The sequence below is a fragment of the Polyangium sp. 15x6 genome (genome assembly GCF_029960785.1).
In the GTDB taxonomy this organism is placed as follows: Bacteria; Myxococcota_A; Polyangia; order Polyangiales; family Polyangiaceae; genus Polyangium.
Genome location: NZ_JASBQE010000063.1, coordinates 1 through 55,904, shown reverse-complemented (window position 1 = coordinate 55,904; position 55,904 = coordinate 1). Strand labels below are relative to the sequence as shown.

The 55,904-nt window shown below is 68.3% G+C and carries 52 protein-coding genes and 2 pseudogenes (1 of these 54 running past the window's edge); 29 read left to right on the top strand and 25 right to left on the bottom strand.

What is annotated here, in order from left to right; all coding sequences use genetic code 11:
- Positions 1-719 carry the final stretch of a hypothetical protein gene (locus QHF83_RS34975; RefSeq protein ID WP_282422362.1) on the top strand. The gene continues 721 nt to the left of window position 1, outside the view, so only the last 719 of its 1,440 coding nucleotides appear in the window; the start codon falls outside the window, past its left edge; it ends in the stop codon at positions 717-719.
- A gap of 5 nt (positions 720-724) precedes the next feature.
- A complete protein-coding gene (locus tag QHF83_RS34970) occupies positions 725-1,522 on the top strand; it encodes a hypothetical protein (RefSeq protein WP_282422361.1) in 798 nt (265 codons plus the stop codon).
- A 9-nt stretch (positions 1,523-1,531) separates the two neighbouring features.
- Here QHF83_RS34970 and phaZ read toward each other — a convergent pair whose 3' ends face one another.
- The 3 genes from phaZ to QHF83_RS34955 form a co-directional block, all read right to left on the bottom strand.
- Positions 1,532-2,779 (bottom strand): polyhydroxyalkanoate depolymerase, encoded by a 1,248-nt coding sequence (gene phaZ, locus QHF83_RS34965; RefSeq protein WP_348980500.1) that lies wholly within the window; start codon positions 2,777-2,779, stop codon positions 1,532-1,534.
- A 178-nt stretch (positions 2,780-2,957) separates the two neighbouring features.
- Entirely contained in the window at positions 2,958-3,836 is an 879-nt protein-coding gene (locus QHF83_RS34960; RefSeq protein ID WP_282422359.1) for a hypothetical protein, read from the bottom strand.
- Positions 3,837-3,905: 69 nt separating this feature from the next.
- A complete protein-coding gene (locus tag QHF83_RS34955) occupies positions 3,906-4,838 on the bottom strand; it encodes a LysR family transcriptional regulator (RefSeq protein WP_282422358.1) in 933 nt (310 codons plus the stop codon).
- A 109-nt stretch (positions 4,839-4,947) separates the two neighbouring features.
- On the opposite strand from QHF83_RS34955, the gene QHF83_RS34950 reads away from it, so the two are divergent.
- The 8 genes and pseudogenes from QHF83_RS34950 to QHF83_RS53570 all read left to right on the top strand — a co-directional run bounded on the left by QHF83_RS34950 (position 4,948) and on the right by QHF83_RS53570 (position 13,898).
- Positions 4,948-5,700, top strand: coding sequence for a 3-oxoacyl-ACP reductase family protein (locus tag QHF83_RS34950; RefSeq protein WP_282422357.1), 753 nt, complete (start codon positions 4,948-4,950; stop codon positions 5,698-5,700).
- A gap of 22 nt (positions 5,701-5,722) precedes the next feature.
- Positions 5,723-6,343, top strand: a complete 621-nt coding sequence (locus QHF83_RS34945; protein WP_282422356.1) for an NAD(P)-binding domain-containing protein — start codon at positions 5,723-5,725, stop codon at positions 6,341-6,343.
- Positions 6,344-6,389: 46 nt separating this feature from the next.
- Positions 6,390-6,920: a hypothetical protein gene (locus QHF83_RS34940; RefSeq protein WP_282422355.1), complete on the top strand. Its 531-nt coding sequence runs from the start codon at positions 6,390-6,392 to the stop codon at positions 6,918-6,920.
- 101 nt (positions 6,921-7,021) lie between these two features.
- Positions 7,022-7,405 (top strand): hypothetical protein, encoded by a 384-nt coding sequence (locus QHF83_RS34935; RefSeq protein ID WP_282422354.1) that lies wholly within the window; start codon positions 7,022-7,024, stop codon positions 7,403-7,405.
- A gap of 12 nt (positions 7,406-7,417) precedes the next feature.
- Positions 7,418-8,086: a glutathione S-transferase N-terminal domain-containing protein gene (locus QHF83_RS34930; RefSeq protein ID WP_282422353.1), complete on the top strand. Its 669-nt coding sequence runs from the start codon at positions 7,418-7,420 to the stop codon at positions 8,084-8,086.
- A 216-nt stretch (positions 8,087-8,302) separates the two neighbouring features.
- Positions 8,303-11,119, top strand: a complete 2,817-nt coding sequence (locus QHF83_RS34925) for a beta-propeller fold lactonase family protein (RefSeq protein ID WP_282422352.1) — start codon at positions 8,303-8,305, stop codon at positions 11,117-11,119.
- Between the two features lie 53 nt (positions 11,120-11,172).
- Positions 11,173-12,849 (top strand): amidohydrolase family protein, encoded by a 1,677-nt coding sequence (locus tag QHF83_RS34920; protein ID WP_282422351.1) that lies wholly within the window; start codon positions 11,173-11,175, stop codon positions 12,847-12,849.
- A gap of 38 nt (positions 12,850-12,887) precedes the next feature.
- Positions 12,888-13,898, top strand: a pseudogene (locus QHF83_RS53570) (FAD-dependent monooxygenase).
- A gap of 132 nt (positions 13,899-14,030) precedes the next feature.
- Here the strand turns inward: QHF83_RS53570 and QHF83_RS34900 are convergent.
- Entirely contained in the window at positions 14,031-18,968 is a 4,938-nt protein-coding gene (locus QHF83_RS34900; RefSeq protein WP_282422349.1) for an AAA family ATPase, read from the bottom strand.
- Positions 18,969-19,101: 133 nt separating this feature from the next.
- On the opposite strand from QHF83_RS34900, the gene QHF83_RS34895 reads away from it, so the two are divergent.
- Together QHF83_RS34895 and QHF83_RS34890 are read left to right on the top strand one after the other, a co-directional pair.
- Positions 19,102-19,398, top strand: a complete 297-nt coding sequence (locus tag QHF83_RS34895) for a hypothetical protein (protein ID WP_282422348.1) — start codon at positions 19,102-19,104, stop codon at positions 19,396-19,398.
- A 67-nt stretch (positions 19,399-19,465) separates the two neighbouring features.
- Positions 19,466-19,795: a four helix bundle protein gene (locus QHF83_RS34890; RefSeq protein ID WP_282422347.1), complete on the top strand. Its 330-nt coding sequence runs from the start codon at positions 19,466-19,468 to the stop codon at positions 19,793-19,795.
- Positions 19,796-20,027: 232 nt separating this feature from the next.
- Here the strand turns inward: QHF83_RS34890 and QHF83_RS34885 are convergent, their stop codons facing one another.
- A complete protein-coding gene (locus QHF83_RS34885; protein ID WP_282422346.1) occupies positions 20,028-20,204 on the bottom strand; it encodes a hypothetical protein in 177 nt (58 codons plus the stop codon).
- Here QHF83_RS34885 and QHF83_RS34880 point away from each other — a divergent pair.
- Positions 20,203-20,382, top strand: coding sequence for a sigma factor-like helix-turn-helix DNA-binding protein (locus QHF83_RS34880; RefSeq protein WP_282422345.1), 180 nt, complete (start codon positions 20,203-20,205; stop codon positions 20,380-20,382). The two genes, QHF83_RS34885 and QHF83_RS34880, sit on opposite strands and share 2 nt — an antisense overlap.
- 166 nt (positions 20,383-20,548) lie before the next feature.
- A complete protein-coding gene (locus tag QHF83_RS34875) occupies positions 20,549-20,962 on the top strand; it encodes a hypothetical protein (RefSeq protein WP_282422344.1) in 414 nt (137 codons plus the stop codon).
- Between the two features lie 50 nt (positions 20,963-21,012).
- On the opposite strand, the gene QHF83_RS34870 is transcribed toward QHF83_RS34875, so the two are convergent.
- Together QHF83_RS34870 and QHF83_RS34865 are read right to left on the bottom strand one after the other, a co-directional pair.
- A complete protein-coding gene (locus QHF83_RS34870) occupies positions 21,013-21,153 on the bottom strand; it encodes a hypothetical protein (protein WP_282422343.1) in 141 nt (46 codons plus the stop codon).
- A 149-nt stretch (positions 21,154-21,302) separates the two neighbouring features.
- The gene (locus QHF83_RS34865) at positions 21,303-23,918 is read right to left on the bottom strand and encodes a VCBS repeat-containing protein (protein WP_282422342.1); all 2,616 of its coding nucleotides are present in this window, start codon (positions 23,916-23,918) and stop codon (positions 21,303-21,305) included.
- 672 nt (positions 23,919-24,590) lie between these two features.
- Here QHF83_RS34865 and QHF83_RS34860 point away from each other — a divergent pair.
- Positions 24,591-25,343: a hypothetical protein gene (locus QHF83_RS34860; RefSeq protein WP_282422341.1), complete on the top strand. Its 753-nt coding sequence runs from the start codon at positions 24,591-24,593 to the stop codon at positions 25,341-25,343.
- Here QHF83_RS34860 and QHF83_RS34855 read toward each other — a convergent pair.
- Positions 25,300-25,914 (bottom strand): hypothetical protein, encoded by a 615-nt coding sequence (locus QHF83_RS34855; RefSeq protein ID WP_282422340.1) that lies wholly within the window; start codon positions 25,912-25,914, stop codon positions 25,300-25,302. The genes QHF83_RS34860 and QHF83_RS34855 overlap by 44 nt on opposite strands.
- 154 nt (positions 25,915-26,068) lie before the next feature.
- Here QHF83_RS34855 and QHF83_RS34850 point away from each other — a divergent pair, with 154 nt between their 5' ends.
- Entirely contained in the window at positions 26,069-26,281 is a 213-nt protein-coding gene (locus tag QHF83_RS34850; RefSeq protein WP_282422339.1) for a hypothetical protein, read from the top strand.
- 46 nt (positions 26,282-26,327) lie between these two features.
- Here QHF83_RS34850 and QHF83_RS34845 read toward each other — a convergent pair whose 3' ends face one another.
- Positions 26,328-27,110, bottom strand: a complete 783-nt coding sequence (locus QHF83_RS34845; RefSeq protein ID WP_282422338.1) for a hypothetical protein — start codon at positions 27,108-27,110, stop codon at positions 26,328-26,330.
- Positions 27,111-27,925: 815 nt separating this feature from the next.
- On the opposite strand from QHF83_RS34845, the gene QHF83_RS34840 reads away from it, so the two are divergent.
- The 3 genes from QHF83_RS34840 (at position 27,926) to QHF83_RS34830 (ending at position 31,647) form a co-directional block, all read left to right on the top strand.
- A complete protein-coding gene (locus QHF83_RS34840; RefSeq protein WP_282422337.1) occupies positions 27,926-29,599 on the top strand; it encodes a hypothetical protein in 1,674 nt (557 codons plus the stop codon).
- A gap of 204 nt (positions 29,600-29,803) precedes the next feature.
- A complete protein-coding gene (locus QHF83_RS34835) occupies positions 29,804-30,712 on the top strand; it encodes an SUMF1/EgtB/PvdO family nonheme iron enzyme (RefSeq protein WP_282422336.1) in 909 nt (302 codons plus the stop codon).
- A gap of 32 nt (positions 30,713-30,744) precedes the next feature.
- Positions 30,745-31,647 (top strand): metallophosphoesterase, encoded by a 903-nt coding sequence (locus QHF83_RS34830; RefSeq protein WP_282422335.1) that lies wholly within the window; start codon positions 30,745-30,747, stop codon positions 31,645-31,647.
- A gap of 76 nt (positions 31,648-31,723) precedes the next feature.
- Here QHF83_RS34830 and QHF83_RS34825 read toward each other — a convergent pair whose 3' ends face one another.
- Positions 31,724-31,942 (bottom strand): cold-shock protein, encoded by a 219-nt coding sequence (locus QHF83_RS34825; protein ID WP_272422392.1) that lies wholly within the window; start codon positions 31,940-31,942, stop codon positions 31,724-31,726.
- Between the two features lie 308 nt (positions 31,943-32,250).
- On the opposite strand from QHF83_RS34825, the gene QHF83_RS34820 reads away from it, so the two are divergent.
- The 3 genes from QHF83_RS34820 (at position 32,251) to def (ending at position 35,362) form a co-directional block, all read left to right on the top strand.
- The gene (locus QHF83_RS34820; protein WP_282422334.1) at positions 32,251-32,544 is read left to right on the top strand and encodes a hypothetical protein; all 294 of its coding nucleotides are present in this window, start codon (positions 32,251-32,253) and stop codon (positions 32,542-32,544) included.
- Positions 32,545-32,661: 117 nt separating this feature from the next.
- Positions 32,662-34,719, top strand: a complete 2,058-nt coding sequence (locus tag QHF83_RS34815; protein ID WP_282422333.1) for an ATPase, T2SS/T4P/T4SS family — start codon at positions 32,662-32,664, stop codon at positions 34,717-34,719.
- 133 nt (positions 34,720-34,852) lie between these two features.
- Complete coding sequence (gene def, locus QHF83_RS34810) at positions 34,853-35,362, top strand: peptide deformylase (RefSeq protein WP_282422332.1); 510 nt, start codon at positions 34,853-34,855, stop codon at positions 35,360-35,362.
- Between the two features lie 322 nt (positions 35,363-35,684).
- Here def and ribD read toward each other — a convergent pair whose 3' ends face one another.
- From ribD to QHF83_RS34765, 9 genes are all read right to left on the bottom strand, one after another.
- Positions 35,685-36,815, bottom strand: a complete 1,131-nt coding sequence (ribD, locus tag QHF83_RS34805; protein ID WP_282422331.1) for a bifunctional diaminohydroxyphosphoribosylaminopyrimidine deaminase/5-amino-6-(5-phosphoribosylamino)uracil reductase RibD — start codon at positions 36,813-36,815, stop codon at positions 35,685-35,687.
- Positions 36,816-36,832: 17 nt separating this feature from the next.
- The gene (nrdR, locus tag QHF83_RS34800) at positions 36,833-37,294 is read right to left on the bottom strand and encodes a transcriptional regulator NrdR (protein ID WP_136931831.1); all 462 of its coding nucleotides are present in this window, start codon (positions 37,292-37,294) and stop codon (positions 36,833-36,835) included.
- A 3-nt stretch (positions 37,295-37,297) separates the two neighbouring features.
- Positions 37,298-38,542: a beta-ketoacyl-ACP synthase II gene (gene fabF / locus QHF83_RS34795; RefSeq protein WP_282422330.1), complete on the bottom strand. Its 1,245-nt coding sequence runs from the start codon at positions 38,540-38,542 to the stop codon at positions 37,298-37,300.
- 55 nt (positions 38,543-38,597) lie between these two features.
- Positions 38,598-38,846, bottom strand: coding sequence for an acyl carrier protein (gene acpP / locus QHF83_RS34790; RefSeq protein ID WP_272422398.1), 249 nt, complete (start codon positions 38,844-38,846; stop codon positions 38,598-38,600).
- An 81-nt stretch (positions 38,847-38,927) separates the two neighbouring features.
- Positions 38,928-39,674, bottom strand: coding sequence for a 3-oxoacyl-[acyl-carrier-protein] reductase (fabG, locus tag QHF83_RS34785; RefSeq protein WP_282422329.1), 747 nt, complete (start codon positions 39,672-39,674; stop codon positions 38,928-38,930).
- 3 nt (positions 39,675-39,677) lie between these two features.
- Positions 39,678-40,628, bottom strand: coding sequence for an ACP S-malonyltransferase (fabD, locus tag QHF83_RS34780; RefSeq protein ID WP_282422328.1), 951 nt, complete (start codon positions 40,626-40,628; stop codon positions 39,678-39,680).
- Between the two features lie 78 nt (positions 40,629-40,706).
- Complete coding sequence (locus tag QHF83_RS34775) at positions 40,707-41,705, bottom strand: beta-ketoacyl-ACP synthase III (protein ID WP_282422327.1); 999 nt, start codon at positions 41,703-41,705, stop codon at positions 40,707-40,709.
- A gap of 193 nt (positions 41,706-41,898) precedes the next feature.
- Positions 41,899-42,090: a 50S ribosomal protein L32 gene (gene rpmF, locus QHF83_RS34770; protein WP_136931837.1), complete on the bottom strand. Its 192-nt coding sequence runs from the start codon at positions 42,088-42,090 to the stop codon at positions 41,899-41,901.
- 3 nt (positions 42,091-42,093) lie between these two features.
- The gene (locus tag QHF83_RS34765) at positions 42,094-42,810 is read right to left on the bottom strand and encodes a DUF177 domain-containing protein (protein ID WP_282422326.1); all 717 of its coding nucleotides are present in this window, start codon (positions 42,808-42,810) and stop codon (positions 42,094-42,096) included.
- Between the two features lie 153 nt (positions 42,811-42,963).
- Between QHF83_RS34765 and QHF83_RS34760 the strand changes: the two genes are divergently transcribed.
- The 4 genes and pseudogenes from QHF83_RS34760 to QHF83_RS34745 all read left to right on the top strand — a co-directional run.
- Positions 42,964-44,283, top strand: coding sequence for a hypothetical protein (locus QHF83_RS34760; RefSeq protein ID WP_282422325.1), 1,320 nt, complete (start codon positions 42,964-42,966; stop codon positions 44,281-44,283).
- A gap of 61 nt (positions 44,284-44,344) precedes the next feature.
- Entirely contained in the window at positions 44,345-44,884 is a 540-nt protein-coding gene (pyrR, locus tag QHF83_RS34755; protein WP_282422324.1) for a bifunctional pyr operon transcriptional regulator/uracil phosphoribosyltransferase PyrR, read from the top strand.
- On the top strand, positions 44,881-45,843 hold the full coding sequence (locus QHF83_RS34750) for an aspartate carbamoyltransferase catalytic subunit (protein WP_282422323.1): 963 nt from the start codon (positions 44,881-44,883) through the stop codon (positions 45,841-45,843). Before pyrR ends, QHF83_RS34750 begins: the two co-directional genes overlap by 4 nt.
- 100 nt (positions 45,844-45,943) lie before the next feature.
- A pseudogene (locus QHF83_RS34745) lies at positions 45,944-46,654 on the top strand (sigma-70 family RNA polymerase sigma factor); the annotation flags it as partial.
- A gap of 281 nt (positions 46,655-46,935) precedes the next feature.
- Here the strand turns inward: QHF83_RS34745 and QHF83_RS34740 are convergent.
- The 5 genes from QHF83_RS34740 to QHF83_RS34720 form a co-directional block, all read right to left on the bottom strand.
- Complete coding sequence (locus tag QHF83_RS34740) at positions 46,936-48,216, bottom strand: pitrilysin family protein (RefSeq protein ID WP_282422322.1); 1,281 nt, start codon at positions 48,214-48,216, stop codon at positions 46,936-46,938.
- Positions 48,213-49,658, bottom strand: coding sequence for a pitrilysin family protein (locus tag QHF83_RS34735; RefSeq protein WP_282422321.1), 1,446 nt, complete (start codon positions 49,656-49,658; stop codon positions 48,213-48,215). Before QHF83_RS34735 ends, QHF83_RS34740 begins: the two co-directional genes overlap by 4 nt.
- A 93-nt stretch (positions 49,659-49,751) precedes the next feature.
- A complete protein-coding gene (locus QHF83_RS34730; RefSeq protein WP_282422320.1) occupies positions 49,752-50,363 on the bottom strand; it encodes a hypothetical protein in 612 nt (203 codons plus the stop codon).
- Positions 50,364-50,412: 49 nt separating this feature from the next.
- Entirely contained in the window at positions 50,413-52,215 is a 1,803-nt protein-coding gene (gene lepA / locus QHF83_RS34725; protein ID WP_282422319.1) for a translation elongation factor 4, read from the bottom strand.
- 75 nt (positions 52,216-52,290) lie between these two features.
- Positions 52,291-52,482 carry a ribbon-helix-helix domain-containing protein gene (locus QHF83_RS34720; RefSeq protein ID WP_136918444.1) on the bottom strand — a complete coding sequence of 64 codons (192 nt, stop codon included), beginning with the start codon at positions 52,480-52,482 and terminating at the stop codon, positions 52,291-52,293.
- Between the two features lie 232 nt (positions 52,483-52,714).
- Here QHF83_RS34720 and QHF83_RS34715 point away from each other — a divergent pair, with 232 nt between their 5' ends.
- Entirely contained in the window at positions 52,715-53,503 is a 789-nt protein-coding gene (locus QHF83_RS34715) for a hypothetical protein (protein WP_282422318.1), read from the top strand.
- Positions 53,500-54,381, top strand: a complete 882-nt coding sequence (locus QHF83_RS34710; RefSeq protein ID WP_282422317.1) for a hypothetical protein — start codon at positions 53,500-53,502, stop codon at positions 54,379-54,381. Before QHF83_RS34715 ends, QHF83_RS34710 begins: the two co-directional genes overlap by 4 nt.
- A 15-nt stretch (positions 54,382-54,396) precedes the next feature.
- Here the strand turns inward: QHF83_RS34710 and QHF83_RS34705 are convergent, their stop codons facing one another.
- Positions 54,397-54,750: a cupin domain-containing protein gene (locus QHF83_RS34705; protein ID WP_272422413.1), complete on the bottom strand. Its 354-nt coding sequence runs from the start codon at positions 54,748-54,750 to the stop codon at positions 54,397-54,399.
- 177 nt (positions 54,751-54,927) lie between these two features.
- Here QHF83_RS34705 and QHF83_RS34700 point away from each other — a divergent pair.
- Positions 54,928-55,904 (top strand): pseudouridine synthase (locus QHF83_RS34700; protein WP_282422316.1); only part of this gene is annotated, 977 nt, incomplete at its 3' end.

Genomic DNA, 55,904 nt, shown 5'->3' with positions numbered 1-55,904 from the left:
GCAAGATGTGCCACGAGCGAGGGCCGGCGCTCGAGGTCTGGGACGAGAACGCGACGAAATCGCGGTTCATCGACGTGACGCCCCTCGTGAAGGATGTCGGCTACTGGCCGAAGCTCCTCGGTGGCAAGGACGAGGTCTGGCTCTATTCGGGAAAAACCAATCCGATCCTTCAGCTCGAGGGCGGCGAGCTCACGGCGCTGCCCCGGACCGAGGCGCCGCCGACGCTCGCGTTCGTCTCGACGAGCGGCGTCTTGCACGTGGTCGCGGGGCCCTCGCTCGAGCGATGGGAAGACGGCAAATGGGTGGAGATCGGAAAACTCTCCTGGCCCACGTTGTTCCGCACGATGGTCGTCGACGGCGACGCGATGTGGGCGTCCGCCGAGGGCAAGGTGTACAAGCTCCGCGAGGGGAAAGGCTGGTCGTTCGGGCAAGATTGCAAGACGCCGTTCGTGTACCTCTACGACGTGAGCCCGGGGAACGCGAACAACTTCACGTTTCCCGGCACCCGCAAGGCCCTCGCCACGTTCCCCGGCGTCGCCGACATTCGATTGGTGGAGATCCGCGAGGGCGGGCGGCGGCTCGGCGTCGAGGTAAAGAGCCAGGAGCAAGGTGAGGCCCTCATCACGCACGTGAGGGCCACGATGAAGGACGAGAATCCGATCCTGATCTGCCACGCGCCGAACGAGCCGCGCGTGATCGAGATCAACGACGGAAAATGAGGCCCATGCTTCCGCTCAAGCAACATCCCACCCACTTTCACGCGAGCCCCGGCACGCCCTCCGCGACGGCTCCCAATGTCGTCGCGGGCAAGAGCGCGTATGTCGTCGATGTCGAGGACTACGAGCTCCATCGCACCATGCTTTATGCGCTGGGCGCCAAGAGCGTCGCCAACAAGATGATGGCGACCGCGGACCTCATCATCCATGGCGGGCCCGAGGCCCCACAGAAGGCCCGCGCCAAGTATCCCGCCGCAGAGCGCATCCGAGCGCAGACGATCCTGCCCCTGTTTCACCAGGAGATCCGGTCCTTCGCGGAGCTCGTTCGGGCGCTGGAGCGCCACGGGTTCACCGTGCGCAACCCGAGCGACGAAGGGGATCCGAACTTCGACTTTTTCGAGGTGCCGCTCGTCGACGGGTCGCTGCATGCGACCCTTTTGCACTGGCTCGGGAGCTCGGAGTTCATCCGCGAATTCACGCACAAGCAGCATTTCCCCATCGACGTGCGCGAGGAAGGATACGTCGATTTCCCCCTCCCGGACAGCCGCGGGATCACCTGGTATTACGCCTGGAAGAGCGACGCCTGGGGCCGTGTCCACGCCCAGCGCGGCGAGGGCGATTACCCGCTCGACATCAAGGGCAGCCAGCTCCTGCGCGTCGAGCCCTTGCTCTGGACGCAGAGCACGGGGCTGTACTTCCACGAGTATCCCCGGATCGACAGCGTCGACGGTCTGTTCATCCAGGCAGGCGTCGACGCGCGCACCGGCATGGTGCACGGCGCAGCGATCTCCCGCGTGTGGACGTAGGCGACCGTCTCAACCGCCGTGGGCGCGGATGAAATCGCGTACCTTCGGATAGATGTCCTCGCGCCATTTCCGGCCGGAAAAGATGCCGTAATGGCCAGCGCCCGCGGCCACGTAGTGCTTGTGCTTCTCGGCCGGGACGCCCGTGCAGAGCGCATGCGCCGCCTCCGTCTGTCCGAGGCCGGAGATGTCGTCTTTTTCGCCTTCGATCGTGAAGAGCGCCGTCTTCTCGATCGCCGCCGGATTCACGCGCACGCCGCGCACGTCCCAGGTCCCCCGGGCGAGGGCGAACTCCTGGAACACGGTCCGCACGGTCTCGAGGTAATAGGCGGCGTCCATGTCGAGGACCGCGTTGTACTCGTCGTAGAACTTCTCGTGCATCTCGCGCGCTGCGGCGCCCGACTCGCCCTTGTGCGAGTCGATCCAGTAGCGGAAGCTCGCCTTCCAGTGGTTCTTCGGGTTCATCATCACGAAGGCCGTGAGCTGGAGGAACCCGGGATAGACCCGCCGTCCCTTGCCCGCGTAGGGGCCGGGGACCTCGTGAATCATGTTCTTCTCGAACCACGAATACGGGTGCTGCGTCGCCAGCAAGTTCACCTCGGTCGGGCTCTTGCGCGCGTCGATGGGGCCGCCCATGAGCGTGAGCGAGCGCGGCGTGTCCTCGCCCGCCTGCGCGAGGAGCGATACCGCGCCGAGGACGGGGACCGTCGGCTGACAAACGGACACGACGTGCAAGGAGCCGGCCCCGAGCAAACGCAAAAAGCGCATGACGGTGTGCACGTAATCGTCGAGGTGAAAGATCCCCTTCGAGAGGGGCACGTCGCGCGCGTCGAGCCAGTCGGTGACGTACACGTCGTGGTCCTTGAGCAGCGCGCGGATCGTCTCGCGGAGCAGCGTCGAATGGTGGCCGGAGAGCGGCGCACAGACGAAGACCTTCGGGTCGGCCGCGAGGCGGCGCGCGACCTCGGGCTCCTCGGAGCGGCGCACGAAATGAAGGAGGTTGCAGAAAGGCTCGGCGACGACGACCTCCTCGGCGACGGAGACGGCGGCGCCGTGGCTCTCGACCTCGTCGAGCCCCCACGGTTGCTTGGGATAACGCTTGCCGAGGCGGTGGAAGAGGGCCTGGCTGGCGCTGAGCGTGCGTACGTGGGGCAACTTCGACAGCGGGTTCCTCGGGTGCCGGAGCACCTCGGCCGAGGCGCCGGCCATGTGCGCGAGCGGCTCGAGCAGCACGCGCTGCAGCTCGTAGAGATGGTACATCTTCGGCGGCCTGAGGTACTGGGCGGCGGAGGAGAGGAACGGAGGGCGCACGATTTGTTGCACCGCAACATAACCCGACCGTCGTGAAGATCAAGGACTTTTTGGCGTTCGGGGGCGGTTGTGTCGCGGCGCAGCAGGACATGCTGCCGACGGAGGGCGCGTCCCGGCCGCCGCGCCTTCACTTGCAGATCCGGACCACGCGGGCCTGCATGTCCCAGGTGTGCTGCTGCTGGAAGTTGTCGGTGTGGATCACCTGGGCGGCGATATCGAAATCGACCACGCCGTTCGGCTGGATCTCGAAAGTGTTCACCTGGAGGTTCTGGATCGACACCTCTTTGTTGACCCCGGCGAGCGATTTTACCTCGCCGCTGCCGAGCAAGGCGAAACGAATCACTTCGAACCCCTGCTGCCAGACGACGTCCGCCCACGGCGCGCCATACGTGGCGGTCTCGGCATAACAGCCGTACACCGTCCATCCGCCGCTGCATTTGCAGCCCTTGCAATCCTCGGTGACCTGGCCGTCGACCTCGCGGTGCGCGAACCGTTGGCCCACGGAGCCGCAGGAGACGCACACGGCCTCGGTCCCGCTGTCCGCCTTGCATTCCTCGGAATAATCACACGTCTGCGTCGCGACGAACTCCCACCCGGTGCCTTGATTGAAGCAATTGTAGCCGGCAATCTGGCGAAACGACTGCTTGTCGAGCTCGGTATCCGTCTTGTAGGTGCAAGTCGCCATCTGCTGCGCGCAGCCGCCGCTGCCGCCGCTGCCGCCGGCCCCTCCACCGCCCCCGACACCACCGCCGCTGCCGCCAATCCCACCGCCCCCCTCGCCGCCGCTGCCGCCGGTCCCTGGACCGCTGCCTCCGCCGCCCGTTCCCGGGCCGCTGCTGCTCACACTGCCGCCCATTCCGCCCGCGCCGCCTGCGCCCGCGCCGCCCGATCCCCCGCCGGATCCCGAGCCCGACGGCGTGCCCGACCCGCAGGCCGCCGAAGATGCGGCGAGGAGCGTCGCGAGGAAGAGATGAGGCAATGAAGAATGTTGGAACGTCGTTGTCATGATGCCTTCATTCAGGATGCGAACACAGAGGCCGACCGTAAGCGCGGGGGAGTTGCGACGGAATCTTGCTCAGGTGCCCAGGCTCCCCGCGAACCGCTCCGCCAGACGATCCCGGCGGAACGCCTCGACGACGTGGTCGATGAACACGCGCGTTTTCGAGGGCATGAGCGTCCGGTTCGCGCAATAAAGCGAGATCGGCCCCGCGTCGGCATACCATCGCGGCACGAGCCGCACGAGCGCGCCGCTCTCCAGGTACGGTAGCGCATCGGGGACCGCGATCAGCGTGACGCCGAGCCCCAGCACCGCTGCGCGGCACATCGCCGCGGGGTCGCTCAGCACGATCGTCTCCGCGGGCCGCGCCGGCATTTCCTCCCCGGCGGCGTTCCGCATCACCCACTGCCGTACCCGACCCGTCCGCGCGGAGCGCATCACGATTCCATCGAAATCCGCGAGCCCCTCCGGATCCGCGGGCCGCGTGCGGCCTTTCATGTACGCGGGCGACGCGACCGCGATGATGTGCGCGGGGGCGAGCACGCGCGAGACGACGCCCGGCGAGAGCTCGATCCCACCCCCGATCGCCGCGTCGTAGCCTTCCGTGATGAGATCGACCTGCCGGTTCTCGAAATGCCAATCGGCGCGAATACGCGGATATCGTTCGAGGAAGGCCGGGAGCAGCGGCAGGATGTACTGGATCCCGAAAGTCGGGCTCATGCTGACCTTGAGGACGCCCGCGGGCTCGCCTTCACCCGCGGCGATGTCGGCGATCGCGGCCTGGAGCCCCTCCAGGTTGCCCTTGATTGCATGCAGGAATCGCTCGCCGGCCTCGGTCAACGTCAGCTTTCGTGTGCTCCGCTGAAACAGCCGCACGCCGAGGTGGCCCTCCAGCATGGCCACGTTGCGGCTGACCGCCGCCGGCGTCAGCGAGAGCCGGCGCGCCGCCGCCGAAAAGCTCCCGGCCTCCGCGCTGCGAACGAACGATTCGAGGTTGGCGAGCGTCTCCATGTCCTGACCTTCAACGAACGATTGAAACTGAAACCAGCGACTTCCGCCTAATCATGAATCAATCCGCGTGCGATATCTACCCCATCAACGCTTCACGGAGTGATTCGACATGCCGACCACGACCTTCTCCCTGTCCAACAAAGTTGCCCTCGTCACCGGCGGTTCGCGCTCGATCGGCGCGGCCGTCGCCAGGCGCCTCGCCAGAGAAGGCGCGGCCGTCGCAATCACCTACAGCGCTTCGCCCGAGAAGGCCAGAGAGGTCGTGCAATCGATCGAGGCCGATGGGAGGCGAGCTGTCGCGATCCACGCCGACGCGGGCGATCCGGAAGCGGTGCGCGCCGCCGTGCGGAGGACGGTCGAGGTCTTCGGCGGGATCGACATCCTCGTCAACAACGCCGGCATCAGCATCCTCGGCGCCGTCGACGAGATCACGATCGAGGATTACCAGCGGATGATCGCGGTCAACGTCACCGGCGTGTTCGTCGCGACGCAGGAAGCAGTGCGGCACATGAAGGCCGGCGGCCGGATCATCCACATCGGCAGCTCGATGACGCGTTATGCCGCCTTCCCGTCCGCCTCGGTCTACACGCTCACGAAGGGCGCGGTGGCCGGCTTCAATCGCAGCCTCGTGCGGGATCTCGGGCCCCGGGGCATCACGGTGAACACGGTTCACCCCGGCCCGACCGATACCGACATGAACCCGGCCACGGGCCCGGTCTCCAAGATCGTCGGCCCGGGCCTCGCCGTCGGTCGTTATGGTCGCCCCGAGGAGATCGCCAGCGCCGTCGCTTATCTCGCGAGCCCCGAAGCGGCCTTCATCACGGGCGCCGAGCTCATGGCCGACGGCGGTTTCACGGCCTGATTCATTGGAAAACCCACGGCAAATGCACGAGAGGAGCAACATCATGACCATCGGAATCATCGGTTCGGGCGCCATCGGTTCGGCCTTCGCGCGTGCGCTCGCCCGCGCGGACATCCCCGCCATCCTCAGCAATAGCCGCGGCCCCGCCTCGCTCACGGGCCTCGTCCGCGAGCTCGGCCCATCGATCAAGGCCGGCACGCGGGAAGAAGCGGCGGCGCAGGACATCGTGCTCGTCGCGGTGAACTGGTCGAAATTGCCGGCGGCGCTCGCGGGCTTGCCCTCCTGGAACGGGCGTATCGTGATCGACGCGAACAATCCGATCGAGGCGCCGCGCTTCGAGCCGGTCGATCTGAAGGGTCGCGCTTCGAGCGAGGTGTTCGCCGATCTCGTCCCGGGGGCGCGCGTGGTGAAGGCGTTCAATCACCTGAAGCCGCGCCTCGTCGAGGGGGATCCGAGGGCCGAGGGAGGCCGGCGGGTGCTGTTTTATTCGGGCGACGAGGCCCGCGCGAAGGCGGAGGTCGCCGCCTTGATCGAGCGGCTCGGCTTCTTCGGCCTCGATCTCGGCACGCTCGCGGTCGGCGGCCGGCTGGTCCAGTTCCCCGGCGGGCCCCTGCCGGCCCACAACCTCGTCAAGTTCGATTGACGAAAAGCCCCTTCCCCTCCCCGCTCCGCGGCTTCATGATATCCCCATGGCCCGCGTGACGCCGGTCCTCCTCCTGCTCGCCGTCGCCCTGGGCGCCGCCGGCTGCGCTTATCGTGCCCCTCCCACGCACGTCCCCCCTTCCCTCGCGTTTTCGGCGGCCGATCTCGACGTCGACGAAATCGTGATCGTGGACCACGACCCGACGCGCGAGACCCAATCGCCTGCCGATACCTGGCAAGACACGGTGCAAATCCTCGGCAAGGCCGCCCGATCGGGGCCTGCGACCGCGGGCCGGGCGCGCGTGCGCGTGCGTATCGATCTCGAGCGCAGATCCTCCATCTACGATGCCATGCGAAAGGATGGCATCGCGTTCATGGGGATGCTCGGCGCGCTCTTCGGCCTGGTCATCGACAACGAAAAACTCTCCGTCGACGTGACGGTCGAGCGCGACGGGCGCACGTTCAAGGGCCACGGCTCGGCGGAGAAGCTCGGGAGCATGTATGCCCCCGCGCGACGACGTGCGCTCGCCGTCGCCCTCGATCGCGCCCTCGCGGACGCGTCGACGAAAGGCCCTTGATCCGAGCGTCGACCTGCCCCCCTCACCGCTCTATCCAAACCACGAAGATCCATGTAGAGTCCCCTCACACGGGAGCGAGCTGACCGGCCTGGGGGGAACATATGGGCATTCTCGTCTTTCTGGTCTTCGTGTTTGGCGTGTACACGTTCGTCGCGCGCCTGCGCCGCAAGGAGATCCCCGAGGAGACGCGGCAGCTCGGCGCGAAGCTCGGGCGCACGGCGCACGGGGCGATTCCGCTGCCGGGATTCATGGGCCAGGCGCCCGCCGATTACATGCCCGTCGAGCCCTGGCGCGAGACGATCGGGCCGCCCGACGACCACACGCTCGTGCTCGACGCCGCGGGGCGACCCGTGACGAACGAGCCCCCGGTCGAACCTGGCGATCTGGGCCCGTATCGGGATCCGACGGTAGCGCTGGTTTCGAGCTCCGAACCCCGGCCCAAGCGCCGCAAGAAAAAGCATAAGCGCCCCACGGTGGAGGCGTGATACGGAGAGCCCATGACCATTCTCCTGTACGACCTCGTCGCCGAGGGAGATCGACGCCCGAGCCCCTTCTGCTCACGGACCAAGCTCGCCCTCGCGCACAAGCGCCTCGCATTCGAGACCACGCCCGTGGCGATGACGGACATCAAGGCCCTCGAAGGCGGCGCCTTCAAGACGGTGCCGATCCTGAAGGACGGGGAGCGTGTCGTGGGAGATTCCTGGGCCATCGCCGATTACCTCGACGAGGCCTACCCCGATCGTCCGCGGCTCTTTCATTCGCCGGAGGAGCGTGGCCTCTGCCGTTTCCTCGAGGCCTGGTTGTTCTCGGGCGTGCTCCAGCAGGTCTTGCGATTCTACTTGAAGGACATCCACGACCTCCTCCTCGAAAAGGACCGGGCCTATTTCCGCCAAAGCCGCGAGTCGAGGTTCGGGTGCACGCTGGAGGAGGCGGCGGCCGGCCGCGAGGCGCGGCTCGACGCGATGCGCGCGAGCTTCGATCCGGCGCGGATCACGCTCATCCACCAGGGACAGCCCTTCCTCTCGGGGCAAACTCCGGGTTACGCCGATTGCATCCTCGCCGGCGTCTTTCTGTGGATCGAGACGATCGGCACGGTGCCGCTGCTCATGGAGGGCGATCCGCTGGTCGCGTACCTCGAACGCGTCCGCGCTTCCTTGGCACGCTGAGAACTGCGCATTCGCGTTACCATCAGGAATTTCCTGACACGGGGTAGGTCGCGTCCCGGGCCCGCGTCAGAATTTTGCCTGCAAGCATGACAACGGAGTTCCGGCACATCTGGAGCTTTACAAATCTGGAAAGCCCGGATAAGCTTCGCAAAGTTTCCTTTTTGGCGCTCCTCGCCCCCTGGCGATGAGCAGCTCCTTTTCGTGCACGGAGGTCCCATGACGTTCACGCGCCCCCACGCGGCGAAGCGCCTATTTCGCCGTCCGCTCCTCTCCATTCTCGCCGTCGCTCCGCTCCTCGCAGGTCTCTCGGTGAGCGCGGAGGCGTCCGCCGATAGCTCCTACGCCCTTTTCGAAAGCGGTCAGGTCCGGCCCGTCGCGCTCTCGCCGAACAAGCAATTCCTGTTCGCCGTCAATACGCCCGACAATCGGCTCGAAATCTTCCACGTGGAGCCGAACGGCAGCCTCTCGCACCGCGGCTCGGTGCCGGTGGGGCTCGAGCCGGTCGCGGTCGCCGCGCGCTCGAACGACGAGATCTGGGTTGTCAATCATCTTTCCGACAGCGTCAGCGTCGTGAAGATCGGTCCCTTCGGTTACCAGGGCAACGTGGTGCGCACGCTGCTCGTCGGCGACGAGCCGCGCGACATCGTGTTCGGCGGTCCCGGCAAGAACCGCGCATTCATCACGACGGCCCATCGCGGCCAGAACGTGCCCTACGACCCGCAGCTCACCACGCCCGGCGTGGGCCGCGCCGATGTTTGGGTGTTCGACGCCGGAAACCTCGGCACGACGCTCGGCGGCACGCCCCAGACGATCGTCACGCTCTTCAGCGACTCCCCCCGCGCGCTCGCGGTGTCGCCCGACGGCTCGCGCGTGTATGCCGCGGCCTTCCACTCGGGCAACCGCACGGCGGCCCTGAGCGAGCTGCAAGTCCCCGACGGCGGCGAGGCGGCCGGCGGCGTCCCGGGGCCGAACACGAATGCCGACGGCGTGCCCGCGCCCGAGGTCGGGATCATCGTCAAGCACGACGGCGAGCACTGGAGGGACGTCATCGGCCGCTCCTGGGACAGCGGCGTGCGCTTCTCCCTGCCGGACAAGGACGTGTTCGTGATCGACGCGAACGCGAATCCCCCGGCGCAGCTCTCCGGTTCGTCCGGCTATTACACCGGCGTCGGCACGATCCTCTACAACATGGCCGTGAACCCGGTGAGCGGGAAGGTCTACGTCAGCAACACCGAGGCCCGCAACGACCTGCGCTTCGAGGGCCCGGGCATTTACGCGGGCGAGACGCTCCGCGGCCACCTGCACGAGAGCCGCATCACGGTGCTCGGGACGGGCGCCCCGGCGCCGCGGCACCTCAACAAGCACATCGATTACGACGTGTACCCGGCCCCCGCCGCGGTGAACCAGAAGACCCTCTCGCAGCCGCTCGGGATGGTCGTGTCGAGCGACGGCACGAAGCTCTACGTGGCGGCGTTCGCCTCGTCGAAGATCGGCGTCTACGACACGGCCGCGCTGGAGAACGACACGTTCGTGCCGAGCACCGCGAACCAGATCGAGCTCTCCGGCGGCGGGCCCACGGGCATGGTGCTCGACGAGAGCTGCGGACGCATGTACGTGCTCACCCGCTTCGACAATTCGATCGCGATCGTGGACACCACGACGAAGACGGAGATCGGGCACGTCTCGATGCACAGCCCGGAGCCCGAGAGCGTGATCGAGGGGCGTGCCTTCCTCTACGACGCGCGCCTGTCGTCGAGCAACGGCGAGTCGGCCTGCGGGAGCTGCCACGTGTTCGGCGATCTCGACAGCCTCGCCTGGGATCTCGGCAATCCCGACGGGGTTGTCTTGAACAACCCGGGCCCGTTCGTACCGATCAAGCCCGAGCTCGTCCCCGTGTTCGGCACCGATGATCCGACCTTCGGCCAGAATCCCGACTTCCATCCGATGAAGGGGCCGATGACGACGCAGAGCCTGCGCGGCATGGCGAACCACGGGCCGATGCACTGGCGCGGCGACCGGACGGGCGGCAACGACGAGGCCTCGTCGCAGCCGGACGACGGGAGCTTCGACGAGGAGGCGGCCTTCAAGAAGTTCAACGGGGCCTTCGTGGACCTGCTCGGCCGCGATGCGACGCTCTCCACCGAGCAGATGCAGAAGTTCACGGACTTCGTCCTGCAGGTCATGTATCCGCCGAACCCGGTCCGCAACCTCGACAACTCGCTCACGCCCACGCAGCAAGCCGGCCGCGATTTCTTCTTCACCCAGAACGTCGCGTCCCAGGGCTCCTGCGAGGCGTGCCACCGCGTCGATCCCGAGGCGAACCCGAGCGACGCGTTCCCCGGGTTCTTCGGGACCGCCGGCTTCGGCTCGTTCGACGCGACGACCCAGATCCTCAAGGTCCCGCACCTGCGCAACGCGTATTCGAAGGTCGGCATGTTCGGCGCCGGTTTCACGAGCGGCAATCGGGTGCCGGATCCGTTCCTCGGCGATCAGGTCCGCGGCTTCGGCTTCAATCACGACGGGACCGTGCCCGAGCTCTTCACGTTCGTCAGCGGCTTCGATCTGGTCCCGGCAAACCCGGCCGGCATCCCGAACACGCCGGCGGGCAACCAGGCGAAGCTCGACATGGTCGAATACCAGCTCGCCTTCGAATCGAACCTGGCGCCGATCGTGGGGCAACAGGTGACGCTCACCCAGAGCAACCAGACCGTCACGTCGCCTCGAATCGACCTGCTCGTCGCGCGCACCGACGCCGGCGAGTGTGATCTCGTCGTCAAGGGTCGGCTCGTGAACGAGATCGGCTTGGTCTACATCGGCAGCGGGCAATTCCTCGCCGACCGCGCGTCGGTTGCGCCCGTCACGAGGGCCCAGCTGGAGTCGGTCCTGACGGCGAACGGCAAGGCGCTCACGTATACCTGCGCGCCTCCGGGCTCGGGCGTTCGCATGGGCATCGACCGCGATCTCGACGGCTTCCTCGACGGCGACGAGCAAGTCGCAGGCAGCGATCCGGCCGACCCCACGAGCACGCCTTGAGCGCGTGTTGACAATCCCGCGGGGGCCTTCCAAAAACCATCCCGGCCCCCGCGATGCCGCGCCTGCGAAAGCCTCTCCTCCCCGCTCTCCCGCTGCTCGCGCTGCTCGCGGCCTGTAGCCCCGCGCCGCCGCCTCCCGAGGCGCCGCCTCCCGAGGCGCCGCCGCCCGCGCCTCCGCCGCCGCACACGCTCCCGCTCGCGTCGCCGCCGCCGCAAGCGCTCCCGCCTGCGCCGCCGCCTCCTCCTCCGCCTCCGCCCTTCCGATCCGACGAGGTCTTTCGCCTCGCCGTCCGCGGAGGCCACGTGATCGACGGCTCGGGCGGCGCGCGTCGCCGTGCAGACGTCCTCGTCCGCGGGGATCGCATCGCGTTCGTCGGCGACGTCGACCCTTCCGTGCGCGCCGAGCGCACCCTCGATGCTGCGGGCGCCGTCGTCACGCCCGGCTTCATCGACGCCCATTCCCACGGCGCGGCGCTCGGCGACGTCGAGTACGCGCTCGCCATGGGCGTCACCACGCTCGTCGTCGGCCAGGACGGTCGCAGCCCGGCCACGCGCATCGGCCCGTGGCTCGCGAAGATCGACGCCGGAAGGCCCCGCGTCCACGTCGCCGCCCTCGTCGGACACGGCACTGTGCGCAGCCTCGTCGGCGCCGCCCTCCATACGAAGCCGAGGCCCGCCGAACTCCAGCGAATGCGTGATCTCGTCTCGCAGGCCCTGCACGACGGCGCATTCGGCCTCAGCACCGGCCTCGAGTACGATCCGGGGCGCGGCGCCTCGATGGATGAACTCGTCGCCCTCGCCGAGCCCGTCGGCGCGCGCGGCGGCGTCGTGATGAGCCATCTCCGCAGCGAGGACGACGATCGCGTCGAATCCTCGCTCGACGAGCTCTTCGAGATGTGCAGCAAGGCAAAGGCCCGCGCGCACGTCGCGCACCTCAAGATCGTCCTCGGCCACGGCAAAGCGCGCGCCGAGCGCCTGCTCGCCCGCATCGAAAAAGCCCGCGCCCTGGGCCTCTCCGTCACGGCCGACCTGTATCCGTACACCGCGAGTTACACCTCCACCGCCGTCCTTTTCCCCGATTTCGCGCGCCCGCCGTCCTCGTATGCCGACGCTGTGCGCAGCCGCCGCCCCGAGCTCGCCGCGTTTCTGCGCGCCCGCGTGGAGAAGCGCAACGGGCCGAAGGCGATGCTCTTCGGGACGGGCGCATTCGCCGGAAGGACGCTCGAAGAGGTCGCCGCGGCGCGGCGCGTCCCGTTCGAGGACATCCTCATCGACGTCGGCCCGGACGGCGCCGAGGCGGCTTACTTCGTGATGGACGAGGCCGTCGTGGCGCGCCTCTTCGTCGATCCTTTCGTCATGGTCGGCACCGACGGCGGAGGCGGCGGCCGGCATCCGCGCGGATTTGGCGCGTTTGCGCGGGTGATCGAGGAGCTCGTCGAAAAGCAGCAGCTCGTTTCCCTGGAGGAAGCCGTGCGCAAGATGAGTGATTTGCCCGCCCGCACGCTCGGGCTCGAAGGCGAGCGGGGCTGCGCGCGGGAGGGGTGCGGGGCGGATTTGCTGGTGTTTTCGCCGGGGGAGATCCACGAGCGCGCGACGTTCACGGCGCCGCATCGGCTGGCCGAGGGGATGCGGTTCGTGGTCGTCGGGGGCGTGGTCGAGCGCGAGGGGGGGAAGGCGACGGCGGGGCGCGGGGGGCGGGCGCTCCGGTTTGCGGGGGCGAATCGACGCTGAGGCGGAGCGAGCGTGTCGCGTCCACGCCGCAGATCCGCATGTTATCGTTTCATCAATGGGCGTCCTTCGAGCGGGACGACGAAGGCGTGGTGAGCCGTATTCAAAGCCGCGAGACCGGCGAAGTGTTCACGATTCGCAGCCAGTACGTCATTTGCTCGGACGGAGCGGGCAGCCCGAGCCGCAAGGCCCTCGGCATCCAGGTGATCGGCCCCGAAAAACTGCGCGATTTCGTCAATGCCTCCTTAGAAGATCAAAGCCGCGCTCGGGCGCGAGGACGTGGACATTCGCATCACGTCGATGAGCCACTGGCGCATGACGGCGCAAGTGGCCACGCGCTTCCGGAACGGGCGCGTCTTCCTCGTCGGCGACGCGGCCCATCGATTCCCGCCGACGGGCGGCTTCGGCATGAATTCAGGTGTCGGCGACGCGCATAACCTCGCCTTCAAGCTCGCCCTGGTGATCGAGGGGCGCGCCGGAGAGAGCCTGCTCGACACCTACGAAATCGAGCGCAGGCCGGTCATCCAGACAAACTGCGACGAGAGCCGCTACAATTTCCACAAAATGGACGAGGTCGCCGAGGCCTTCGGCATCAAGGCCGAGGACGCGCTCTGGGCCATGGGAAAGCTCTCGAGCCCCGGGATGCGCGCCTTGCCGAGCGCGATCCGCGCCTTCACCGAGCGACAATCCCAGCGTTATGGCGAGAGCGTGCTCGGCCGCTACCACCGCGATCTCGCGGTGCGCGAGCGTGTCCTTTCGGCCATCGCGCAACAGGAGGGCCATTTCGATCGGATCGGCCTCGATCTCGGGTACACCTACGAAGACGGGCGAGCCTGCGCGACGGCGCCGAGGCAAAGGAGCGCGACGATCACGTCTCCTCCTATCGCCCCTCGACGCGGCCAGGCGCGCGATTTCCGCATTTCTGGCTCGACGGCAACAAGAAGCGGAAGAGCAGCCGCTCGATCCTCGATGACCGCGTTTCAATTCTGCTCGCCGGCGCGGCGGTTGATGTCCCAGATCGAGCGCGACGGCGCGCTCTTGATCCGGCCTGACGGGCATGTCGGCTGGCGGCAAGCCCGTGGGGTCGTCTCATCGGTGGGGTTGATCGAGTCGATCGTCGAGCATCTCCACGGGGCTCGAGCCCGCATCGGCCACGAGGTGGTCGATGCGGAGAAAAGGGGTTTTCACCTCCGCGTCGAAAATCCCCCTGCACCCTCCGACCGCATATACGCGCGCAGCGCGTCCCGCAGCGTCGCCCGCGTCGTCAGCTCCTTCAGGCCCGCGTCGAACGCCACCATCGTCTGCGCAACGGCCGCGCGAATCCCCGTGATCACCACGCTCGCCCCGAGCAGCCGCGTCGCGCCGACAATCCGCATGATGCGCTCGCCCGTCTCGGAATCGACGCTCTCCACACCCGTCAAATCAAGGATCAGCTGGCGACACGAAGCGGAGCCAATCCGATGCAGCACCCGCTCCATGATCTCCTCGCCCCGCCGCGCGTCGAGCACCCCCACCAGCGGGACCGCGATAACCCCGTACCAGACCTCGATGATCGGCGCCGACAGCGCATGGATCACCTCCTCCTGCTGGCTGATGACCGCGCGCTGGTCGAGAGCCTCCTGCTCCCTGCGCTCCTGCTCGGCGCGACTCAAACGAACGAGCGCCTCATTCGCGTGCCGTAGCTCCGCCGTCCGCTCCTCCACCTGCCGCTCCAGCTCCCCATACAACCGCGCATTCTCGATCGCGATCGCAGCCTGCGTGCAGATGAGCCCCACCACCTCGACCCGCGCAGGCGTGAATGCTCCCCGCGCGAGGTCATTCTCCAGATAAATCACGCCCGAAAGCCGACCTTTGCCGATGATGGGCGCAGCCAGCGCCGAGCGCGGAGGCGCGTCCACGAGGTAAGGGTCGAGCCCAAAGGGGCCATCCTGCGCGCGATCCTCCAGGAGCACGCTCTCACGCGTGCGCGCCACGTACGCGAGCACGGTCGCAGGCAGATCCGAGCGTTGCCCGAGATCTCGCTCGATCGCCGTCGATGCAGGCGCGTCTTCCTCGCCAAACGCGCGCTGCTCCGCTTCGACGACGAGGCTACCATCCCGCAAAAGGAGCAAGACCCCTCGCCGCGCGCCGGCGTTCTCCAGCGCCACGCGCAAGAGGGCGTCGATCAGTCGGGGCAGCACGATCTCGCCCGAGATCGCTTGCGCCGCCTTGAGTACCGACCCGATGTCCAGGGCGTCCGCCGAAGGCGCAGGCGTGCTCGGCAAGGGCGCGTCGAACGTCTCGTCGCGCGCGACAAGATCGGGATAGGCGCGGGCGAGGCGGCGCGAGGCAACGGTTGCGCCCCAGCGGGCATAGAGCCGGCGCGCCTCGCTGAGGTGAGCGCGCGCGAGCGTCGTTTTCCCGGCGTCCATCCAGTGCCTCGCGCACAGCTCGTTCGCGAGCGCCTCGTCATGGATGTAGCCGCCGGAATGCGCGAGCGAGATCGCAGTGTCGTAGAGCTCCGCCGTCACGAACCTGTCTTCGCCGCGGGCGCGGGCGAGCTCGGCGCGAACCAAGGCCGCGCGGGGGGCGAAGTTTTCCGGACAGATCTCCGCCCAAGCATCGAGCTTCTCCGCGTAGGCCGCGGCGCGCGAGAGCATGACCGCGCGCTCTTCAGGCGCGGCGCTCGTCGAGGCGCGCGTGAGCGCGAGGGCCGCGTAGGCGCGGAAAACAGGCGTGCCGTGCCAGACCGCGATGCTGACGAGCTCGGGGTTCGACTCGAGCACGACGCGCGCCGCCTCCTCGAAGGCGCCCTGGAAGACGAGCAAAAAGACGATGTAGAGCTGCGCGAAGAAGAACGCGCTTTCGTTCTTGATCCGGCGACACGCGGCGATGACCTCCTCGATGTCCACGAGGGGCCCGACGAGGCGGCAGGGGTCGTCTGTCTCGACCGAGAGGTTGTAGGCGATCTGTCCGGCCGCGCCGGCCATCCAGGTGATCGCGTCGAAGCGGTCGAGCTTGCGGATCGGCTGGTAGCTCTTCGCCTCGGCGATGATGTCCTCGATGGGCAAACCGCGCATGAAGCTGTTCGTGACGGCGTTGACCGTGTTGTAGAACGACCAGATGTACTGGCCTGTCTCCAGGCCCGCGTCCTTGCCCCTGATCAACGTGTCCCAGCAAGCGCTGTAGCCGTCTCCCCAGTACTGGACGAAGCCACCCCACATGTTGCGGATCATCGCTTCGTTCTTCTTGTCGCCGAGCTTCTCGCCGAGCCTGACAGCGATGCGGCCAAGCTCGTAGCCAAGCTTGATATGTCCGCGGACGCACAAGAGCATGCCGAAATTGATACAGCCGTAGGTCGTGCTTCGCGACAAACCATGGCGGTAGGACAGCTCGAGGATCTTGGCGATGCTGATGCTGAAGTTGTTCGTCGCGAGGAAGTACGTCGGCGCGAACAGCTCCTCCAGGACCTCGAGCAGCGCGGCGATCTCGGGGTCCTCGAGCGGCGGCAGGTCGAGGAGCGCTTCGGGCGAGCGCTCGACGACGAGGTCGAGTGTCACGCGCATCTGCTCCTCGAGCGTCGCTTCGTCCGGGAACGCGGGCAGGTCGAGGCCGAAGGAGTGCATCACCTCGAGCCCCTCGGCGAGCGCCGCGGGCAGGTCGTTCTTGAGCACCTGCGCTTTCATCTTGAGCCGCAGGATCTCGGTTCGAGCGAGCCTCGTCGTGGCGCGCTCGAGGGCCTCTCCGAGCGCGGCTAGCGCGTCATCGTGATGGCCGAGCAAGGACAGCGTGACGCCGAGCTTCCTCGCGTAGGCGAGGCGGAGTTGATGCTTCGACGTCCAGGCATCTTCGGGGAGGCATTGCAGGCCGAGTTCGAGGAAGCTGCGCGCGGCGCCAAACGCGGCGGATTCTTCGGCTCGCGTGGCGGCGACGAGGTTCATTCGGGCGAGCGACTCGCGTTCGTGTGGATCGTCAATGAGCTCGAGCGCGCTGTTCAGGTGGCCGACCACGTCGAAGAGGTTGCGGCTCTCGGACAAGGGCGTGCTCTCGGCGAGCAGCCTGCCGATGCGCAGGTGAAACGCGGGCCGGCCTGCGACCGGGATCATCGCGTACGCGCCTTCCTGGACCTTGTCGTGAGCGAAGCGGTAGCCGCTCCTGCCCGGGATGATGAGCCCTTCAGCGGCGGCGGGCTCGAGGCGGCCGTAGGCCTGTTCGGGCGTACATTCGAGCACGGTGGCGAGCACGCCGAGGTCGAACTCGCTCCCGATGGCGGCGGCGAGGCGGAGGGCTTCCTGCGTGGTTTTCGGCAGGCGGGCGATGGTGCGCACCATCAGATCGACGACGTTTTCGCTGTAGGCGAGCTCGTCGAGTCGTTTGAGGTCCCAGTAAAAACCCGTCCCGGGCTTGAAGGTGAGCACGCCGTGGTCGCCGAGCGAGTGCAAGAAGCGGCGGACGAAGAAGGGGTTGCCGGCGGTTTTTTTGAGGATGGCGTCGGCGAGCGGGCCGGTGTCCGAGCGCCGCAGGCTGTCGCTGAGCAAGTCGACGATGTGACGACGCTCGAGCGGGCCGAGGACGATGTCGCAGACGGAGAGGCCTGCGCGTTTGTGCTCTTCGAGCGCCGCGATGAACGGGTGGGCGGGGGAGACTTCGTTGTCGCGGTAGGCGCCGCAGAAGAAGAACGACTCGAGGGAGTCGTCGGCGAGCAGGGCGCGCAGGAGGTCGAGGCTCGCGAGGTCGATCCACTGCAAGTCGTCGAGGAAAAACACGAGCGGGTGGGCCCTGCGCGCGACGACCGAGACGAACTGCACGAAGCATCGGCTCAGGCGGTTTTGCGCCTCGACGGGTCCGAGCGCGGGCACGACTGGCTGCGGGCCGAGCACGTGTGCCATCGAGGGCAGGACGTCGCAGATGACCTGGCCGTTTTGTCCGAGCGCCTCGAGCCATGCGCGCTGCCACGCTTGGATCCGCTCGGTGCTCTCGGTGAGGATCTGCCGCACGAGGCCGTCGAAGGCCTGGATGATGGCGCTGTAGGGGGTGTCGCGGTTGAACTGATCGAATTTGCCGCTCGTGTAGTAGCCCTTCGCGCGGGCGAGTGGCTTGAGGATCTCGTGCACGAGCGCGGATTTGCCGATGCCCGAGTAACCGGAGACGAGGACGATGGAGCGGTTGCCGCCGAGCGAGCGTGTGAAGGTCGAGGTGAGCGCGTCGATGTCGCGCTCGCGACCGTAGAGCTTCTGGTGGATGCGCAGCCCGCCTTCGTGGTCGTGCTCGGCGGGCGTGAAGAGGGAGATCGTGCCGAGGGTCTCGAGTTCGTGGCTGCAGCGGCGCAGGTCGGCGAGCAGGCCTTCGGCGCTTTGGTAGCGGTCTTCGGCGTTTTTCTCGAGCAGCTTGAGGATGAGACGCGAGAGGGTCTCGGGCACCGAGCTGTCGATGTGCGCGGGGGGTTTGGCCTGAAGGGCGAGGTGCGCGTGGATGAGCTCCATGGGCTCGCGGGCCTCGAAGGGGCGACGACCCGTGAGGGCTTCGTAGAGGATGATGCCGAGGGCGTAGAGATCCGCGCGGTGGTCGACGCTGCGGTTCATGCGGCCGGTTTGCTCGGGCGCGGTGTAGGGCAGGACGTCGTGGAGGACCTCGTACGCGTAGAGTCGCTCGTGTGCGCGCGTGACCTCGGCGTCGACGCCGGAGCCGGTGAGCTTGAGCGCGCCTGCATCGCCGACGAGGATGTTCTGGGGGCGGACATCGCGGTGGGTGATGCCGCGTCCGTGCAGGGCGGCGAGGGCTTCGGCGATCGCGGTGGCGATGGCGAGGGCCTCGGAGACGGGGAGCTTGTTGCCTGGGCGCGCGGCGAGGGTGTGGGCGAGGGTTCGGCCTGGGAAGTGTTCGCGTATGACGATGAGGCTGTCTTCACGCGCCTCTACGCCGAGGACGGAAACGAGGCTTTGCAAGCTGAGCTGCGCGAGTTGCGCGTACTCGTGTTTGAATCGCGCGATCTCGGCGCTCCGGGCGCGTCCGATGGACAGGCTTTGGAGCACGACGGGCAGGCCGTCATGCACCCGCCGCGCGCGAAACGTCTTCGCGAACGGCGTTATTTCGACGCGTTCGAAGGCTGTATACCCTGCAATGTCGAGCATCAAGAAGACCACCGAAGAGTGACCGAGGAAACGTCTCGGGCAGGGCGGGGCGATGCCCTCCGCTCGAGCCAAACAACGAGCCTACCAAACTTTGCGGGATGGGGCATTGAAGTAGTTGCGCCATTCAAGGCGTATGCTGGGCTACGTGCCCCGCAGCGTCGGCGCGTGCGGCCGAGGAGCGCTGGTGAAGGAATGGGAGGCGGAGGCGGAGGCGGAAGCGGAGGCGGAGGCGGAGGCGGAGGCGGAGGCGGAGGCGGAGGCGGAGGCGGAGGCGCGTGCGCGTGCGCGTGTGCGTGTGCGTGCGCTTGGGGAACAGTATGCAGGGGCTCCGCTCGGGGACGGCGAGCGTACCGTCGTGCTCGGCCTCTTCAAGGCCAAGCCGTGCTCGCCGTCCTCGCGCTTCGCGCTCCGGGCGGCTCCGCGCGGTGCTGCGCAGCCTTGAAGAGGCCTCCGCGCGACGGTGCGGGACGGGGGTCCCGGCGATTGGGTCGTCGGGCGGAGGAATCATCATGCTGAAGATCTACGAAGTCGTTTTGGCCATGGCGGGAGACGCGGCAAGCATTGCAGAGCAGATTGAGCGAAAGGATTCGGATCTGGCGCGGCAGATGCGCAGGGCCATGCACAGCGTCGCGTTGAACACGGCAGAAGGCATGGGCAACCACGCCGGAAACAAGCGACAGCGCTATTCCTCCGCCCTCGGGTCGGCCAGGGAGGTGCTGGCCTGCGTCCAGGTCGCCCAGGCCATGCGCTATATCGGCAACGTCGACGCAAAGGTCCTCGACCGAATGGACCACGTCATCGCCACCCTCACCCGCCTCGTCTACCGCCGCGCTTCGTAGGAGAAGCCTCCCTCGCCCCTCTCCCGAAACGGGGGGTGAGGCAGGATCACGGCTCCCATTCCAGCGCCCGTCGCACCATTCGCCGTGGATCGTGGGCGTTCCGCCGACGAACCAATCCCATCGTTTGCAATTGCCTTCAACCGCAAATCATGAGACAAAGCAAGCGACGCCAGCCGGCGCTATCACACCGACCGGCGTCTCACCCACGACCCCGCAGAACCGGAGCCATGAGTTAATGGTCACGATAGTCGTCCATCCGCCGCCGGCAAACTTTTCGGCGTCGCACGCCTTGCTCGGCCGCCTCTACCTGGAACACCGCGCTTTCCTGCGCCGCCTTCTTCTCGGCCAGGCCATCCCTCTCAGCGACGTGGACCACGCCGGAGACGCTGCTGCACGCGATGTACGGCATGTTTCGGCTCAAGCGATTCCTGGAGAAGATCGGCCCGCGCTTCCGGGCCGCGGTGATACCGTTCCTGGAGGGGCAATCGATCACGGAGATTGCAGCGTCGCTCGGCATCAAAACGAAGGCCGTCGATGGTCGCCTGCGTCTCGCGCGAAAGCGTTTGGAAATGCTCGCGCACGCGTGACTTCCGTTTGCGCAAGCGCACGCGCAAGCACACGCGCACGCGCACGCGCCTCCGCCTCCGCCTCCGCCTCCGCCTCCGCCTCCGCCTCCGTCACCCCTGACCCGGCGTAACCCGCGGGATCTGCATCGAGCTGGTACTTCAGGATATTCGGATCTAGACCTGACCGATGCCGACGCCCCCACCCGAAGGTACGCCGCCCGCCGTGAAGCCGCTCCCGAAGCCGGTTCAGTACGCGACCCTCGCGGTGATGCTCGCCATCGCGGGGGTCGTGGTATGGCTCATGCGCCCGTCGACGAAGCCGTGCACGGTGAAGGAGACCTTCCACAACGACAACATCTGCATCGTGACCGGAAGCGTGAAGGCGATCGACGAGGTGAACAAGGCCCTCAACGCCAAGCAGCTCGGCTCCGTCGAGCTCGACGAAGTGGAGCTGACGGACCCTTCGGGCTCGCGAGCGGTCTATTTCGATCCCCGGAAGCTCGATCTGGGCGGCCGCACGACCGCGAAGGTGACCGGACGGGAAGTGCAGGAGCGCGGGGCGCCGGGCGTAATGCGGTTCGTGGTGGAGAAGGTCGAATAGTCGTCGCGTGGACCGAGATGCTGACGCTCGCTCGCCGAGCGCCACGCCTCTCAGACTGCGATACGCCTGCGAGCCGCGTCGAGGTCGTCGACGATGTCCGTGCACTCGGCGACATACGCATCCAGCGCGGGCTCCGGAGGGCCTTTCGCGGCGCGCGCGCTCAGCGAGAGCGGCTCGATCGAGCGCGCCAAGGCGCACCTCGAGCACGCTGGCCGGGACATCGCGGCCGCAGAAGTTCGTGAAGGCGGCCTGAAGCGAAGGGACCGACGCGGGGCGCCGCCGTCGGCTCACGTCCAGGCCGGCGGCGTTACCCCGGGTTCGGGGTAGAAAAACCTCGGTTTCAGGGCAAGCAGACGTTCGTGAGGACCACCAGGTTCGTGGCCTCGAACGCGAGGTCGGGCCGGCCGTCGCCAGAGAAGTCCGCCGCGATGACCGCCCTCGGATTCGGGCCCACGGGGTATCTCGCCTGCTCGCCGAACGTACCGTCGCCGTTGCCGAGCAGCGCGCTGACCGTCGCGTTGTCGCTGTTGGCCACCGCGAGGTCGAGCTTGCCATCGACGTTCAGGTCCGCGATCGCGATCGACCACGGGCTCGGGCCCACGAGATAATCCACCGGCGCGGCGAAGGTGCCGTCGCCCTGGTTCAGGAAGACATAGACGCGGATCGCGGAAAACCCCGTCGCCGCGAGGTCCAGCTTGCCGTCGCCGTTGAAGTCCGCCGCCTCGACGGACACGGCGGCCGGGATGCCAGGATAATCGACCTTGGCGGCGAAGGTGCCGTCGCCCTGGTTGAAGAGCACGCTCACGCTGTCGCCATCCCAATTCGCCGTGGCGAGGTCCGGTTTGCCGTCACCATTCAGGTCCGCCGCGATCACCCACCGAGGCGAGCCGCCCGTGGCATACGGGACCGCCGCACCGAAGGTGCCATTGCCCTGGTTGAACAGCACGGCCACCTTGTCGCTACCGGCATCGGCGACGGCGAGGTCGTTTTTCCCGTCCCCATTCAGGTCCGCCACCGCGGGCGCGTAGGCGTCGGCGCCCACCGGGTATTCGACCGGGAGGCCGAACGTACCATTGCCCTGGTTGAGGCGTACGCTCACGCTGCCGACGATGTTCGAGATCACGACATCGGGTTTGCCGTCGCCGTTCAGCTCGCCCGCCGTGACCCCCGTGGAGCCCAGAGAGGCGCTGTAGACATCCGGGCTTCCGAAGGTGCCATCACCCAGGTTGCGGAATACGGCCAATTGCCCGGGGCTGACGTTCTGCTTGCCGAAGTTCACGATGGCGAGGTCGAGCTTGCCGTCGCTGTCCACGTCCGCCGCCGTGAGCGGCTGCGGCTGATACTCCGTCGGGTAGACCACCGGGCCGAAGGCGCCCTGGCCCTGGTTGAGCAGCACGGTCAGGTCGTCCGGGCTGTTCGGGTTGGTCGTTGAGCCCGCGATGGCCAGATCGGGCTTGCCGTCGCCATTGAGGTCCGTCGAGACGAGCGCCTGGGCGCCCTCGCTCGCCGGGTGTTGTTTGGTGGCGAAGAGTAGCTGGTTGCCATCGTATTTGTTGAAGAGCAGCGTCACGTCGGCGGCGCCGCTGTACCCGATGTTATTGGTGACCGCGAGGTCGATGAGGCCGTCGCCGTCGAGGTCCGTCGCCTGGATCCCCGTGGGTTCGTTGCCCACGGGCTGGTGGACGGCGGCGGCGAACGTGCCATTGCCCTGGTTCAAGAGCACGCTCACGTTGTCGCTGCCGTTGTTGACGACGGCGAGGTCGGGTTTGCCGTCGTTGTTGATGTCCGCCGCGGCGATCGAGCGGGGATCCGTGCCCACCGTGTACGGGACCGGCGCGGCGAAGGTGCCGCCTCCCTGGCCGAGGAGCACGTGCGCCTGGTTGCCGAGCCAGTTTGCGACGGCCAGGTCGAGCACGCCATCGTCGTTCAAATCTTTGACCACGACGGCTCGCGGGCCCGTGCCGGCGGGGTAATTGACCGCGGGGTCGAAAGAGCCATTGCCCTTGCCGAGCAGCACGCTGATGTTGTTGCTGGTGGTGTTCGCGACGACCGCGTCGAGCTTCCCGTCGCCGTTCAGATCCGAAAGCGCCACGGACCGGGGGCCCGTGCCCACGGGGACGTTGACCATGGGGGCGTAGCCGCCCGAGTAATCATCATCCTGCACGATGACGCCCAAGTTGGGGCTGTTGGAGCTCGCGACGACGAAGTCGGGTTTGCCGTCGCCGGTGAGGTCACCGATTGCGACCGAGTGGGGAAACGAGCCAACGGTGAGCGACAGCGGATAAGGGAAGGTTCCGCTGCCTTGGTTGAAGTAGAGCTTGAGGCTGGCCACGCCGTCCGTGAGCGCGAGATCGAGCTTGCCGTCGCCGTTGATGTCCGCCGAGGCCACGGAGGTCGCATCGCTCACCGTCCGCGACTGCGGAGGCCCAGGGAGCCCGAGCGAACCCATGCACGCGGCCGGGACGCAGGTGCCGGCCATGCAGGTAGCGCCCCCATTGCAGAGTGGTTTGCCCATGCACGCGCCGGCCTGGCAGGTGTCGGCTTGGGTGCACGTGTCCCCGTCATTGCAGGCAGCGCCGGAAGCGGGGAGGTGGACAGGCTCGTTGTTTTCGCAGACGTCGTCGGTGCAGGGGTCGTTGTCGTCGACGGGGACACAGGCAGCGCCGCCGCTGCCGCCCTCGCCGCCGCTGCCGCCCATGCCGCCGCTGCCGCCCATGCCGCCGCTGCCGCCCATGCCGCCGCTGCCGCCGGTTCCGCCCGTCGAGGACGAGCTCGTCATCAGGCCGCCGGCGCCGCCACTGCCGCTCGTGGACGAGCTGGAGGAGTCTGCGGTGGAGCCTCCGCTCGCCGCGCCGGGCTCTTCGGCCTCGCAGCCGAAGGGCCCCGCGAGGAGCCCGAGGAAAAGTGCCGTGACCATGAAGCCCGACGTGGTGCGGCGCATGAAGAGGGAACGCATGTGAAACTCCTGGAAAGGAAAGGGGGCCGTGCAGGTCGTTGCCGGAGCGGCATTCCGTGAGCCGTGCTTTTACGATGAAGGGTCAGCGCGAAGGAAGGGGGCTCGGGGGTAAGGGCGCGTCACTGCATGCTTGAACACCGGACAGCAAGAGCTTCAAGAGCGCAACAGCGCCGTGTGAAAGAGAAAAAGCACGCAACCTGCGCCCTTGGACGACCTCGGGTGCAAGTGATTCACCCGGCCCCCGCGGGCGTGAGCGGGCATCCTTCCCGCCGATTTTCTCGATGACCGGCCGCAGCCGCCGCAGCAATTCGGAAGCGGAAGCGGAATCGGAGGCGGCAAGTGAAGCCTGATTGTGTACCGCTCCCGCGGTCCCGCCGGATCCCGCCGCCCCGGTCACCGTCATGGGACGCTCGGTTCCCGGGCGCATCGTGAGCCCCCTGGTTCGCTGCCTTGCCGCCAGCCGGTCAACGTGCGATTCGGTGCGCCATGCAGGCAATGAGGAGGCGCCGCTGGGCAATGCTGGGCGTGCTGGTGTTGGGCATTGCTGGGGCAGGTCTGACGGGTGCGTGCGGGTCGCCTCTCGATCCGGGGCCTGTCGATTCGTGCCTTGCTCCACCCGACACACCGACCGACGCGTCGACCGAATGTGCGGAGCCCATGGAGGATGCGTGCATGCTTTACCGCATCCCGCTCGTGGGAAACCCGAGCACGAATGTCGCGCTGCGGAGCAAGTACATCGCCGCGTTCGGCACCGCTTGCTACATGTCCGTGGCCAGTACGTTCGACTGCTTCTACGAGACGTGGGAGGCCGCGTGTGCCGATGCCGTGAAGATCGGCCAGGTGTCGGGAAATGCGCCGTACGCCGAGGACTACAAGTGCCAGCCCGTCGGCAACGGTGACTACACGCTGCAGGTCGGCTCGGATGTCGCGAACAAGATCCTGATCAACTACCAGGCCGCGCCGCTCCAGTCGTCGCTCATCGAGATCAAGACCGTCCCGACGGAGGTGAGCGGTCCATATCGCAACTTGGTCGAGGTCACGACCATCAAGCCAGAAAAAGATTTCTACTGCTCCAGCGGCCAAGTCAACGAAAAGGGCGAGCCCCTCAACCAGAGGGAGTGGATCCTCCAGGTCAACCGCAAGGCGCACAAGGGCGAGATTCACTCCGATCTCGCGGACTTCACGTGGCCTTGCGAGGATGAGAACTGCAAGCCGACGACGTGCACGGAGAAGCTCGTCCTCCAAGATCCGGCTGATAAAGAGACGCCCCAAAACGACCCAGATCGCGCGCAGGTGCACCACGTGGTGCCCAGGAAGGACCTGCGCGGTTGTCCGTGGGGCACGAACGCGTACAAGAACGCGGCCGTCATCTCGGCGAGGCTCAACCAAATCTCTTCAACAAGGTCCCGCCGGAAAAAGAGGTGATGCAGCTCAACAAGGTTACGCCGTACACGCCGTGACGCGGCCGGCGGACGCAGGCGGCGAGCACGTTGACGTCGCGACCCACGAGGTCTAGGCGAAACCGATGCTCGAACGGGTTACCCGCCACTTCGGACGCCTCGTCTTCGACCGAGACGCCATCGTCCGCGCCGCGCTGCGCGCGTACGTCGAAACCTACGTCGAGCAGATCGCCCGCTTTTGGTATCCAGCCTCCGACGGCGCGGAATGGACGGGCGACCTGAAGCGGGGCGCAATCTACAACGCCGACGACGAAGGAAACTACGAGGTCGTGGCGTGGACCGAGGCAGGCGTCGTCGGCCTCGCGTGCGAGATCGGGTGCGGTTCGATCGAGCAGCTCGGCCTCTCGCTCGACGCAGTAACCGGCGGCCCGGATGACGTGCGCGGGGCCGTGCCAGGGCTCCCCGCCGAGCTCGAGCCCGCGTTCGTGATGGCCGTCGGTTGGCTCTACGTGGGGGACGAGCATGGGGAGAGGCGGGCGGGCGTGGGCTTCTGGCTTCACGGCGATCGCGTCGGAGGCACGCTCCTCGCCGTCCACGATCCCTATCGGGCCGGGGGCGCCCGCCGGCTGGCCGCGTGGGGCTTGCTCCACAACGGGCGGCTCCTCCCGCTATCTTGTGAGTCGTATCGTCCACGCCCCGGGTGCATCGTGACGAACCACGACCGCCCGCAAGACGCCCCCGCCCACGCTCATGGACGCGGTGGTCGATCGGAGGCTGAAAGGCCCCACGGAGTTCACGCCCGCCGAGCTCGAGACGCTCCTTCTCCCCACGCCCAAGCCGGAGCGCGTGCTCGCCTCCCAGCGCAGGCTTCAGAAGGTCGGCATCACCTGGCCCGGCTCGCCCGAGATCCCCGAGAAGCCGCCCCTTTCTGGCGGGGACTCGTCTCACCCAATGAAGGCGTAAGCTCCCACGGATAAACGCAAAGCGGCAGCGGCAGCGGCAGCGGCTCTCAGCCCTGCGTTCCCTCCGCTGGGGGCGTCTCCTGCTTCCCATTCTCTTTCCGCGTCGCGCGCGCGGCGGCCTCGGCGCGCAGCCTCGCCATGGCATCGAGCAGCGGCGCGAGCAGCGCCTTGCCCTCCTGGATCCTCGCCGTATCGGATCGCTTGGCCCGGCTCGACACGTACCGCCTGAGCCGCACCATCAGCTCCACCCACTCCGTCTCCGCGTCTTGGCCCGCGCCGACGTGTGCGCGCTTGTCCGTGCGAGCCTTCTCCACCTCGGCCAGCAGGGCATCACTCTTGTCGAGGGCCGTCTCCCAACGCTCCAGCCATATCATTGGCAATTCGATGGCCGCCAGGGTCGCGGCGTGCTCGGGCGCGCGGATCGCGAGCAACGCGTCTCGACAGATGCGGTTTTCATCCGCGATGGGGTCATCGACGTGCGCCAGGCCATCCGGGAACGCGGCCTGGTACACGGCGGCGGCATTGAGGGCGTACGGGCTCACGCGGCGCCGCGATTCGACCCCGATGTAGTTCTCCAGGTGGCGATACCAGGTATCGACCGCGTCATCCGCGGCCGCGAGCTGCGCGAGCCGTGCGGTGCGCTCCGCCTGCGCGAGCACGGTCCCCGTGACGTGCGCGTCGAGCGCGTCGACGATGTCCGTGCACTCGGCGACATACGCATCCAGCGCGGGCTCCGAGGGGCCTTTCGCGGCGCGCGCGCTCAGGTTGTCCTTGATCTTCTTGGCAATGTCGCGCTTCTCGGCACGCGGAATCTGGTCGAGCTTGGCCATGAGTCGGCAACCTAACAGGGTGTTCCGTGATAGACAACACGAACGTTTGAGGTGTGGACGGTCGGACCGTTCCTCATTCTTTCCTCTCCACGGGAGGAGAGCGGGGGGAACGTTCCCAATTCCTTCCTCCCCTGGGGAGGAGAGCGAGGGGAACGTTCCTGGCTGCTTCCTCCCCTGGGGAGGAGAACGGGGGAAACGTTCCCCGCTGCTTCCTCCCCTGGGGAGGAGAACGGGGGGAACGTTCCGGGCTGCTTCCTCCCCCGGGGAGGAGAACGGGGGAAACGTTCCCCGCTGCTTCCTCCCCTGGGGAGGAGAACGGGGGGAACGTTCCTGGATGCTTCCTCCCTCGAGGCCAAGGTTGAGGGAAACCCCCCCGGGGAGCTTCCTCCTCCTGGGAGAAGGTCGAGGGGAACGTTCCGGGCTCGGTTCGAGCGAAGCGCATGCCCGCTCACGGGCGTCCCGTGGGACGAATGGCGCTTTGATGTTTACACGTAGGACGAGCTCGAATCCGCCAGCGTGCAACGCACGTTCCTGGTCTTGCCACCGGCCTGTGGGAAGAACTGCGCATCGCGCAGTTCTTCCCCAAATGGTCCAGGGCTTGCCCTGGTCCGGGTCGAGGGGCGGACAGCCCCCGCGGGGCCCGGGGCAGCGCCCTGGCGCGACGCCTCGCGACGAGACCAATGCGCGGCCCGCGTCACCATTTTGACCGGCCTGCACACCACGCAACGGCAGCGCAAGACGGTTTATTGCTCTCCTTCGGATCCTCATCGTTTGCGATATCGCTACCTGGCGCATTCGTCTTATTCTGACCCACTATGAAACCGTCTCGTCTTGCAGCCATCTCGCTCCTCATCGGCGTGTTCGCGGCGTATGGCTGCGGGGAGGAAGAATCGACGACCGAGACCACGAAGGGCGCTGGCGGCACTGGCGGCGGCGTCGGGGGCGCGACCGCGGGCGGCGGCGAAGGCGGGAGCGGGAGCAGCGACGGCAGCGGCGGCGCGACGTCGTGCGTTCCGGGCGCGACCGAGCCTTGTTATGGCGGCCCCTCGGGCACGGAGGGCATCGGGGTTTGCCAGGGCGGCACCCGCACGTGCAACGCCGAGGGCACGGGCTTCGGACCCTGCGACGGCGAGGTCCTCCCCTCGCAGGAGGACTGCGCCACCACGGAAGACGAGGACTGCGATGGCTCCACGCCAACGTGCGGGAGTGACAACCTCTGGAGCCGGCGCTTCGGCGCGGGCGAGTCTCTCGGCCTCATCGCCGGCGCCGGCGGCCACCCGATCCTCGTGGGTCGTTTTCCCGGCAGCCTGAGCTTCGGCGGGAACACGTTCACGAGCTCGGGCGGCTACGACGCGTTCGTCGCCAAGCTCGACGGCGCCTCGGGCGAGCACCTCTGGAGCCGCAGGCTCGGCGGCGCCGAGGATCAGGCCGCGTGGAGCGTGGCCGAGGACGCGCAAGGCAACGTCATCGTCATCGGCGAATTCCTCGGGCAGATGAGCGTCGGCGGCGGCAACTCGCTCCAGAGCGCGGGCGGCTACGACGTCTTCGTCGCCAAGTACGACGGCGAAGACGGCGATCACATGTGGAGCCGGCGCTTCGGCAACAGCGAGGACCAGATCGCGCGCGGCGTCGCCGTCACGAAGACGGGCGAGATCCTCGTGACCGGCAGCTTCTCCGGCGGCGTCGATTTCGGCACGGGTTTGCTCGAAAGCGCCGGGAGCTTCGATGCTTTCGTGCTCACGCTCGACAGCGACGGCAACACCGTGCGCGCCCAGCGCTACGGCGACGGCGAGGAGCAAAACGGCCGCGCGATCGCGGTCGACGCGGGCGGCAATGCCGTGTTCACCGGCGACTTCCGCGGCGAGGTGGACTTCGGCGGCACCACGCTCACGAGCGCGGGCGGCTTCGACCTGTTCGTCGCGCGCCTCGATCCGAGCGGCGCCGTCACCTACGCGAAGCGGTACGGCGACATGGATCCGCAGCGCGGTTATGCGGTGCGCGTGAACGCCGCGGGCAACGCGGTCGTGAACGGCATCGTTCGGGGCACCGTGGATTTCGGCGGCGGCGCGCTCACCGCGCAGAACCTCGACGTCTTCCTGCTCGAGCTCTCTCCGAGCGGCAACCACGTGAAAAGCGTGATCATGGGCGGCTCGAAGGCCGACACCGCCGGCGGCGTGGCCATCGGCGCGGGGGGCCGCTTCGTCGTCGGCGGCGGATTCTTGAAAGACGCGAAATTCGGCGGGATCACGCTGAACGCGCAGGGAGGCGCTTCCGCGTCCGAGGCATTCCTCGCGCGGTACGACACGTCGGGCAACGTCCTCTCGGCCACGGCCTACGGCGACAAGGACGATCAGGCCATCACGGCGGTCGCGACCGACGCCGCGGGCCGCATCTTCCTCGGCGCCCTCGTCTCCGGCACGGTCGATTTCGGCCAGGGCCCGCTCGCGGGCGGCGCGTCGGAGCTCGTCCTGGCGAAGCTCGCGCCGTAGAGCATCGACCGGTTCGATGCTCGGAAGATCGCGAAGCGATCTTCCCTCGGGGGGTGAATCGGCCGGGCTTTGCCCGGACGAGAGGGGGACGCGAGGCGTCCCCCTCGGGACAAAAGAGCTAGAACATCGAGCGGTTGCAAACCGCTCGATGTTCTAGCAGCCCTGCGACGACGAACGGCCGTTCCGGTGCTACGCCTCTCCTCGATGCGCCCCGCGACGGTCGCCACCCTCGCGCTCCTCGTGCTCGCCCCTTCCGGCGGGGCCGCCCGTCCTCCGCCTCCCCCCGAGGCGCCCTCGGCCCCCGCGCCGCAAGCGAGCACGAAGACCGGCATCGTCACCCTGCAGAGCCCCGCGCCCGAGGCGATCCTCCTCCGCGAAAGCACGTTCACGATGGGCTCGACGCCCGCCGAGGTCGCCCACGCGCAGACGCTCTGCGCCCTCGAGCCCATGGGCCGCGAGTGCCCCGAGCAGATCTTCGGCGACGAGTACCCGCCCCACGAGGTCTACCTCTCGGACGTCTGGATCGATCGCACCGAGGTCACGGTCGCGCGTTACCGCCGCTGCGTGGCCGCGGGGCATTGCCTGGAGCCGCCGTATGCCTCGGGGGCCGCGCGCTTCGATCGGCCGGAGCTGCCCGTCGTGATGGTGAGCTATGGCGACGCCGTGGCCTTCTGCACCTGGGCGGGCGGGCGGCTGCCGACCGAGGCCGAGTGGGAGCGCGCGGCGCGGGGCACGCGGGGGCGGCGCTACCCCTGGGGCAACCTTTGGAACGGCTCGATCGTGAACCACGGCAAGCTCTCCTGGGACGAGCTCGACCCCACCGACGGCTTCCTCGAGCTCGCCCCCGCAGGCTCGTTCCCGGACGGCCGGACCCCCGACGGGTTCGCCGACATGGCCGGAAACGTGGAAGAGTGGGTGGCAGACTACTACGCACCTCGCTACCAGGAGGGCAGCGTGATGAATCCGCGCGGCCCGTCCTCGGGGGAGGAGCGGGTCCTGCGGGGCGGCGGATACGTGCACGGCCGGCCATTTTTGCGCGCGGCGTCGCGCCAGCACGATCTTCCTTCCATGCGCAGGCCCTGGCGCGGGTTCCGGTGCGCCCGGGATCCGTAGCGAAGCGCGCCCGGCGGGATCATAGTGGGCGCGTGAAGATCGCCCACCTCTCGGATCTGCACCTGCTCTCGCTCGAAGGCGCGGTGCCGATGCGCCTCTTCAACAAGCGCCTCACGGGCTACGTGAACCTGCGCTTCCACCGCAAATCGGTCCACAAGCCCTTCGCCGTCGAGGCGGCGGCCGCGGAGATCCGAAAGCTCGGCGTCGATCACGTGGTCATCACGGGCGACGTCACGAACCTCGCCCTCGAGGTCGAGTTCGAGCTCGTGAAGAAGCTCGTCGAACAGGATCTCGGCCTCTCGCCCGACCAGATCAGCATGGTCCCGGGCAACCACGACACCTACACCCGCGGCGCCTTCCATTCGAAACGCTTCTTCCGCTACTTCGAGCCCTACCTGAAGACCGATCTCCCCGAGATCCCGGGCCCCTTCCCCTTCGTGCGCCTGCGCGGCCCGGTCGCGCTCATCGGCCTGTCGACGGCCGTGCCGAGGCCGCCGCTCGTCGCCGCCGGCGCCCTCCGCCCGAAGCAGCTCGATGCGCTCTCGCGGGTTCTCTCCCACCCCGAGGTGCGCTCGCGCACGCCGATCCTGCTCCAGCACCACCCGTGGCACAACCCGCCGCGGCTCGCGAAGACGCTGTTCGAAGGGCTCTACGACGCCCGGGAGCAGGGCGAGCTTCTGCGCGGGGTCGAGCGAGGCCTGCTCCTGCACGGCCACCTGCACCGGCGGATCCACCGCACGCTGCCGACGGCGCGGGGCCACATCGACGCGGTCGGCGCGACGAGCGCGTCGCTCCTGCACGACAGCGACGAGCGCATGGCGGGCTTCAACCTGTACGAGATCGACGACGCCTCGGGGGCGATCCGGTCGATCCGCTCATGCAGGCTCGATCCCGCGACGAAGACGTTTTCCGAAGTGCCGATTCCGAAGGGCTAGCCGGAAACGAACCCGGCGCCGTCGGACGGTGCGAGGTCCGAGGCGCCGGGTGACGATCAGCTCAGCTCAGCTCAGCTCAGCTCGCGGCGGCGAGGCGCATCACGTTGATGGCCTGCAGGCCCTTGGGGCCCTCCTTGATCTCGAACTCGACGGTCTCGTCCTCGAAGAGGCGCTTCCGACCCGCGTCCGGCTGCTGGATCTGCGAGTAGTGGACGAAGACGTCGGGGCCCGTGTCCTGCTTGATGAACCCCCAGCCCTTCTCGTCATTGAACCACTTGACTTTACCTACTGCCATAACTCCTCCACTTCACACGGTGCTCGCCGATCGCTGTCGATCCCCACGATTCCGCGCGTATCCAGCGCACGCGCCCCCGGTCGAGCGGCGCCAAGGTAGACGTCCGCTCGTCCGACCGTCAAGCGGAGTGCCACCCATGGAAGGCACGCGAGCACACACCCGCCGTTGACGCGCCCTGCGAAATCAAAAACGCGCCGCGCGCGACGCACGTGCGTAAAGGCGTTCGCTTCCAGGGGAAAATATGACCGGGAAATGACCGAAATTCAGACGGCCCGGCTTCGGCACGACCATCGCAAGGGGCGGCCGGCATGGAGTTCCCCACCCCCAAAGCCGAGATCACGGGCGCCCCTTCCGAGGGGAGCGGTGACGCGACGCAGCGGCCCCGCCCTTATGAACACGCCTCCCGCGATCCGCGGGCGCTCCGCATCCTCGCGAAGACCATCTACCGCGAAATGCGCCAGGGAGGTCTCGCCGAAGAAGACGTGATGTCGGTCGCCGGCGAGCTGCTCTCCCTCGTCGCCGGTGACATGAAGGACCGCCGCGAAAACGGCGACCCCACCTCGATCCCGCCTTCGTCCGCCTCCGCCCGCAAGCCGCGCTGATCCGTCATCCGTCCCCACCCGCGCGCGATCGTCCCCTCTTCGTTGACATGCTCCTCGGGGCTTGCTCGTATTGCCGGGCGTGGCCCGGGGCCGATCCCGCAAGGCCGCCCGAGCGGAATGATTTTCTCGGTCATCATCAGCGAGAAGGGCGGCGCCGAGCGCCGCGAATCCTTCGATCGCGCGGAGATCAACGTCGGCCGCGTGCAAGGCAACGACCTCATGCTGCCGAAAGGCAACGTGTCGAAGCGGCACGCGCGCCTGGTCCTGCGTGACGGCCGCTTCATCGTCACCGACCTGAAGAGCACGAACGGCACGTACGTCAACGGCCGCAAGATCGGGCAGCCGACGCTCGTCCGCGAGGGCGACAAGATCTACATCGGCGACTTCGTCCTGCGCATCGAAGCCGGCCCCGGCGCTTCGCTCGCCGGCGGGCGTATGCCGAGCGGCGAGTTCAACGCGATGCCCGACATGGGCTCGATCGAAGGCCCACTCTCGTCGCCCGGAGGCCCGCCCTCGGCCGTCCCCGCCAAACCCCGCGACCCGGGTGTGCTCACCGGCGAACAAGCCGCGGACGTGGTCAGTCACTTCCCGCTGGAAAACGATCCCGACGAGGCGCCGATCCCCGTGCCCGCCCCGCCGCGCGTGCCACGACCGAGCGCGAGCACGAAGCCGAGCGGCTCGATGCTGTCGCCGACCGCGCTCTCGCCGCTGTCGCCGCACACCGCAGCCGGCCCGCCGACGCTGAGCGCAGGCCCGCGGCCCACGGCGTCGAGCATCCCCGCGCCGCCGCAAAGCCCCTTCCCGCCGGCCTTCGGGCAGACGTTCCCGACGCGGCACGCGATGCCGCCCGGCCCGACGGCGGTGCCTCCGTCCCCGATGAACCGCACGAACTCGGAACCGACGCCGGGCCCGTCGGCCCCGCACCGCGCCGCGCTCGTGACCCTCGTGGAGCGCGTGGCCGAAGGCGTCGACCTCGCCCCGCTCGCCGCAGGCGCGCCCATCTCGTCGACGTTCGCCGCGAAGATCACGACGGCGATCGAAGAGCGCGCGGTCGTGATGAAGTCCGCGGGGCTCGTGCCGGACGGCGTGGGCATCGCAGAGCTCGCGGTGGAAGCGCGGCGCGAGCTTCTGGAGCTCGGCGCGATCGGGCCGCTGCTCGCGGACGACGACGTGCTCGAGATCCACGTGCAAGGCAACACGCGGCTCGTCGCATTCCGCAAGAGCCGCAAGACGCCGACGGGCGAGATGCCGTTCACGAGCGAGGAGGCCGCGGCGCGTGCTCTCAGGCGGCTTCTCGTTCACGCAGGCGCGCCGTTCGATGCGCCGGGCGCGGTGGACGTCGTCGCGCCAGAGGGATTTCGCATCCTCGGTGTCGTGCCCGCGCCGGGCGCGAAGGGGCTGCTCGTCGTGCTGCGCAAGCCGCAGCGGATCGAGGCGAGCACGCTGGAAGATCTCGTGCGCGCGGGGCTCGTCTCGCGGGCCGTGGCAACGCTGCTCTCGCAATGCATGGCCGGTCGCGCAAACGTGCTCGTCGCAGGGCCGATGGGCTCGGGGCACGGATCGCTCGTCGCGGCGCTCGCGCAAGGCTTCGCCGCGGAGGAGCGCGTCGTGTCGCTGCAAGACGACGACGAGATCCCCGTGCTCCACACGAACACGTTGTCGATCCCGCTCGGCCCGAGCGCGGACGCGGCGGCGAACGCGACACGTGTCGCCGCGCGGATGCGCCCCGATCGAATCGTGATCGGCGCGCTCGCAGGGCCCGCGGCCTCCGAGCTCGTGGGAGCCCTCGGCGAAGGCGCGGGCAGCGTGCTCGCGGCGACGCGCGCGCCGACCTTGCGCCATGCCCTCGCCCGGCTCACGGCCGACCTCGTGACGGCGCGCCCAGGCACGACCGTGGAGGCGGCGCGGGAGGCGCTCTCGAGTGCGTTCGACCTCGTGCTCGAAGTGGCCCGGCTCCGCGACGGCCGCGCGCGGCTCATGCGTGTCGCGGATCTGCGGGTGGAAGGTGGCGCGCTCGTGGCGCGGGACCTCTTCACGTTCCTCATCGAACGGACTGCCGCGGGCGGGACGATCGAGGGCAGCCTGCACCCGACGGGCGCGGTCCCGGCCATCGCGGAGGACCTGGCAGCGCGGGGCACGCCGGTCGATCCGGCGATCTTCCGACGCACGAAGTAAAGCGTCGTCGGCGGGCCGAGCGCATCTTGACGAGTCTCGGCAGGACGACGAGGTTCGACTAGGCTACCCTGTAAACGCCCTGCCGCTGGTGACGTAGCGGCAGCGGCGGTTCCAAGGGCAACAAGAAGCGAACATGGCCATCCGCACCATCCTGCATTATCCCGACCCTCGCCTTCGCCAGAAGGCCCAGCCGGTCGAGCGCATCACGCCCGAGCTCGAGCGGCTCATCGACGACATGGCCGAGACCATGTACGCAGCGCCGGGCGTGGGCCTCGCGGCCACGCAGATCGGCGAGCCGCACCGGATCTTCATCATCGACATCGCCGCCGAGGACGAACCGAGCAACCTCATGGTCTTCGTCAACCCGGAGATCCTGTCGAAGGTCGGTGAAGAGGTAGGCGCCGAGGGCTGTTTGTCGTTCCCCGGCGTGAGCGAGGACATCAAGCGCGCGACCGAGGTCCGCGTGCGCGCCCAGGGCCGCGACGGCAAGACGTTCGAGCTCACGGCCGACGGCCTGCTCGCAGTGGCGATCCAGCACGAGAACGATCACCTCGACGGCGTGCTGATGATCGACCGCGTGGGCATGCTGAAGAAGCGCATCATCCAGCGCAAGATGCAGAAGCGCGCAGACGCGACGGGTTGACCCTCGCGTTTGCGCTGGGGCTTTGCCCCAGACCCCACCGGGGCTGTCCGCCCCTGGACCCGGACCAGCGCAAGCGCTGGACTCGGGGTCGATGAACTGCGCGATGCGCAGTTCATCGAACGAGCCGGGTCAAGACCGGCGACGTCCCTGCCAGCCAAAATCGCCGTGACGGGCAACGCTGTCCCTGGTCTTGCGACCGGCCCGTGGAAGAACTGCGCATCGCGCAGTTCTTCCCCTGAGGTCCAGGGCTTGCCCTGGTTCGGGTCGAGGGGCGAACAGCCCCCGCGGGGCCCGGGGCAGCGCCCCGGCGCGGCGGCTCCCTTCAACGCGGGAACGACAGCGGCCCGCTGACGTACGCGTCGCGGCCGCAGAGCGCCCATCGAGGATCGACGATCCGCGGCGCCTCGCTCGGCGTATCCGGGCCTGCCCAGTCGACCGCGCCGGGACGACCACGAGGCCCGAGCAGGATCGGCGCGATGAACGCGTGGAGCTCGTCCGCGAGGCGCGCGGCGAGCAGGCTGCCCGCGAGCTCCGCGCCGCCCTCGACGAGGATCGACACCACGCCCTGCGCCGCGAGGATCCGCAGCGCTGCCGACACCTCCACCCGGCCCTCCGCCGAGTTCGGCACACGCAGCACCACGCATCCCGCGTCGGCGAGCGCCTGCTCGTTTGTCCCCGGCGCGTCCTCGCCCGTGAGCACCCACGTCGGCACCTCACGCGCGGTCTGCACGAGCCGGCTGTGCAGCGGCAAGCGCAGGTGCGTGTCGAAGACCGCGCGGGTCGGGCAACGCCCTTGCTCGGCGAGCCCGGGCGTGCGCACCGTGAGGCGCGGATCGTCCGCGAGCGCCGTCCCGATGCCGACGCCGACGACGTCGTGCTGCGCGCGCAGCTCCTGGACCTTCGCCCGCGCCTCGGGGCCCGTGACCCACTTGGAGGCGCCGCTGCGGGTCGCGATGCGCCCGTCGAGCGAGAGCGCGAGCTTCAGCGACACGTACGGCATGCCCGTCGTGATGAACTTCGCCCACGGCGCGATGAGCGCGCGCGCCTCGGCGCCCGCGACGCCGACGTCGACCGTGACGCCCGACTCGGTGAGCCGCGCCGCGCCCCCGCCCTCGACGTTCGGGTTCGGATCGAGGCAACCGATGACGACGCGGCGAATGCCCGCCCGCAGGATGTTGTCGACGCAGGGCGGCGTGCGGCCGTGGTGGTTGCAGGGCTCGAGCGTGACGTAGAGCGTGCCGCCGCGCGCGGCCTCACCGGCGCGACGCAGGGCGACGGTCTCGGCGTGCTCCTCGCCGGCGCGAACGTGGTACGACGTCGCGACGACCTCGCCCGCTTCGCTGACGACGATGGCCCCGACCGGCGGATTCGGCGATGGCTGGGACTTCTTCGCCTCCTCGAGCGCGAGGCGCATCGTGGCGAGATCGAAATCGGGTTCGGGGGCAGTCGTCATGGGTCAGCCCGGATCTACTAGGGGCCCTTCGCCTTCACAAGCTTACCAAGCTCGCGGAGAAACTCGTCCACGTCCCGGAAGGAGCGATAGACGCTGGCGAACCGGACGTAGGCGACCTCGTCGAGGTCGCGGAGGTGGTTCATCACCCGCTCGCCGAGTTCGGCGCTCGTCACCTCGCGCCGCTCGGATTCCTGCACCTCACGCTCGATCGCGTCCACCACGACTTCCAGCCGATCCACCGAGACCGGCCGCTTGTTGCAGGCGGTCCGGAGACCTCGCATCAGCTTGGCTCGATCGAAGGGTTCGCGCCGGCCGTCTTTTTTCACGACGGTCGGCAGGACGTCCTCGACGCGCTCGTACGTCGTGAACCGACGACCGCACGCGGCGCACTCGCGGCGCCTGCGCACGACGTCACCCGACCCGGGCGCGCGGGACTCGACGACCTTGTCCTCGAGGTGCCCGCAGAACGGGCACCTCATCGCCTAGCCCTCGAAGCGGGAGAACACGAGCGCAACGTTGGTGCCCCCGAACCCGAACGAGTTCGAAATGACGTTCCGAAGGCGACGCTCCCGCGCAACCAGCGGGACGCAGTCGAGCACGCACTCGGGATCCTGCTCCTCGAGGTTCGCCGTGGGAGGGACCTTGCCCTCGTGAAGCGCGAGCACCGAGAGAGCCGCCTCGACGGCGCCCGCGCCGCCGAGCAGGTGTCCCATCACCGACTTCGTGGAGCTCACCCAGAGCTTGTGTCCGGTCGCGTGCTCCCCGAACACTTTCACGATCGCGCGGGCCTCCTCGATGTCGCCGTGCGGCGTCGAGGTGCCGTGCGCGTTGATGTACTCGATGTCCGTCGGCGCGAGCTTCGCGTCCACGAGCGCTTGCTTCATCGCGCGCTGCGCGCCCTCGCCTTCCGGCGCGGGCTTCGTCAGGTGGTACGCATCGCACGTGGCGCCGTAGCCGGTCACCTCGCCGTAGATCTTCGCGCCGCGGCGCTTCGCGTGCGAGAGCGACTCGAGCAGCAGCGTCGCCGCGCCCTCGCCCATGATGAAGCCGTCGCGGCCCTTGTCCCAGGGCCGACTCGCCCGCGCGGGCTCGTCGTTGCGCCGCGAGAGCGCGAACATCGCCCCGAAGCCCGCGGCGGCGAGGCCCGTGATCGTCGCCTCCGTGCCGCCCGCGAGCATGAGGTGCGTGCGACCGCGGCGGATCCACTCGAAGGCTTCGCCGATCGAGTGGGCGCTCGAGGCGCACGCGCTCGTGTTGCAGTAGCTCGGCCCCTTGAGGTCGAGGGCCATCGCGACCTGACCGGCAGCGAGGTTCGCGATGACCTGCGGGATGAAGTACGGACTGACCTTCGAGGGCCCCTTTTCGAGGAGCACCTGCGCGTACTGGTACAGGTTCTCCAGTCCGCCGAGGCCGACGCCGATGTACGTGCCGCACGCCTCGCGGTCCTCGTCGGTGAGCTCGATCCCCGCGTCCTGCATGCAGAGCTGCGACGCGGCGACCGAGAGGTGGGCGAAGCGGCCCATCTCGCGGAGCTTCTTCTTGGGAATGAAGTTTTCCGCGACGAACCCCTTCACCTCGCCTGCGATGCGCGTCGAGTACTGCGATGCATCGAAGAGGGTGATGGGTCCGATCCCGGACTCGGCCGCGAGCACGGAGCGCCACGTCTCCGCGGTGCCGATGCCGTTCGGGGTGACGAGACCGATGCCGGTGATGACGACGCGTTCCATACTCGCTTCGCCCAGGATGGACCGGGGACCGTGCCCTCGCTAGGGCTCTCGGGGGCTACTTCTTGGTGTGCGAATTGATGTAGTCGATCGCATCCTGCACGGACCGGATCTTCTCCGTGTCCTCGTCCGGGATGTCGATCTCGAACGCCTCCTCGAAGGCGAGCACGAGCTCCACGAGGCCGAGCGAATCTGCGCCCAGGTCGTCGATGAACGTCGATTCGGGCTTGATGTCCTTCTCTTCGACGTCGAGCTGTTCCTTGATGATCCGTTTGACCTCGGCCGAGATGTCGCGACCTTCCGCCATGGCGTCCTCCGGGAAAAAGCGGTCCCCTCCTAACCCATCGTTCGAGCTTTTGCACCACCTTCGTGGCGTGCGAAACGCTTTTTACATGTACATGCCGCCGTTTACGCGGATGGTCTCGCCCGTGATGTAAGACGCAGCATCCGAGCAGAGGAAGATCACCGCCGCAGCGACCTCTTCAGGCTTTCCGGTGCGACCGAGGGGAATGGCCTTCAGCATGCCTTCCTTCACCTCGGTCCCGAGCGACGAGGTCATGTCGGTGTCGATGAAGCCGGGCGCGACCACGTTCACCGTGATGTTCCGCGAAGCGTACTCGCGCGCGAGCGTCTTCGAGAGGCCGAGCAGCGCTGCCTTCGACGCGGCGTAGACCGCCTGCCCGGCATTGCCCATCTCTCCGACGATGCTCGACAAGAGCACGATGCGCCCAGCGCGGGCGCGCATCATGGGTTTGATCGCCGCGCGCGCGCAGCCGATCGCGCCCTTCACGTTCACCGCGAAGACGCGATCGATCTCCTCTTCCTTCACGCGCAGGACGAGGTTGTCGATGGCGATGCCGGCGTTCGCCACGAGGATGTCGAGGCGGCCGAGCCGCTTCGCCAGGGCCGCGATCGCCTCGTCGGTGGCCTGCATGTCCGCCACGTCGAAGCCGAGCGCCTCGGCCTTGCCGCCGCGCTCCTCGATCGCTTGCACGACGCGCCGCGCTTCGTCCTCGCCGCGCACGTAGTTCACGACGACGTGCGCGCCTTGCGCCGCGAGCGCCTCCGCCGTCGCCCGACCGATCCCACGTGAAGCGCCCGTCACGAGCGCGACCTTGCCGCTCAGACCGAACATCTCTCATGCCTCCAGAAACGCTGCCACCGCGTCGATCCCCGCGGGATCCGAGACGCTCAGCACCTTGATGGATTTCGCGATTCGCTTCACGAGCCCGGCGAGCACCTTGCCAGGACCGAGCTCGAGCGCGTGCGTCACGCCCTCGGCCGCCATGCGCTCGACCGAAGCGGACCAGAGGACCGCGCCGTCGATCTGCCGAAGCAAGAGGTCGGCGACGCGGCCCGGTTCTGCGTTCGGCGATCCGTCGACGTTGGCGATCACCGGGAAGGCGAGCGGATGGATCACGACACGCCCGAGCTCGGGCGCGAGCGCGTCGCGCGCGCTCCGCATGAGCGCGCAGTGGAAGGGCGCGCTGACCTTGAGCGGCACGGCCTTGCCGCCGCGCGCCACCACGAGCTCGCTCGCGCGCGTCACCGCGTCCTTTTGCCCTGCAATCACCACCTGCCCGGGCGCGTTGTAGTTCGCCGGCGAAACGATTTCTCCCGCGGCCGCCTCCTCGCAGAGCGCCGCGATCGCCTGGGCGTCGAGCCCCATGATCGCCGCCATCGCGCCCTCGCCCGGAGGCACGGCGGCCTGCATCGCGGAGCCGCGCAGCCTGCAGAGGCGCACGGCGTCTTCGAGCTCGATCGCGCCCGCCGCGCAGAGGGCGCTGTACTCGCCGAGCGAGTGCCCCGCGGCAAACATGGGCGGCGCGAGATCCGGATGACGCTCGCGCAGCGCCGCCACGATGGCCGCGCTCGCCGCCACCATCGCGGGCTGCGTGTTCGCGGTGAGCGTGAGCTCCTCCATCGGGCCTTCGAAGCAGAGCCGGGAGAGTGGCTCGCCGAGCGCCGCGTCCGCGCGCTCGAACGTGCGGCGCGCGGCCTCCGACGTCGCGGCGAGCTCCTTGCCCATGCCGACGAGCTGCGAGCCTTGACCAGGGAACAACCAGGCGACCTTCGTGCTTCGTTGCATCGACGCGGACTCCTCGTGCGACGTCGCGAAAGAACGTTTTGCAGTCAAAGGATCGGCGGGAGACGCGCAGAGCGCGCGTCACATCCGGACGAGCGCGGCGCCCCAGGAGATCCCGGCGCCGAGGGCGCACATGAGGACGTTTTGCCCGGGCTTGATGCGCCCGTCGCGCACGGCCTCGTCGAGCGCGATGGGGATCGAGGCGCTCGACGTGTTGCCGTACTCCTGGATGTTGATGACGAACTTCTCCATCGGGAAGTTCAGCCGATCGGCGACCTGCGTGATGATGCGCAGGTTCGCCTGATGGGCGACGACCCAGTCGAGATCGGCGCTCGTGAGCCCCGAGGCCTTGAGGACCGCGGTGGACGCGCTCGTCAGGTTCTTGATGGCGGTCCGGAAGATCTCCTGCCCCATCATGTGGACCTTGTTGCGCTTCTTCGCGAGGCCCTCGTCCGTGAGCGGTTCGGCCGTGCCGCCGCCCGGGATCGTGAGCGCATGCGCGAGCGAACCGTCGGTGAAGATGCGCGTGGCGAGCAGGCCCCGGCCGTCTCCCTCCGAGGGCCCGAGCACCACCGCGCCCGCGCCGTCTCCGAAGAGCACGCACGTGGTCCGATCCTGCCAGTCGAGCAGCCTCGACAGCAGCTCCACGCCGATCACGAGGACGCAGCGCGCCGCGCCGGTGGCGATGAACTGATCGGCGATGGTCATGCCGTAGATGAACCCGGCGCACGCGGCCGACAGGTCGAAGGCCGGGATGTTGTCGGCGCCGAGCTTCTGCTGCACGTGCACGGCGCACGCGGGCATGGGGCTGTCGCCGCTGATCGTCCCGACGATGATCATGTCGATGTCGGCGGCGTTGAGGCCCGCCGACTCGAGGGCGCGACGCGCGGCGGCCGCCGCCATGTCGCTCGTGTTCTCGTTCTCGGCCGCGATGTGCCGGCGCCGGATGCCGGTGCGCTCTGCGATCCAAGCGTCGGACGTATCGACCATCTTCTCGAGGTCGACATTGGCGAGGACCTTCTCAGGGACGTAGTGGCCAGTCCCGAGGATGCGACTCTTCGGTGTAGGGAGCGCGCTCATGGTGACAAGGTAGCAGGGCGCCAGGGCGGCGCGTGATCGAGCGATGGACCTCGGCCCGTGCCTCCGCGTGATTCATCGCGGAGCGCCGAGATCCATGCACGCACGTGTTGCCCGGCGCGAGCCCATCTCGAAGCCTCGCCCTTCGTCGAGCGGGAGGCCCTTCGAGACGGGCAAGCCGGGGATTGCAGTGGATTCAGGTGGTCGTGGCCTTGACGGCCTTCGCCTTGCGACCCTTGTAAAAACCACAGGCGCCGCAGGCGCGGTGAGGAAGCGCAGCCTCCCCGCAGTTCGGGCAGGCAACCACCTGCACCGGGGTGACCTTGTCGTGGTTCGCGCGCCGCATGTCGCGCTTGCTCGGGGTGGTTTTCCTCTTCGGGACGGCCACGGGCTACTCCTTCTTCGTCTTCTTCTGCTGGGACGCGTCGGCGCTGCCGGCCGCGGCCCCTTGATCATCGTTCGGCTCGCGCGAGCCGCTCTTGGCGAGCGCGGCGCGCAAAGCGCCGAGGGGCGCGAGCCTCGGGTCGATGGGCGGCTCGACGCCACCCTCGACGGCCTCGGGGGAGGCGGGACGGATACCCGGACACGCCTCGGAGCACAAGGGGAAGATGGGCATCTCGAGCAGAATCGCCTCGCGGATGAACCCGTCGAGCACGACCGTCTCGCCGTCGTAGACGTCGACCTCCGCCTCGTCCGAGGAAAACTCGTACTCCGGCGGCTCCTTTTCCTTCGGCGCCTTCTTGCCCGGTTCGGTTTTCGTGCTTCCCCCCGCTGCCTTCTTCGCCTGCGCCGCCGCGCGCTTCTCGTCCGCCTTCTGCGCGAGCACGGCAGGCGCCGCGGGCTTGAGGAGGAGCGACATCTCTGCGTCGACGTCGAGCTTCGTGGGTTCGAGGCAACGAGCGCACGGCGCCTGCAAGACGGCGTGGACGCGCCCGCGCACGACGATCTCGGCGCCCGAGCGGGAGATCCGCCCCGAGACGTGCCCCGACTCGGCGCCACGCAAGTCGCAGTCGCTGAGCTGCTCGTCGAGCCAAGCGACGGGCAGGTCCGCCGCGATCGAGCGACCAGCGGCGTCGATGTCTCCGGCAGGAATGGCGAAGAGCGGCATGGTCGACTCCTGGGGGCAAAAGCGAGATCGCGGTAGCCGTGCGTTCGGCGCGGCCTCGCGAGGCGGGAGCAACTAGCGCACGGTCGGGGTGCTCGCAAGCCGCCCGGCGCAGCTTCGACCAACGAAGGCCATGGTAGGGTGCGCCCAGCACGCATGGACCGCCCGCTCGAACGGCCTGACGATCGATCGCGAAGGTGGCTCTTTGCCGCGGCGATCTACACGTTGGTCACGGTCGTGTGTCTCGCCACGACGGCGCGCGAGCGGCTCACGACGCACACGCCGTTCAACCACTTCGCCTTGCTCGCCGACGCGTGGCTGCACGGTCGCCTGGACCTCGGCGGCCCGCCCCCCGCGTACACGGGGAACAACGATTTCGTCATGTGGGGAGGCAAGCACTACGTGAGCTTTCCGCCGTTCCCCGCGGTCCTCTTGCTGCCTGCGGTCAAGCTCGCGGGCAGCGTCGAACGCGTCCGGGACGGTCAGATCTTCGCGCTCTTCACGGGCCTCGCGCCGGCGCTCCTGTACCTCGGCCTCGACGCGCTCGCGCGCGCGGGCAGGACGGGCCGATCCGAGCGGGAGAACGTGCTCCTCTCGCTGCTCTTCGCATTCGGCACCGTGTACTGGTTCTCCGCCGTGCAAGGCACGGTCTGGTTCGCCGCGCACGTCGTCGGCGCGGCGCTCGCGGCGCTCTACCTCTTCGCGTCCGTCGGCGCGGCGCACCCGATCCTCGCGGGGTTCGCCATCGGCCTCGGGTTCGCCACGCGCACGCCGCTCGGCTTCGCGTTCCCGCTCTTCATGTACGAGGCCGTGAGGGCGAGCGCGCGCTCCGGAGCAAGCGGTCGCGTACGCCTCGCGGACGTGGACGCGCGAGCGCTCGCGAAAAAGCTCGCGCTCTTCGCTGCACCTGCCGCCGCGGTACTCGGCGTCCTGCTCTGGTACAACGCAGCGCGGTTCGGCGACCCCTTCGAGTTCGGCCACCGGCTCTTGGCGATCACGTGGCGGGCCCGCATCGAGCGATGGGGGCTCTTCTCGTACCACTACCTCGGCCGGAACCTCGGCGTGATCCTGACGTCCCTGCCCTACGCGGGTGTCAGCGGCGCTCCGTTCCAGATCAACGCGCACGGCCTCGCGCTGTGGATCACGACGCCCCTCTACGCCTGGGTCCTCTGGCCTCGGCGCACGCCACCATCGTTCTGGGCCGTCGCGCTCACGGCCGCGTGCGTCGCGCTGCCGAGCTTGCTCTACCAGAACAGCGGCTGGATCCAGTTCGGCTACCGCTTCTCCAACGACTTCGCCGTGTTCCTATTCGCGCTGCTCGCGCTCGGCCGGAGGCGGCTCGGCGGCTTCTTCTGGGCCTTCGCCGTGATCTCCGTCCTCGTCAACGCGTTCGGCGCGGTCACCTTCCAGCGCGACGGTTACGGTCGGTTCTACTTCGTGGATCCGACCCAGAAAATTCTCCACCAGCCCGATTGACGTGACGCACCCCGCGCGGCCCGGGGACACCGCGTCGGCCTTGTGGTAGCTCGTCCCCGCCATGTCCGAAGTCCTCCTCGATCCGGTCGCGGTGGCCCGAGGCCTCCGCCGCGTCGCTGGCGAGATCGCCGAACACGGCGGCGTCCGTGACCTCGCGTTGGTCGGCATTCGGCGCGGCGGCGAGCCCCTCGCGGAGAGGCTCGCCGCGCTGCTCCGCGAGCTCGAAGGTGAAGCCCCGCCGACGGGCTCCATCGACATCACCCTCTACCGCGACGACGCCGCGACGGCCCTGCCGAACCCCAAGATCGGCCCGAGCCGCATCCCCTTCGAGGTGCGCGGCAAGCGCGTCGTGCTCGTCGACGACGTCATCTACACGGGCCGCACCATCCGCGCGGCGCTCGACGCCGTGCTCGACTACGGCCGCCCGCGTCGCATCGAGCTCTGCGTGCTCGTCGATCGCGGCGGCCGCGAGTTGCCCATCCACCCGGACTACACCGTGCGTCGCGTGGAGCTCGGCCCCGGACAGCGGATCGAGGTCACGCAGAAGGACGACGGCGCGTGGGCCACCATCGAGGACGCATCCACCCTGGGGGGAACGTGACGACGACACCACGCGCGCGATATCCGCACCGCCACCTGCTCGGGATCGAGGCCTTGGAGAAGACCGAGATCCACTCGATCCTGGACGCCGCGGAGAGCTTTTTCGACGTCTCGCGGCGCAGCGTCCGAAAGGTGCCGACGCTCCGCGGCAAGACGGTGATCAACCTCTTCTACGAGCCTTCGACGCGCACGCGGACCTCGTTCGAGCTCGCAGGCAAGAGGCTCTCGGCAGACGTCATCAACATCAGCGTGTCGACGTCGAGCGCGGTCAAGGGCGAGACGCTCCTCGACACGGTGAAGAACCTCGAAGCAATGTGCCCGGACGTCCTCGTGCTCCGGCATCAAGCGTCAGGCGCGCCGCACTACGTCGCATCACGCACGAAGGCCGCCGTGGTCAACGCGGGCGACGGGACGCATGAGCACCCCACGCAAGCGCTGCTCGATGCGTTCACGATCCGACGACGAAAGGGCCGGCTCGAAGGCCTCGTCGTGGCCATCTGCGGCGACGTCCTGCACAGCCGTGTCGCGCGCTCGAACGCGCTTCTCCTGCGAACGATGGGCGCCACGGTGCGCTTCGCGGGCCCTCGCACACTCTTGCCACCTGCAGCCGAGACGCTTGGCGCGGAGGTGCACGATCGGCTCGAACCCGCGCTCGAAGGGGCCGACGTGGTGATGATGCTCCGCGTCCAGCGCGAGCGACTCGCGGGCACGTTCTTGCCGAGCACCCGCGAGTACAGCCGGAAGTTCGGCCTCAACGAGGCGCGACTCGCGCTCGCAGCACCCGACGCGATCGTGATGCACCCCGGCCCGATGAACCGAGGTGTGGAGATCGACCCCGCCGTGGCAGATGGCTCACGCAGCGTCATCCTCGATCAGGTGGAAGCAGGCGTCGCCGTGCGAATGGCGGTCCTGTGGATGCTCGCGACGGAGGCCGAGGGGGAGCCGATCGCGGGCGCTTGAGCGCGGATGACCATTGACGCTCCCTGCCACCCGCAGGACAAACCCTTCGAGAGGCGCGGGCGACGTCGAGCGCGCAGGCCGTGCCTCCGGGTGGTGAACCATGAAGAGGACCGACGAGCGTCCCCGCAGCGTCCGCGGGAAACGAGCTTCACGCGCAGGTTCGTCTGGTGAAACCTTTGCAGACGGCAAGCGCCGTGGCGCTCCCTTCCCGTCGACGCCGACGCCGTCCCCCTCCACGTTGTACCCCGACGTCATTCCTCCTCTGCCGCCCGACGTCGTCCCTCACGATCCATCGCACCCCCCCGTTCGTTATCCGTTCGCGGAGGAGCTCATCTCCGGGGTCCTGCCTCCGCGGGAGGAGGTGTTCCAGCAGCTCTATGCGCGCGAATGGCAGTTCGTCCTGCGTACCGTCGAGCGGTATGGAGTGCCCGCGCGCGACGCCGACGACATCGCGCAGGAGGTCTTCTCGGTCGCCCTGCGGCGAATCGAGGATCACGACGCGGCAAGCTCGGCGCGCCCGTGGCTGTTCGTCATCGCGATGCAGCTCGCGACGAACTACCGGAAGCTCGCGAGGCACCGCATGGAGCCGCTCGTGGCCGAGCTGCCGCCGGAGCCGATGAGCGACACTCTCGCCGCCGAAGCCGCGCTCCTGGAGGGCGAGGAGCAGGCGCTCGCGCGCGAGCTCATCGGCCGAATGCGCCCGAAGCTCCGCGAGATCCTCGTCCTGCACGACCTCGAGGAGCAGCCGATGCCGGAGATCGCCGAGAAGCTCGGGATCCCGCTCAAGACTGCTTACGCTCGGTTGAAGCTCGCGCGCGCAGAGGCGCTCCGGCGAGGTCGAGCGCTCGCCGCGTCGAGCCTCGCCGTGTCGACGCCGCGCCCTCTGCTGCCGAAGGATCTTCTCCGCGTGCGCGAGGTGCTCCTCGCGTATGCGCATCAACCGCCCAGCGCGGCACGCGCTTCACGTCGGCGCAAGGGGCCGATCATGTATCCCTGCGCCATCGCTCCGCGGGAAATGTCGTCCCCCATGGCCACGTTCCCGCCGGGAGGCGAGAGGCGCGCGTCCCCCCATCCCTATCCGCGCGCGGCAGGTCATTCGAGGTCAAACGGATCGACCTGGGTCTCCAGCAGCCGCGGGACGGACTTCGCGACGGCATCGCCGATCTGCGAGAAGGTCCCCACGACCGAGACCACGAGATCGTCTTCCGACAGACGCTCGCGGATCGCGGCGTTCGCCTCGTCCAGCGTGACGGCCTCGATCTGCTCGAGCTGCTTGTCGTGGTAGCCCTCGGGCAAGTCGTAGAGCGCGGCTTCGAGCTTCTGGTAGGCCCGTTTCCTCGCCGTATCGACCTCGAAGGCGTGTGAACGGACGAGGTATTTTTTCACGAACGAAAGTTCGTCCTTCGTGATCCCGTCCTTGCGAAGCGCGTGCAAAAGCTCGAGCTTCAACGCGAGGCAGGCCGATGCATCCGAAGCCTTGGGCGCCGTCCACATCGTGAACGCGTCCCTCTGCCGATCGAAGCCGACGCGCGAAGACGCGCCGTACGACCAGCCACGCTTCGCCCGCACCTCCTGCATGAGCCGCGAGGTGAACGTCCCGCCGAACGCGGTGTTCGCCACGAGGAGCGCCACGTGATCGGGATCGTTCGGGTGCGTCCCGAGCCCTCCGACGATCATCTGCGTCTGGGTTCGCTCGGGCTTGTCGACGAAGACGAGCCGACGGCCGGTCCTGCACGGCGGCGGCGGCACGGGATCCGGCACACTCGCGCCGACCGGAAGTCCGGAGAGCAGGCGCTCCGCGATCGCGTGTCCCTCCTCGACGTCGACGTCCCCCGAGATCGTGACGATCGCGTTCTCCCGCGCGTAGTGCGCTCCGTAGAACGACACGACGTCGGCGCGCTCGATCGCACGCAATGCGGGGATGCAACCCGCGACGCGGCGCCCGTACGGATGACCGGCGAAGAGCGTCCGGCGGAAGGCGCGCGCGCACAAGGTGCCGTCGCTGTCGCGCGACTCGATGAGCTCGGCCTCGGCTTCCCGCTTCAGCCGAGCGAGCTCGGCCTCGTTGAACGAGGGCCGCGCGAGCAGCGTCGATGCGAGGTCCACGAACGGATCGAGCGAACGCCGGATCACCTCGAAGTGAACCGTGCTCGCGCTCGGCGAGACGTCCACGCCGAGCTCACCGCCGAGGAGGTCGATCGTCTGCTCGATCTTCTCCGAGCTCCAACCTTCGGCGCCGCGACGGAGCATGCGCGCCGTGACGCGCCCGAGTCCTTCGCGTCCCACGGGGTCGTGCGCAGAGCCCGACCGGAACGCGACGACGACGCTGATGAGAGGCAACGCGGGGCTCGGCTCGACGATGACGTGCGTCACGACGCCACCTCCTCTTCGCTCTCCTCGCCGTCCGTCTCTTCGTCATCCATTTCGTCGCTCTCCATCGATCCGTCGGGCGCGACCTCGATGACCGTCCTCGACGAGCGCACGAGGTACCGGCGCGCCACGCGGAGCAGATCCCCCGCGGTGACCCTGCGATACGCCGCGAGCCGATCGAAGAGCGCCGCCGGATCGCCCAGCACGATCTCGTAGAACCCGATCTGCTCGGCCTTGCCGCTCACCGTCTCGAGCCCCTGCAGCACCGCGAGTTCGACGCGCGCCTTTGCCTTTTCGAGCTCCTCCTCGGTCACCGGCTCGGTGCGGACCCGATCGAGGAACACGTCGAGCGCCGCGCAGAGCGCCTCCGCCGTGTGCTCGCCGCGGGCCGACAAGAAGACGTCGTACAGCGACGGATCCCGGAACGCGCCCACCCACCCGCGCACGTCGGTGGCGATCTCCTGCTCCTGGATGAGCGCGCGATGCACCCGCGAAGAGCGCCCTCCGAACAGGATTTCGTTCAGGAGCGTGAGCGCCGGATGATCGAAGTCCCCGAGCGCCGGCGATTTGTACCCGATCGCCACCTTGTGCGTCGGCGTCGGCTTCGTGATGCGGATCCGGCGCTCCTCGGTCTGCGGAGGCTCGGGGCGCACGTCCTCGACCGGCAAGACCGAGGGCGGCAAGCCGCCGTAGTTGTCCTGCACGAGCCGCAGCACCTGCCCGATGTCGACGTCGCCGACGATCGCCATCGCCGCGTTGTTCGGCGCGTAATACGTCCGGTAGAACGAGACGCAGTCGTCGGTCGAGAAGCCGAGGATGTCGTCCATCCACCCGATCGTCGGGTGCCCGTAGCCGTGCTCGCGGAACGACTCCTTGTAGAGGATCTCGCTGATCGCGCCGTCCACGTCGTCGTCGACGCGTTGCCTCCGCTCGTTCGCGACGACCTCCTTCTCGCTCGCCACCTGCGGATCACGCAGCACGAGGCGTGACATCCGATCCGCTTCGAGCCGCAACGTCAGCTCGAGCGCCTCGGCGGGCAGGTTCGTGTGGTAGTACGTCCAGTCCAGGAACGTCGCGGCGTTCGTCTCGGCCCCCGCCTCTTCGAGGGTGCGATCGAACGCGCCGTGGGCCGAGGTCTCGGTCTCGCCGAACATGAGGTGCTCGAAGAGATGGGCGATGCCCGTCTTGCCGACGCGCTCGTGCCGCGATCCGACGCCGAACCACGTCTGCACGCAGACGACGGGCGCCGCGTTGTCCTGCAGGATCAGGACCCGCAGGCCGTTGCCCAGGACGAAACGTTCGACGCGCATCGTCGGGCCGAACGAGATGGTCGCGTCGTGCTCGGCCTCTGCGAGCCGGGTCCGGTTGCGGTTGAGCTCGGCGAGGAGCTCGGCGTAGGGACCTTTCCGTACGCGCGAGCGAAGATTCGGGAGGGCCGTATGCATTTGCCGCTCTCCCTTACCACATCGCGCATAGAAGCGCGGCCAGGCGCCACGCGGTGCGAAGGATGCGGTTCGCTCGTCAGGGGCGGACGTGGCTCAGCGGCGCGGCGCGGCGTGGCACAACACGTCCTCGGGGATGCGCGTCGACTGATGACACTCCCACTTGTCGTCGTGGCAAGAGATGACGAGCACGCCAGCCTCGTAGGCCTCCTTCAACGACGAGCCAGCCCGCTGGTGGAGCAGGTTCTCCGGCACGCGCTCGTTGCACCCCTTGCCCATGTCGACTTCGAGCTTGCGGTTGCCCTTGTTCGGCTTCACCGGGTTCGGCGGCGTCTTGCCCTTGTCGGCCGTGCGCACCGCGCCTTCGAGCTTCTTCACGATGCGCTCGACGTAGTCCTTGTCGACGATCGGATCGGTGCCGCGTGGCGTGACCATCGCGATCGTGTACTGGATCGCCATCATCTGTTGGTCCGGCGGCGCGCTCGGCTGGATCGGGCCCGCCGAGCCGAGGGGCACCGGCCGCGGCGGCATCTCGATCTTCGCCTTCGCCGGTGGAGGCGGGGTCGTCGCGGAGGGCTGCGGCTCGGCCGCGGTGGGCGGCGGCGCGGCCGAGGGCGCCGCGCCCTTCGTCGAGACCGGTTCGTCGCAGGCAGCGAGCGCGAGGAGGAGCGGGAGGCAGAGCGGGAGAACGCGTCGAGCGACCGACATGTCGCGCGTTATACGAAGGCTCGACCGCGAACGGTAGAGGGCGCGCGCTTCAGTCGACCTTGAGGATCGCCAGGAACGCCTCCTGGGGGATCTCCACGCTGCCGACCATCTTCATGCGCTTCTTGCCCTCTTTCTGCTTCTCGAGGAGCTTGCGCTTGCGGGAGATGTCGCCGCCGTAGCACTTGGCCGTGACGTCCTTGCGCATCGCCTTCACGGTCGTCCGGGCGATCACCTTCGAGCCGATGGCCGCCTGGATGGCCACCTCGTACTGCTGGCGCGGCACGATGTCCTTCAGCTTCACGGCGAGATCGCGCCCACGCTGGAACGCCTTCTCCTTGTGGACGATGACGCTCAAAGCGTCGAGCGGGTCACCGTTCACCAGCATGTCGAGCTTCACGAGGTCGGCGGGCCTGTAGCCGACGAGCTCGTAGTCCATCGAGGCGTAGCCGCGGGAGACGCTCTTCAGCTTGTCGTGGAAGTCGAAGAGCACCTCGCTGAGGGGCATGTCGTACGTGATGATCACGCGGTCGGACGAGGCGTATTGCAGCGATTTCTGCTCGCCGCGCCGGTCCTGACAGAGCGCGAGCACCGCGCCCACGTACGACGAGGGCACGTGGATGGTCACACGGTAGATCGGCTCCTCGAGGTGGTCGACGTGCTGCGTCGGGGGCAGGCGCGCCGGGTTCTCGATGGGCTTCATCTCCCCGGTGTTCATGTACACGTGGTACACGACGCTCGGCGCCGTGGTGATGAGGTCGAGGTTGTACTCGCGCTCGAGCCGCTCCTGGATGATCTCCATGTGGAGCAGGCCGAGGAAGCCGCAGCGGAAGCCGAAGCCGAGCGCCTCGGACGTGTCGGGCTCGTAGACGAACGCCGCGTCGTTCATCTGGAGCTTCGACAGGGCGTCGCGCAAGTCCTCGTACTGAGCCGAATCCGTGGGGAAGATGCCCGCGAAGACCATCGGCTTCACCTCTTTGAAGCCGGGCAGCGCGACCGTGGTCGGGTGGACCGCGTCCGTCACCGTGTCGCCGATCTTCGTGTCGGTGACGCTCTTGATGTTGCCCGCGATGAACCCGACTTCGCCCGGGCCGAGCTCGGTGATGGGCGTCGCGTGCGGGGCGAACACGCCCATCTCGGTGATCTCGTAGTCGCGCCCCGTCGCCAGGAACCGCACCTTCTGGCCCTTGCGCAGCGTGCCCTCGACCACGCGGACCATGACGACCGCGCCGCGGTAGCTGTCGTACCAGCTATCGAAGATCAGCGCGCGGGGCGTGACCTGGGCGTCGCCCTTCGGCGGCGGCACACGCGCCACCACGGCCTCGAGGATGTCCTTGATGCCGATGCCGGTCTTCGCGCTCGCCAGGATCGCGTTCGAACAATCGAGGCCGATGACGTCCTCGATCTCGCGCTTCGTGCGGTCCACGTCCGCCGAGGGCAGATCGATCTTGTTCAGGACGGGGATGATCTCGAGGTTGTTGTCGAGCGCGAGGAAGACGTTGGCGAGCGTCTGCGCCTCGACCCCCTGGGAGGCATCCACGACGAGCAGCGCGCCCTCGCAGGCCGACAGGCTACGCGAGACCTCGTAGTTGAAGTCCACGTGTCCGGGCGTGTCGATGAGGTGCAGCCGGTACTTCTGGCCGTCGCTGGCGGCGTACTCGAGCCGCACGTTCTGCGCCTTGATGGTGATCCCGCGCTCGCGCTCGATCTCCATCTTGTCGAGGAATTGGTCTTGTTTCTCGCGCTCCGACAGGGCGCCGGTGGCCTCCAAGATGCGGTCGGCCAGCGTGCTTTTGCCGTGATCGATGTGCGCGATGATGGAGAAGTTGCGGATGAGCTTGGGATCGGCGGGCATACTTCCGTGAGGCCGGCAAGACGACGGCCGCGTGCTCCTAGCGCGTCGCGCGGGCGAAAGCCACGGCCTAGGGGGTTACTTCTTTTGGACCGTCGTCTCCAGGCTCATCTGTCCCGGAAGCACGTGCTCGTAGTGCTTGAGGACCATGTCGATCCCCTCGCGGATGTAGACCGCGATCGGCACCTTCGTCCGGTCGTGCAGGAGCTTCAGGCGCTCGGCCTGCTCGGGCGTGATGTAGATGGTCGTCGAGACTTTCTTTCGCGACATGTCACGCCGGCCCTGCGCTCTTCGCGTCGCCCACCGCATGCGGACGGCGCGCCCCCAGCACTCCGAGGGATACTGACAAGGCGTTACCCTAGATGCCGGTACGTGTGTTGTCAATCAGGAAGACTCGGGAGTCTCCGGAAACGCGCGTCAGTAGCATGAGCACGAGCAAGGCATCAGCCTGCCGCTCGCCTTGCGGAAGACGTCGCGCTGCGTCTAGACTCGCCTCGAACGCTTGGAATCCCGCCGCTTTCCATGCCCTTGCCGCTGGGCCCGCTCGCTCGGCGTCGCGGCCCTCCTCACGTCGCTGCCCGCGATCGGCGCGACCGCGTGCACCTCGGCCGATCCAGGCGGCCCGCCGCCCACCCTTCCCACGGGCGCCGAGCGTGACACCGAGGTGAAGCACGAGGCCTGCGACATGACCGCGGCGAACGCGCAGCGCTTCGACGCGAACGGCGACGGCAAGCCCGACATGACGCGCGTGCCCGACGCCGCGGGACGCGAGGTCTGCCGCATCCTCGACCTCAACTTCGACGGCGCGATCGACGTCTTCGTCTACTACGACCCCGCGGGCCGCGAGCGCCGCCGCGAGTCGGACTACGACAGGGACGGCCGCGCCGACGAGATCGTGAGCTCGCGCGACGGCGCCGTGTTCCTGAAGGAACGCGAGACCAACTTCGACGAGAAGCTCGACACCTGGGACTACTACGAAGGCGGCCGCCTCGTCCGGCGCGAGCGCGACTCGGACGGCGACGGGCTCGTCGATCAGTGGTGGGCCTTCAACGATCCCACCGACGATCGATGCGCGCTCGTCGCGACCGATCGCAACGTCGACGGCAAACCCGATCCCGAGACGGTGCTCGACCTCTGCGCCGAGGCCCGCGCGAAGCAGGCCACGATGCCCAAGCCGCAGGCCCCTGCGCCCCGTCCCTCGGGCCCGGCGCCGCTCCCGACCATGCCCGCCCCGGTGCTCCCGGCGGGCGCGCCCACCGCACCGCAGCCCGGCGGAACGAGCCCTCGATGACGAGCCGCGTGATCGTGTGGACACTCGCCAGCTCTCTCCTCGCACTCTCCGCGTGCGCGAGCACGCCCACGACCACGACGAACGCGTTCACTGGCGAGACCACGCCGAAGCGCGCTCCGCTCAAAGGTCCGGCCTACAAGGTCGACGATCGTTCGATGTGCGACTGGAAGGGCCGGAAGGATCGGGAAGCGAGTGAGATCGCGGGGCCCGGCTCGCTCAAGCCGAACGTCCGTCGCGTCTTCCTGCTCGTCGGCGTGGGCGAGTCGCAGAAGAAGATCCTCGTCTGCCGCGAGATCGACACGAACTTCGACGGCGTGAAGGACGTCGTGCGTCGCTACAACGACAAGGGCGAGAGCCTGCACGAGGAGAGCGACACCAACTACGACGGCCGCATCGACACGTGGATCACGTTCTCGCGCGGCAAGCTCGCGGAGGTCGCGCTCGACAACGATCGCGACGGCAAGCCCGACGAATGGAAGTCCTACTCGGACGGGCGCCTTTCGCGCATCAAGCGCGACCAGAACCGCGACGGCAAGCCCGACGTCTGGGAGGTCTACCGCGAGGGCAAGCTCGAACGCATGGGCGTGGACCTCGATGCCGACGAGCGTGTCGATCGCTGGGACCACGACACGGAGGTGCGCCGCCGTGCCGAGGAGGCCGAGCGAAAGAAGGAAGAAGAAGAGGCGGCGAAGAAGCGCGAGGCGGAGAAGCGCAACGCCGACAAGGACGGCGACGAAGGCGAAGGCGAACCCAAGGGCTCACCCGCGCCGGCCGAGAAAAAAGACGACAAGGCCGACAAGAAGGCCGACGGCAAGACCGACAAGAAGGTCGACGGCAAAGCCGACAAGAAGGCCGACAAGGGCGCGACGAAGCCCTAGCGCGACGGGGATACGTCAGGGAGCGTTCGTACCTTCGCGGCCGTAGACGTCTTCGATGCGGACGACGTCGTCGAGCTCGGGCGTGGACACTTCGATCACGTCCACGTCGGTGACGGCGATCATGCGGTGGATCGTCCCGGGCAGGACGTGGAAGACGTCGCCCTTCACCATGCGGCGACGCTCGAGCGATTCCTTGGGACCCACTTCGAGGTCCATCTCGCCCGACTGGAGAAAGAGTGTCTCTTCCTTGACCCGGTGGTATTGACGGGACAGACGCTCGCCTGCCCGGATGTGGAGCAACTTGCCCACGTAGCGGGAGGTCTCCGCCCAGATGAGCTCGTGTCCCCACGGCTTGTCGACGCGGCGCATGGAGCGTGCTTATCACGAGCTGGGGTTCGGGGCGAAGGGCCGCCGTCAGGCGACCCGAAGCCTCGAGCGTCGAATGAGTTCGGGAGCGAAGGGCGCCGTCAGGCGACCCGAAGCCCCGAGCGTCGAATGGGTTTGGAGCGAAGAGCTGGCGAGCAGCGGCTGGAGGCGTGTCGGCGGATGGAAGAGCGGTTGCAGAAGATCATCGCCCGTTCGGGGGTGAGCTCCCGGCGCGCAGCGGAGGAGCTGGTCACGGCAGGGCGGGTCCGGGTGAACGGGCGCGTCGTGACGGAGCTCGGGGCCAAGGCCGACCCGCGCCGCGACAAGATCGAGGTCGATGGCAAGCGGCTCACCGCCGAGTCGCCGGTCTACCTCGTGCTGCACAAGCCGCGGAACGTCGTGTCGACGCTCCACGATCCCGAAGGTCGGCCCACGGTAGCGGATCTCGTGCGTGGCGCTGGGGCGCGTGTGTATCCCGTCGGTCGCCTCGACTTCGCGACGAGCGGCGTCCTCTTGATGACGAACGACGGCGAGTTCTCGAACGGCCTGCTTCATCCGCGCGGCGGCGTGCCCAAGACGTACGTCCTCAAAGTGAGGGGCGTGATGGATGAAGGCGACGCCGACGTGTGGCGCACGGGCGTCGAGCTCGAAGACGGCAAGACGCTGCCCGCGGACGTGCGCATCCTGCGGCACGAGGGCGACAAGACCTGGCTCGAGATCACCCTGCGCGAGGGGCGAAACCAGCAGATCCGCCGCATGGGCGAGGCGACGGGCTTCCCCGTGATGCGACTGGCGCGGCTGAGTTTTGCCGACGTGACGTCGGAGGGACTCTTGCCGGGGAAGTGGCGGCTCTTGACGGTCGACGAGCTGCTCGCCATCCGAAAAGAGTTCGGCGTGCCGAAGCGCGTGCGCCCGGCCGTGGATCAGACGCCGGCGCAACGCGCGAAGCAGCAAAGGCCGCGGACGCACGTCGGCGCGGCGCCGCGGGATCGAGGCGAGCGCGGCGAGCGGCCGCGGGCGGGGCACACGTCGCGGGAAGGCGGGCACGAGGAGCGACGCGCGCGGCCTACGGATCGGCGTGAACGTGGGACGAGCGGGCCGCCGCGCGAGCGGGGCACGAGCGGGCCGCCGCGCGAGCGGGGCACGAGCGGGCCGCC

What these genes read in the sequence shown, in the direction of transcription:
- QHF83_RS34930 (WP_282422353.1), top strand. Translation starts at nt 7,418, where the DNA reads ATGACCATTCTCCTGTACGACCTCGTCGCCGAGGGAGATCGACGCCCG.
- QHF83_RS34765 (WP_282422326.1), bottom strand. Translation starts at nt 42,810, where the DNA reads ATGCCGCTCTTCGCCATTCCTGCCGGAGACATCGACGCCGCTGGTCGC.
- QHF83_RS34850 (WP_282422339.1), top strand. Translation starts at nt 26,069, where the DNA reads ATGGACGCGGTGGTCGATCGGAGGCTGAAAGGCCCCACGGAGTTCACG.
- QHF83_RS34720 (WP_136918444.1), bottom strand. Translation starts at nt 52,482, where the DNA reads ATGTCGCGAAAGAAAGTCTCGACGACCATCTACATCACGCCCGAGCAG.
- QHF83_RS34945 (WP_282422356.1), top strand. Translation starts at nt 5,723, where the DNA reads ATGCACGAGAGGAGCAACATCATGACCATCGGAATCATCGGTTCGGGC.
- QHF83_RS34760 (WP_282422325.1), top strand. Translation starts at nt 42,964, where the DNA reads ATGGACCGCCCGCTCGAACGGCCTGACGATCGATCGCGAAGGTGGCTC.
- QHF83_RS34775 (WP_282422327.1), bottom strand. Translation starts at nt 41,705, where the DNA reads ATGAGCGCGCTCCCTACACCGAAGAGTCGCATCCTCGGGACTGGCCAC.
- fabF (WP_282422330.1), bottom strand. Translation starts at nt 38,542, where the DNA reads ATGGAACGCGTCGTCATCACCGGCATCGGTCTCGTCACCCCGAACGGC.
- QHF83_RS34950 (WP_282422357.1), top strand. Translation starts at nt 4,948, where the DNA reads ATGCCGACCACGACCTTCTCCCTGTCCAACAAAGTTGCCCTCGTCACC.
- fabG (WP_282422329.1), bottom strand. Translation starts at nt 39,674, where the DNA reads ATGTTCGGTCTGAGCGGCAAGGTCGCGCTCGTGACGGGCGCTTCACGT.
- phaZ (WP_348980500.1), bottom strand. Translation starts at nt 2,779, where the DNA reads ATGTACCATCTCTACGAGCTGCAGCGCGTGCTGCTCGAGCCGCTCGCG.
- nrdR (WP_136931831.1), bottom strand. Translation starts at nt 37,294, where the DNA reads ATGAGGTGCCCGTTCTGCGGGCACCTCGAGGACAAGGTCGTCGAGTCC.
- ribD (WP_282422331.1), bottom strand. Translation starts at nt 36,815, where the DNA reads ATGACGACTGCCCCCGAACCCGATTTCGATCTCGCCACGATGCGCCTC.
- acpP (WP_272422398.1), bottom strand. Translation starts at nt 38,846, where the DNA reads ATGGCGGAAGGTCGCGACATCTCGGCCGAGGTCAAACGGATCATCAAG.
- QHF83_RS34840 (WP_282422337.1), top strand. Translation starts at nt 27,926, where the DNA reads ATGAAACCGTCTCGTCTTGCAGCCATCTCGCTCCTCATCGGCGTGTTC.
- QHF83_RS34735 (WP_282422321.1), bottom strand. Translation starts at nt 49,658, where the DNA reads ATGCATACGGCCCTCCCGAATCTTCGCTCGCGCGTACGGAAAGGTCCC.
- QHF83_RS34710 (WP_282422317.1), top strand. Translation starts at nt 53,500, where the DNA reads ATGACGAGCCGCGTGATCGTGTGGACACTCGCCAGCTCTCTCCTCGCA.
- QHF83_RS34835 (WP_282422336.1), top strand. Translation starts at nt 29,804, where the DNA reads ATGCGCCCCGCGACGGTCGCCACCCTCGCGCTCCTCGTGCTCGCCCCT.
- QHF83_RS34885 (WP_282422346.1), bottom strand. Translation starts at nt 20,204, where the DNA reads ATGCCGTACATCGCGTGCAGCAGCGTCTCCGGCGTGGTCCACGTCGCT.
- def (WP_282422332.1), top strand. Translation starts at nt 34,853, where the DNA reads ATGGCCATCCGCACCATCCTGCATTATCCCGACCCTCGCCTTCGCCAG.
- QHF83_RS34875 (WP_282422344.1), top strand. Translation starts at nt 20,549, where the DNA reads ATGCCGACGCCCCCACCCGAAGGTACGCCGCCCGCCGTGAAGCCGCTC.
- QHF83_RS34960 (WP_282422359.1), bottom strand. Translation starts at nt 3,836, where the DNA reads ATGACAACGACGTTCCAACATTCTTCATTGCCTCATCTCTTCCTCGCG.
- QHF83_RS34920 (WP_282422351.1), top strand. Translation starts at nt 11,173, where the DNA reads ATGCCGCGCCTGCGAAAGCCTCTCCTCCCCGCTCTCCCGCTGCTCGCG.
- QHF83_RS34890 (WP_282422347.1), top strand. Translation starts at nt 19,466, where the DNA reads ATGCTGAAGATCTACGAAGTCGTTTTGGCCATGGCGGGAGACGCGGCA.
- QHF83_RS34940 (WP_282422355.1), top strand. Translation starts at nt 6,390, where the DNA reads ATGGCCCGCGTGACGCCGGTCCTCCTCCTGCTCGCCGTCGCCCTGGGC.
- QHF83_RS34880 (WP_282422345.1), top strand. Translation starts at nt 20,203, where the DNA reads ATGTTTCGGCTCAAGCGATTCCTGGAGAAGATCGGCCCGCGCTTCCGG.
- QHF83_RS34970 (WP_282422361.1), top strand. Translation starts at nt 725, where the DNA reads ATGCTTCCGCTCAAGCAACATCCCACCCACTTTCACGCGAGCCCCGGC.
- QHF83_RS34925 (WP_282422352.1), top strand. Translation starts at nt 8,303, where the DNA reads ATGACGTTCACGCGCCCCCACGCGGCGAAGCGCCTATTTCGCCGTCCG.
- QHF83_RS34825 (WP_272422392.1), bottom strand. Translation starts at nt 31,942, where the DNA reads ATGGCAGTAGGTAAAGTCAAGTGGTTCAATGACGAGAAGGGCTGGGGG.
- QHF83_RS34935 (WP_282422354.1), top strand. Translation starts at nt 7,022, where the DNA reads ATGGGCATTCTCGTCTTTCTGGTCTTCGTGTTTGGCGTGTACACGTTC.
- QHF83_RS34820 (WP_282422334.1), top strand. Translation starts at nt 32,251, where the DNA reads ATGGAGTTCCCCACCCCCAAAGCCGAGATCACGGGCGCCCCTTCCGAG.
- lepA (WP_282422319.1), bottom strand. Translation starts at nt 52,215, where the DNA reads ATGCCCGCCGATCCCAAGCTCATCCGCAACTTCTCCATCATCGCGCAC.
- QHF83_RS34860 (WP_282422341.1), top strand. Translation starts at nt 24,591, where the DNA reads ATGCTTTACCGCATCCCGCTCGTGGGAAACCCGAGCACGAATGTCGCG.
- QHF83_RS34845 (WP_282422338.1), bottom strand. Translation starts at nt 27,110, where the DNA reads ATGGCCAAGCTCGACCAGATTCCGCGTGCCGAGAAGCGCGACATTGCC.
- QHF83_RS34705 (WP_272422413.1), bottom strand. Translation starts at nt 54,750, where the DNA reads ATGCGCCGCGTCGACAAGCCGTGGGGACACGAGCTCATCTGGGCGGAG.
- QHF83_RS34865 (WP_282422342.1), bottom strand. Translation starts at nt 23,918, where the DNA reads ATGCGTTCCCTCTTCATGCGCCGCACCACGTCGGGCTTCATGGTCACG.
- QHF83_RS34730 (WP_282422320.1), bottom strand. Translation starts at nt 50,363, where the DNA reads ATGTCGGTCGCTCGACGCGTTCTCCCGCTCTGCCTCCCGCTCCTCCTC.
- QHF83_RS34955 (WP_282422358.1), bottom strand. Translation starts at nt 4,838, where the DNA reads ATGGAGACGCTCGCCAACCTCGAATCGTTCGTTCGCAGCGCGGAGGCC.
- QHF83_RS34815 (WP_282422333.1), top strand. Translation starts at nt 32,662, where the DNA reads ATGATTTTCTCGGTCATCATCAGCGAGAAGGGCGGCGCCGAGCGCCGC.
- fabD (WP_282422328.1), bottom strand. Translation starts at nt 40,628, where the DNA reads ATGCAACGAAGCACGAAGGTCGCCTGGTTGTTCCCTGGTCAAGGCTCG.
- pyrR (WP_282422324.1), top strand. Translation starts at nt 44,345, where the DNA reads ATGTCCGAAGTCCTCCTCGATCCGGTCGCGGTGGCCCGAGGCCTCCGC.